This window comes from Spirosoma utsteinense, from assembly GCF_014282275.1.
In the GTDB taxonomy this organism is placed as follows: domain Bacteria; phylum Bacteroidota; class Bacteroidia; order Cytophagales; family Spirosomataceae; genus Spirosoma; species Spirosoma utsteinense.
Genome location: NZ_VFIA01000009.1, coordinates 57,672 through 115,342, shown reverse-complemented (window position 1 = coordinate 115,342; position 57,671 = coordinate 57,672). Strand labels below are relative to the sequence as shown.

Genomic DNA, 57,671 nt, shown 5'->3' with positions numbered 1-57,671 from the left:
ATGCACCCGGTTCAGCACTGCGGTTACGGCGCTCACGTCGGGCTGACCATAGGGAACGGGGTAGTCGGGTTTGAGCAGGTGCAGGGGCGTTGTTGAGTCGTTGGCCCTGGGCGGCACAGCCTGACCTACTGCCGACTGCCGGGCAGCAACGGTGCAGAACAACAAAAGGGAGAAAGCAGTAGTCGTGTAGGTCATCAAGGCACAAATCGGGGTACGCTGCACGTAAGACGATTTATGCCTTGTTTTACTACTGCTGTTGGCAAAGTTGGTTATACGCCAAGACCATCTCGCCGAAGTGGTTCCAGTCGCGTCGGGTCGCGGTGGGGTACTGGCGAACAAACACCGGGCAGTCGCCCAGGAGCGTTTCGTGAATAGCTTCCATGTCGCTTCGTTTGGCCAGTAACGATTCCTCGTTGTTCTTCAGTACGACGTAGCTCATCTCCTGCCGATTCAGCTCGAAGGTGAAATTACCGAAGGTATAATCGGTCGTTTTTTTCCAGCCGGAAGCATCGAAATACAGCGCGATACGTCCGCCGGGCGGGGTCAGGCGCTCCAGCAACATCGGCTTCCCGTTTCGGCGGGGGTTTGGTACGCGTTCGAACACGACGGCTTCCCGGCTGCGGGGAATGTTGCCCGTTGCGTACGCGTAGTTGGGAATGTACTGGACAATAAGCCGCAGGTTATCGCCTTTGAGCTTCACTTTTTTATCGTCCCCGGTCTGAACGATGACGCCCGCCGGAGAATCATTGACCATCGACCCCACCCGTACCCGGCCCTGGATGGTGTCGTTCGCGACCGTTATGACGTAGCCGTCTGTCCATTGGGTGATAGCGCCCAGCGGATTAAACTGAGCCAGTGTAACGTTGCTGATGACCAGCATGCTGATTAGAAAGAGGGATTTCATGTTCGTCCTTGTTATGCTTCACAAGGATAGACACAGTCCGACAGACAAACCATTCCAAATCTGATGAAACGGCAAAATGGGTGGATAAATGGTCGATCTGGCCATCGAACTGTCGAGTCGTCGAACCATACTAGGTTTACTACTTTGCGCCGACGAATTTCAGCAAATCACGATAGATGAGGTTGTTGGCCCAAAATAACTGAGTCACCATCGGCACGTGTTTCTTGCCCGCCATCACAATATACGTGTGTTTTATGCCCAGGCCGGTGAGCTTCCGGTCAAAAACACCCCCACTGATACTGATGCTGGGATAGGTTTTACCCCCCGTGTAGAGCAACATCGGCGGACTATCTTTTCCAACGAAATACATGGGCGACACCGACCGCCAGACCGTCGGATCTTTCCCGAAGGGAACCAGGTATTGCTGGTCGTTGGGATACTCCATCTTCTGGAGGTAGTCATACATATCCAGCCCGGCCGGATCATCGAGAATAGCGCCTTTAACGGGATTTCGGGTCAGGCCCAGTCCGGTAAACAGCTCGTCTTTCGTAGCCATCAACGCAGCCAGTCCCCCACCAGCCGAGTGGCCCATAGTGAAAATCCGGTTGGGGTCGCCCCCGTATTCGGCAATGTGTCGCGTGGTCCACAGAACAGCATCGGCGCAGTCGTCGGCCATGGCAGGGACGAGGACGTTCGGGGCGAGCCGGTAGTTGATGATCACCGCCACGACGCCCTGCTTCGCCAGCCGCCGACCGATGAACCAGTAAATATTTTTACTGCCGCTGTCCCAGTTGCCTCCGTGGATGAACAGCACGACCGGATAGCCACCCGCCCGCTTTTTCGTTGGGGCATACACATCGAGTACGTGGCGCTCGGCGCTGAAGCCCGGCGAGCCAGTTTCCCGATAGGCAATATCTTTCGTGCGTTTGCTGGGCCGGGCCACGGCGCACTCGTTGACGAGCAAGACTAAAAACAGCAGGATAACGCAGGTCCCCAACGCAGTGGGAACCTGCCAGAATAAACGGGAGAATGTCATGTAGGTTATAGTACGTAATCGGTACGGCTACGGTTTGGCGTGACGCATTTCCAGACCAACCGACGTTCTCGGTTTGAAGCCCGTCCAGGGGCCGGCGGCATCGTTTTCTTTCAGATCGAAGTACTTGCCGTAGTCCATTTTCTTTAGCTGCATACCCAGAAACGCCGTTACAAAATGCTGGTTGATGTTATTGATCCGGCGCTCGTTCCAGGCGGGTTCGGAATACCGCATGTATTCATCGAGGGGCAGACCCGGCTGCAGCGACTCCACCGGGGGCGGGTTCGGCGCAACATTATGCCGGGCGTTCAGGTACGTAAGCATGTACCGGTCGGCATTCACCGCTCCGTCATAAATGGCTTTGATGCCTTTCTCGTAACCCGAAATATCATCCTTGCTCCCGGCGATGAAAAGCGTGGGTAGCTTTAGCCCGGCCAGCCCGTCGGCATCCCAGACGCCACGCTCCATACCCCAGGGCGCAAAGGCAACCACGGCTTTGACCCGCGGGTCCTGCGAGGCTGTCAACTCCGGCGCGCCGGTCGAGCGGGTTTGTAAGGCAGTGCTGCCGCTTGTCATCTGACCAAACAGTTTTACGGCTTGCGGACTGTAGCCCGCCCCGGCAGCATTGAGTACGCCATAGCCACCCATCGAATACCCCACCAGGGCCGTGTTGTTGGCATCGAGCAGACCCGACAGAAACGACCCGGTTCCTTTTTCACTGCGTTTTGCCACTTCGTTCAACACGAACAGATCATCCGTTGCGCGGTTCAGCAGGGTGCTGGGAAATCCGGCGGCATCGCGGTAGGTCGATTCGGCATGGTCGATGGATACCACAACGTATCCCTTCGACGCCAGGTTTTCGGTCAGGTAAGAGAACATCAACCTCGACCCCAGGTAGCCGTGCGATACAATAACCAGCGGGTATTTTCCGGTGCCTGGATCAGGGTCGGCGTCGCGCAGGGCCCGGCCCTGAAAGGTGAACGGAATAAGAGGCCGCTTGGGGTCGTTGGCCGACCCCATCACTTCGTCATACGTCACCAGCTCTGCCTTGCCTGCCGGAATCCGGGCGGGGTACCAGACCTCTACCGTCAGCGTGCGGTCGTAGAGGGGTGCTTTTCCGTCTTTCGGATGCAATACATCAACCTGGCCCGCATGTATCAGTTTCAGCGTACGAACGCCCACCCCGGATGAACCACGCGCAGCCAGTTCGGGGGCATCGGGCAGTAAATCGCCGAAAACGAAGGAGGGCTTAGCAAGCTGATTCTGAGCAGACAAAGGGCTTGTCGCTGTCAGCACGACTGAACAAAGCAGGGACGTGAACAGTACATGTGGTTTCATGGAAAGGGCTTCGTTTGCGGGAGTGAACGGGTGGATTCAGAAAATGGGCGCAGATGAAAAGACATCCGCTAACCAGGCCCCAATAACCTACCTTAAACCGAGATTTACAATGGGGGCGGGGGCGGTCAATACCCGGCCAGATCGATATCTTCCGAGTTGATCATCTCGACCCGCTTTTTCATCTTTTTCTGGATGACCCTGAAATGATGTTCCTCGTCGGGGGTGATGAGCGAGATCGCTTCGCCGGAGGCCTCAGCCCGGCCTGTCCGGCCAATGCGGTGGATATAATCTTTGGGCGAGCGGGGCAACTCGAAATTGATCACGTAGGGCAGAAACTGAATGTCGATTCCGCGCGACATCAGATCGGTGGCGACCAGCACGGTGAGTTCCCTGGCCTTGAACCTCGACAGCGCGTCACTGCGGGCACCCTGTGTTTTCTTGCTGTGGATAGCAGCCGCCTGGATACCGTTCTTGCTCAGCTTGGTCACCACGTTATCCGCCGTCCGCACCGACGAAACGAATACCAGTACCTGCTTCATCTTGCCCGTTTTGATGATGTAGCGCAGCAAAGGCCCTTTGCGCTCGGCATCGACCCGATACGCGGTCTGTTTGATGAGGTCGATGTCCTGCTCCTCGTCGTCGATCTGAATCGTAACCGGGTTCCGCAAAAGGCTCTGGTTGATGTCGGCAATGGCATCGCCCAGGGTAGCGGAAAACAAAATGGTCTGTCGTTTCGCCGGAACCAGGTCGAATACGCGGTTCATCTCGTCGGCAAATCCGAGTTCGAGCATCTTGTCGGCTTCGTCGAGGACCAGTATTTCCACATCAGACAGGCGCAGGGCATTGGACGACACCAGGTCCAGCAACCGGCCCGGTGTGGCCACTACAATTTCGGCTCCATGAACCGCAATCATCTGCGGGTTTACTGCCACCCCACCATAGATGGCCACGGTTTTTACCGGATTGGGCAGCGCCTTTCCAAACGTCTGGAACACGTCGGCCACCTGAATAGCCAGCTCCCGCGTGGGCACCAGCACCAGCACGTTGACACGTTTGATTTTAACCGTTTTAGCCCGGTGGAACAGTTCCAGAATAGGCAGGACAAAACTGGCGGTCTTGCCGGAGCCGGTCCTGGCAATACCCAGCACATCTTTCGCCTGTAAAATAGCCGGGATGGCGTCCTCCTGAATGGGATACGGTTTTGTATAGTGCTGTTCGGCTACTGCCTCAACGAGCGGCTTTGACAGGCCAAGGGTTGAAAAAGACATAAATCTGTTTTTACTGTTGGTGATGAAGCGGGTTCTTCATCTAAAATTCACTTATAAAGCAGGCATATCAAGGCCGTAGGGCTATCCTGTCAATGGTATTCCCGTTGGCGGATACTAGCCGGGGAGCGATGTAGCCTGGACGGCCACGTCCGGGTAAGCTTATTCCCGTTTCACACCCGGACGTGGCCGTCCAGGCTACATCGGCCCCGGCGACTACGAATCCTGATCAGGTTCTTACGCCTTGGACGATGGAGTTATTTCTTCCCGCTTCGCTTAATGGGTCTGCCGTATTTCAGCATTTTCTCGGCGGCATGGTCGCGACGGACGTTGACTTTCTGGTTCTTGAGGGCTTTCTCATGAAAGGCCGGACCCACATCCTCGCGGACTTTCGGTTCGAGGCTTTTCATGTTTATCTTCGGTTGCTCGTCGGGCGTCAGTTCGTCAGAGATGACCAGGCTCTCCGGTAGCGGCACCATGGGGATCTGATACTTCATCAGCGTTTCAATGGCGGCCTGCTGCTCTTTTTCCCGCTCGGTAATGAACGAAATGGCGATACCCGTTTTATCGGCCCGACCCGTCCGGCCAATGCGGTGGATGTAGTTTTCGGGTACATCGGGCATGTCGAAGTTAACGACATGCGATACTTCCGCCACATCCAGACCACGGGCAATGATATCGGTCGCGATCAGGATCCGGTAGGTACCGGCCTTGAACTGGTCGACGGTATCGAAGCGCTGGTTCTGGGCTTTATTGGAATGGATAACCCCTAGCTCCTCGGTAAAATCCTGCGATAGCTCCTCATACAACTCATTCGCCAGTTGCTTGGTGGCCACGAAGACGAGCACTTTAGTCATCTCCGCATCCCGGCGCAGCAGCAGGTTGAGCAGGTTTATCTTGGTGTAAAAGTTAGGCACTTCATAAGCGCGCTGGTCGATGGTATCCAGCGGGCTGCCCATGGGAGCGGCCTCCACCCGAACCGGATTCGTAAAAAACGTATCCATCAGCTCCGATACCTCGTTGGTAAGCGTTGCCGAGAAGAGCAGGTTCTGCCGTTTGACCGGCAACAGATCCAGAATATTTTTCAACTGGGTACGAAAGCCGAGGTTCAGCATTTCATCGACCTCATCGATAACCAGTCGTTTGATCGCTTTCGACTTCACGGCCCCGCTCATCAGCAAATCGACCAGGCGGCCCGGCGTCGCTACCAGCACATCGGCTCCCTGCTGCACCTCGGCGGCCTGCGGTTTCAGGTTCACGCCCCCATAAACGCCCACCGTCAGCACGTTCATGTATTGGGTGAGGGCACGAACCGTCTCGACAACCTGCACGACCAGTTCCCGCGTCGGCACGATGATCAGTAGCTGCGGGGTGCGGCTGGGCGAAAACTGAAACAGCCGCAAACAGGGCAGCAGATAGGCAATGGTTTTGCCGGTCCCCGTCTGCGCAATACCGCACACATCCCGCCCCGACATAGCTACGGATAACACATTTGCCTGAATGGTGGTCGGTGTGGTGTAGCCAAGGTCATTGAGAGCGTTGAGCAGGGGTTTGTTCAGGTTGAGTTCGTCGAACGTCATAGCGGTAAACATCAAATACACAACAAAGGTACGTTTAATCCCTAAGCCGTACCTTTGAGGTATGATATCCAATCCACAACAAGCGCAAATCCTGCTCAATCTGGGCATCGACGCCCTGAATCCCATGCAGGAGGCCGCGCAGAAAGCCATCCGGCAGGCCAACGACACCTTCCTGATCGCCCCTACCGGCTCAGGCAAGACGGTCGCGTTCCTGCTGCCCATCCTGCAACGACTCGACCCGGCGGTTTCGAAGGTGCAATGCCTGATTCTGGCACCCTCGCGCGAACTGGCGGTGCAGATCGAACAGGTCTGGAAAAAGATGGCAACGGGCTACAAGGTAAACGTATGTTACGGCGGGCACTCGGTCGACACTGAGATCAACAACCTCAGTAACCCGCCCGCCCTGCTCATCGGCACCCCCGGACGGATCTGCGACCATATCGAACGCCGGTCGGTAGCGCTGGATGCTGTACTTACCCTCGTACTCGATGAGTTCGACAAATCCCTGACGCTGGGCTTCCACGAAGAAATGGCGTTTATCGTCAAAAACCTGCCCCACCTGCGGAAACGGGTGCTGGTGTCGGCCACGTCGGACGTGCAGATTCCCGACTTCATCCGGCTCCACGCCCCTACCACGCTGACGTTTACGGCCAACGAAGACAGCCCGTCGGCGCTGACGATGAAGGTGGTGTATTCCAAAGAAAAGGATAAGATCGATACGTTATTTGCCCTGCTCTGCTCCCTCAATTCGGAAGCGGCTCTTATCTTCCTCAACCACCGCGAAGCCGCCGAACGCACCAGCGACCTGCTGAACGAGCGCGGCATTTACTCTACGGTATACCATGGCGGGCTGGAACAGGTCGACCGTGAGCGGGCCTTGATCCAGTTCCGGAACGGTAGCGTCAATTACCTCGTCACCACCGATCTGGCAGCCCGCGGGCTCGATATTCCGGAGATGAAGCACGTGATCCATTACCACCTGCCCCAGAAAGAACAGGAATTTATCCACCGCAACGGCCGCACAGCGCGGATGCACGCGTCGGGTACGGCCTACGTAATCCTGAGCGACGACGAACCCCGTCCCGATTTCCTGCCCGAATCGATGGAGCCGCTTCAACTGTTGACCGGCAATCCCTTGCAGGAACCGCCCGAATTTGTGACGCTTTACATCAGTGGCGGCAAGAAGAACAAACTCAACAAGGTCGATATTGTGGGCTTCTTCTCGCAAAAAGGCAAGCTCGACAAAGGTGATCTGGGCCGTATTGAAGTGCAGGATTTCATGTCGTTTGCGGCCGTGAAGCGCGACAAAGTCGATGCGTTCCTGGCGCGCATCAGCGATGAGAAGATGAAGGGCAAGAAATACAAAATAGAGCAGGCCCGGTAAGGTGCTGTAGACCGGTTTGCGGTGGTGGCGAGGATGATAATGAGCTTATAGACAGGATAAATTGACCTGGGTAACAGTTGCATTAACGTATGCAATTGGGTTTATTCACAACTGGTTGAAGGGTTGTATCTTAGGTATTCTGGCCCTTCGCAAATACCTGCGTGGGTAAACTGAGGCCAACTAATACGCATTTAAACAGCAGCCTTATGATACGAATGTTGACGCTTATATGGCTATTCGCGTGTCCGATCGATGGACACAGCCAAGCACAAGACTCAAAAACGTTCATCCAGGATTATTTTGGGGCGATAGCTAAATTGATCTATAGAGATAGACTGGATTCCCATCAACTTGATGCGATGAAGAGCGCGTTGAATAAGGACACCTTATACGGATTACGTGGCATTGCCTATGATTCGTCCCAAATACTGATACTTTCTCCGCAGGAAAGAACGTACATTGATCAGGCCTTGGTTAAACTGGCGGGGATCCGATGGGACCGTGATTTATTCAAGTATGGACATGTTATGTCAGAAGACAGTTTGGAAGCCATTTTCATGGGTCCTAAACATCGGGGCTGGTCCTATTTCAGGCAGCATTATGGCACCAGTCTACAAGAGTTTTCAAACCCTATCTTTATCCGTGACAATACTGTATGTATCTTCTATTCAGGGCATACTTGCGACTACGAGTGTGGCGAAGGATCGTTGTCTATCTTTAGACAGGAAAATGGAAACTGGCATTTATGGATGAAACTTTATACCTGGATGAGCTAAAGACGTGTTGGGCAATTGGAAAGCCGGTAGACAAATCATTCTCCTGCGTTCGGAGTAAGGGCCAATGGGTATTGTCACCAGAACAAAAGCGTTGGCCGTGATGAATCTGGCGATCTTTGCGCCACCGCCCCAACCCATCCCAGCCGGTTGACATCGGGCGGGCCAGGTTATACCTTTGCCGGTAACCCTTAGCCACCGAATCAGCACATGGAAAATTTGCAGTTCAATCCCGTTACCGGTCCCGTCACGGCGCAGGAACGGGCCTATGCCATCAACGCCCTAAGCACGACAAAAGAGGCTCTCCACGCTTCCGTAACAGGTCTGTCGGTGGAACAGCTTACCTACAAACCCGGCCCCGATCGCTGGTCTATCACCGAATGCCTCGAACACATCGTTCTGGTGGAGAAAGGCATTTTTGGTGCGGTACGGTCGGGGATGAACGGGCCCGCCGAACCCGACAAACGGGCCGAGATCAAGGTGTCGGATGTGGACGTGATCAAAGGCGTTCGCAGCCGTTCCTTCCGCATACAGGCCCCTACCCCATTCGTTCCAACCGGTCGCTTCGGTGACGCAGCTGGTGCTCTGGCCGCTTTCGATGAACAGCGTGCGGCCGTTGTCGACTATGCACAAACCGTGACGGATGATCTGCGCACGCACTATTTCATGCACCTGGTGATGGGTCGGCTGGACGATTACCAGGCCCTGCTGCTGATAGCATCCCACGGCGAACGGCACCGCAAGCAAATCGAAGAAATCAAAGACAGTCCAAATTATCCATCGACCAGCCCGCCCCTGTGATCGACATCCTGACAACGCCCCTACCCATTCTCTACCAGACGGGCGATCTGGTGGCTATCAACAAACCCCACGGCCTGTTGGTCCATCGGTCGCCCATAGCCAGCGACGCGGCCGAATTTGCCGTGCAGCTGCTCCGCAATCAGTTGGGCCAGCGCGTCTACCCCGTCCATCGGCTGGACCGCAAGACGGGCGGGGTGCTGCTGTTTGCGCTCAATGAGGTCATGAACGCGACCATGCAGCAGCAGTTTATGGAGGGAGCCGTTTCAAAGACCTACCTCGCCATCGTCCGCGGCTACACCCCCGACGAACAGGCCATCGACTACCCACTCCGACGCGACGATGGGAACGGTGGATTGGGCACGCTACAGGATGCCTTCACCGCGCTCAAAACCCTGCGCCGAACGGAGGTCAATGTCCCGTTTGGCAAACACCCTACCTCGCGCTATTCGCTGGTCGAGCTGACGCCGACTACCGGTCGGATGCACCAGCTGCGGAAGCATATGGCCCATATCCTGCACCCTATCATCGGCGACCGCCCCCACGGCTGCAACAAACAGAACAAGCTTTTCCTGGAGCAGTTTTCCATGAATACCATGCTGCTTCATGCCCGGCAGATCCAGTTTAAACACCCCATTTCGGAGGAGACCATTACGGTAATCGCCCCCTTGCAGGCCGAGTTTAGCCGGATGTTGACGACCCTATTTGGCATGGACAAGCCGGAAGCCTGAGCGAACGATACAGCTAGTGAATTAATTGCCCCTTCGACGCAACCCCTTGACCAGTAACTACGTATTGGCTCATATGCGATTCATGGCAATTTTCATTCGGCTCGATACGTGTTACGCGGTAGGCTTCGATGAGCTGGCCGACGCAACAGATTTCCTGTTCTGGGGGTACGAAGAACAGGATTTGCTGCCCTGTGGCACCTATGATCTGCTAACGGGCGAAACGTCCAGTTATGAACACAGAGGGCATACGGTAGGTCTGTTTGATCCCGAGTTGATCCGACAGACAGCCAATGAGTACGCCCGGGCGGCTTTCCGGCTGGTTGGCCGATTGGAACGCCCGACCCGCAAACCGCCGGGGCAGGTGTTGTAACGATTGCGGCCAGGGGATGGTATCCACTGGCCGCAACAGAACTGTTATTTTGTTCCAGACACCGCTGGCTGGGCTGCGAAGAGCGATGGCCCCAGGCGGTCCCGGCCCTGCCGCTCAATCATCCACTGGGGATAAGGCTTGGGTTTCTGGCTTACCTCGTCCAGTTGGGTAAGCTGTTCGGTCGTCAGGCTGAGATCGACAGCACTGATGTTGTCTACCAACTGATCGGTGTTTTTGGCACCGATAATGACGCTCGTCACGGCTGGTTTCGCCAGCACCCACGCCAGCGCAATACGCGCCACCGATACCCCATGAGCCTGAGCGATGGACTCCATAGCCTCGATGATATCGTAAGCATGCTCCTGATCGACGGGTGGGAAATCGAAGTTCAACCGACGTGACCCGTCTGCCGGCTTATTGGTCCGGGTGTATTTACCCGACAGGAATCCACCCGCCAGCGGGCTCCAAGGCAGGATGCCCATCTGCTGATCCTGCACCATCGGCACGATCTCATTTTCGAGATCACGACCGGCAATGGAATAGTAATTCTGCGTCGAAACAAACTTGGTCCAGCCGTTTTTCTCAGCAATGCCATTGGCTTTCATGACCTGCCAGGCCGCCAGGTTCGAGCAGCCAATGTAGCGTACTTTGCCGCTTCTGACTACGTCTTCCAAACCGCGCATGGTTTCTTCCAGGGGCGTCATCGGGTCAAATCCATGGATCTGGTACAAGTCGACATGGTCGAGTTGCAGCCGCTGCAGGCTATCCTCCAGCTGCTGCATGATCTGCAACCGGCCCAGGCCTACCTGGTTTTTCCCTTCGCCCATGCGGCCCCGCACCTTAGTAGCAATAAACAGTTCGTTCCGCGACAGCCCCAGCGATTTCAGGCTTTGTCCCAGCAGCGTTTCCGACTGCCCGAACGAATAGACATTGGCCGTATCAATAAAATTAACGCCATGATCCACGGCTGTTTTAACAATGTCGTTGACAGCGTCCTGCTGGAGTTCGCCCATCGCCTTCCAGTAGCCATCGCCACCAAAGGTCATCGTGCCCAGACAGATTTCGGAGACTAACACGCCGGTAGTACCAAGAGGGTTGTATTTCATGAGGTTTGATTGTTTACTTAATTCAACCGGCAACGCTTCAGAATGTTGGCCGCTTTATAGTGTATGTCATCCAGGCAATTGGCAACCCGTAATCTAACCGGGTCCATCGATCACCCAGCAATGAATCAGAATGCTTCGCCCAGCGAGAAATAAACGCCGGTTCCTTCGCGCGTGATGCCCAGATCGGCGCGCAGATACACGTCTTTTTTCTGGAAGAACAGAAACCGGACTCCGCCCCCTACCGCCCAGCGAGCCTGGTTGAGCTGTAGCTGACTGACAGACGGTGCCACGGCCCCTAATCCACCAAATAGCGTGCCACCCCATCGTCGGCTGAATGAGAACGGTAGCCAGCGCAATTCAGCCTGTGCGGCCAGCAGGTTTTTGTCGCGGTACCGCCCGAGGTAATAGCCACGCATGGTATTTTCGCCCCCCAGTAAGGCCAGACTATTGAACGGCACATTCCCATTGATAAACATACCCGTGGCCTGCAAAGCCAGTATGCGGTTCCGGTTACCAAGGGGCCGGTACAGCCGTCCGTCGAACAGGATGCGTTGGAAATCAAATGTATTTCTCTGGAGCAGGTTGCGCAGGGCGGCCACCTCGACAAAAGCGCCTTTCCGAACGTTCAGCACGTTTTTCCGATTGTCGTAGACCAGTGTAGCCCCCAGTTCCAGCGTCGTTGACCCGCGCGCGCCCAGCGGAAGCTCGGTAGTACCCCTATTGTCGCGGGCAAACGAAACGCCCTGTAAACTCTGCAAGTCGACTTCCGGTCCTGCATACAGGTTTCCGATTACTTTTCGCAGTACGCGCTGCCGAAATTGTACGTAACTGGAGCTGACCAGCAACGGGTTATCCGGGCTGGATTCAGGCCCTATCCCATAGTAGAGCAGCGGAAACTGCTGATAGCGCGCCCGCCCAAGCAGGTAATACGTATTCTTATCGGAGTATACCGCGTTTTCGAGTTGAGCACCAAACTGCCCGCGTAACGTAACAAACCCGTACAGCACGATTTCGCTCAACCGGTTGACGAGGGTGTCATCTTTCGCGTAGTAAAGCGAGAAAGCGCGTACACCGATTTCCAGGCTGGTTTCGGGCGCATAACCGGCTGTTGGGAAAACCAGTACCCGCGAGGAGGCTGTCGACGAGGTATCGTTCAGGGTTTGGTAGATAAACCGACCCAGACCCCGCTGAGCATATTTCGGTGTCGGCTGTTGGGCCAACACGGGGTATACTGCCCATAAAACGCCTATCAGGCAACTTACCAATCGTTTCCCTGCCACGTTATTCAGCGCCTATCATTTATTGATAAAACCACTGTGGACGGGATGTGTTCCAAAAGATGCCGTTTTTGCTCAATAGACTGTTGGGCAGACAACGAAAAAGCCGCTCCGTCCCGGCCAGAAGGGGAACGAAGCGGCTTTACAAGGACACTCGCCTTACTCGGCCAGATTGAACTTTACCTGTATGCCGCCCGCGGTAGTGGCCCGTCGGAATGAGTTGGACACCAGCGGATCGTTGAAAGTACGGTCGAAGTAAAAATTAAAATTGAGTCGGCGGTTGACGATATAGCTCAGTTGCGGGCGTAACTGAAAGTTCACGTTCCCGGCGGTGATGATCTGCTCGGCGTCCAGTTTACGCTGGATAGCCCGCGTGTCGCGCAGGGTCAGGTTACAGGAGAACGTCAGGTCATTTTTCAGCTTCCTGTACGCCCCGTTGATCCGGAACGGAATCCGGACATTCTGCCGGGTGAAGCCTACCGAAGCCGTCAGGTCCTTGTTGGTTAGCTCGGCCACCTGCGAGTTCGACAGGCTCAGGGCTATATCGCGGCTCTGGTTGTACTCCAGCCGCCCGCTGATGCGGTTTTTCGTCTGGAACTGAACTCCCAGCATCGGCGCAAACTTCTCCGACATGGTGATGGTACTCATGGCAAAGACCGGTACGAACTGCCCCTGCTGGTTGAGCACATTTGCCATCGGGTAGCCCTGCACAGCCAGGTTGACATAGGCCGCTCCATACTCCAGGTTCGAGATGAAGTTACCAACGCTGTAGTTCGATGTGTAGCTGTGGGTAACGGTGAACGCCGTGAACTGCTTCTTGATAAAAGCCAGACCCGACAGGCCGTTATAATCGATTCGCCAGTTGGGCAAGGGGAAATTGAAGAACGGGTTCAGCTTCGTTTTGTCGAGCTTCGCCGAGTCCTGACCGCTATAGGCGGCAAAGAAGGCCGGAATCAGCACATCCTGCGAAGTCTTATTGTATCCCCCACTCTTCTCCGGATTGGCGTCGGTCAGCTTACGGATAAAGAACTGCCGGTAATTCTCGAACCGGTCGAAGAGCGGAGAAGAATTGTCTTTCCGCAAACCGACAAACGCCGTACGGAACGACCAGAACGACATCGAGAACTGACCGTTACGCACCGGCGACTGCGTCTCGAACGGCCCGCCCTGCGCCCCCGGCCGGAAATATTCCTGGTAAGCGTCCGTCCGGTCGAGCCGCCACTCTATCTGCATCCGGAAATCCCGGAACGGCTCCAGCGTCGTGCGGGCGTTGAACTTCTTGGTCAGGTTCTGCTGAAAAGCCGTGTTCAATACCGTACTCGGCGTAAGCCATCCCTTTGCGGCTGCCCGATACTGAATGGTCCGGTCCTGACTGCCCAGCACAAATCCCAGCCCTGGTGCATTGTTGGCATCCAGACCAAAGAACCTCGGCGTGGGCAGAAAGCCTGGCAGGATGGTCGACTCCTGAACGGTATACGAGAAGTTGATCCCACGCACCGTCAGCAGGGCGCGGGTGAAATTCTTAAGTATGCGGCTCTCACCCCGAACGATATCTTCGATGTCGCCGGGGTTACGGGCAAAATTCTTCCGTACCGGCGCGGGTGTGTTGGCAAAGCGCAGATACCGGATCTTGTTGTAAAGCCGGATCAAGTCCACGCGCCCCGTAATACCCCGCTCGCGGTTGTTGCGCAGGATATTGCCAAACGGCACACCCAGCGTATCGGCAATGCCGAACGAGTTGGCCTGAAACTGGTAGCCAATGCCGTAAATGGCGTCGGCAGCGATCCAGTCGAGCAGGGGAATTTTGTCCAGCGGCAGGCGGTAGGTGGCCCGGATGTCCTGCACAAAGTTCTTCAGCCGGCCCAGGTTACGGATGCTCTGTACGATGGAGTCGCGCTTTGCCTGGGTGTTGATATCGCCCGCCGGTTCGTCGATGATGGAGTTGGCCTGCGCACGGTAGGTCAGCACGAGGCTGCGCGTCAGGTTCCAGGTCAGGTCGTAAAAGCGATTGAAGAGAAAATACTTCTCGTACTGCGGTACAATCCCGTCGGTTGTCAGGTCGGAACTGCGGAGCTGGGTCTTTACGAAGCTCCGGTCCATATCGGTCCGGATCGACACCAGCGACGGCAGCAGGGTGAGGTTGAAATCCTTGAGCCAGCGCAGGTAAGGCGCTTCGAACGACGCCTTGTTCCGGAAGGGTTCAAACGCTTTCGGCTGGGCACCGTACGTGTAGGCAATTCCACCCCGGTACTGCTCCTGCAAATATTCTTCGGTCAGGATGTTGGTGCGCTTCGTGTCGTTGAACGCATAGGTGAAGGCCAGGTTCTCGAAGTCCCAGAAGTGCGCTTTCGCGTTCGGGTTCGTCTTCACCTTCCGTACGTTCGAGAAGTTGTACCCCCGGCGGGTGGTGTTGTCCTGCACCAGTCTCCGGTAACTGTCGGGATTGGTACCCTCAGGCAGCGACGACAGCGAGGTTTCCAGCGGGGTATCGGGATCGAGCGGGTTGAAATGCGGATCGACATTCCGGGTGTCGTAATTGACATAGAGCGGAATCCGGAAACCCCACTTCTCCGGCAAAAACTTGTCGACGGCAATGGCCGACGAAATGCCAAACTCAGACGTCGTTTCGCGGGCACGCTCCCCAATTTTTGTCTGTACACCCCCAAACCCGAACGTTGTCAGGCGTCCCGAAGCGGTTACGGTGGCGAGGTCGGCCAGTTTCATGTTCAGGGCCGCAATACCAGCCACACCGGCATGCTGGTCATACCCGTTGGCCCGCAGTTCGTTGACCCAGATCGTGAACGATTTGGGCCGCTCATCGCCCGACTTCGGATTGCGCACGCCAATCATGATCGACTGCACCGAACTCAGATCCGGGTTACCTACCACCGTCAGTTTATACCGCTTATCAGCCGACGGAAGCGTAAAGGGCAGCGACGACCGGCGGCTTAAATTCCGGTTTCGTTCCGCTTTCAGATTGATCAGTTCAGACAGGGCGAGGTCCAGGTCATTACCGCCCACACCCATTGGCCAGACAAGCGTCGGATCGTTGACACCATCGCGGGTAGCCACCAGACTCGGTATTTCAATCTCGTAGTAGTTGTCGGTGTAGTCGGTACCGATCCGCACGAAAGCACCCACCTGATTGCTTTCGTTTTCGGCGTTGTGCATGTGAACGAACATTTTGATGCGCTCCCGAAACTGAAGATCGATGTTCGTATTCCGGAATGCGCCCCGCGAGTCTCCATCGCGTAGATTCGTCACGCTCATCCGCATCGACTGCTCGTTTAGCTCCACCTGGTTGACCTGGGTAAAGTCGCGATCCCGAACGTAACCCGGTGGCACGGTATACACGTACTTATCACCGCCCGTAGTCGACGCCTGCGGCTGGCTGTTCTCTTCAATGTTGACCGTCGAGACCGTAAAGTTAGCGTCGTAGGGTTCGGGCACTTCCTGCAATCCCCGCTGGTTGAGGTCGCCGAGGTACTTGCGGTACTGGTTGGCTTCCATCTGTAGCTGCGCAAAGCGGAGCACGACCGGCTGATCGAAGTCGGTCAGGTACATACGCGCAAACCGGATGGACTTGAATCCGTTGATACTACCCACTTTCCGCAGCGGCTCCCGGATAGGAATCCGGAACTGGTACCAGGTTACGCCCCCTGGCAGGCCGTCGACATTCACGACAACCTTATCGACAATGTTATTTTTACCCACCTCCAGCTGCCCCCGACGCAGATCAACTTCGTATTCGTAGTACGCTTCGTTGTCGTTGATGGTGTTATCGATGTTGAGGTCTTCGATATCGGGCAGCGTCGTCGATGCGGGCGTCAGAAACGCGTTGGTCGACGTATTTTCGGGGGAGTTGTTCTCCATACCCATGTACCGTTTGTAGCGAGCCACAATGTATTTCTGCCGATCGGCTTCTTCGCCCAGGTAGAACTTGAAGTCGTCGCCGGACGGGTCCTGCTGGATCTCGCTCACCACATCGGGGTTGGCGGTAACCCGCGTCCGAACCGTATTGAGGTAGCCCTGAAAACGGGTTTGTTCGGCCTCGTTCCTGAGTCCTTCCAGACCAACGTCCTGATTTTCGCGGCCACCACTCTGGAACGCATTCGTTACAAACTGCTGGCGGGGTGCCTGCCCCCAGGGGGTCGCTTCGGTGCCGGGATTCCGCCCGTTGTTGGCGGTTGTGCTGGCCGGTTCACCCGTAGCCGGAAATCCGTTTTCGAATTCATAACGACCATCTTTGATCACATCTTCCGAGATATCACCGAGGTTGAAGACCAGTTTACCCCCCGTCGTGTTCGGCCGGTTCTTCGTGTCGTCGGGACTACCCCGAACCAGACCGGCTTGCCCCTGTACGAAGGGGTCCATGAGCCAGAAGGTGATGTTCTCGATGTTGGCATTGTCGAAATCGATGTCCGACGCGATAGCCCGCGTTACGGCACCAAAATTTCGCTTCGGGTTGGGCAGGGTCCCATCCGTGTTCAGGTTCGGGTTGTAATTATACATCCCCCGCTCAGCCGGGAAGTACGACACGTCCAGGATACTTTCGGGCAGTTGCACGACCCGCGCCGACCGGCCAGGAAACAGCTCCTGTGGCAAAAAATATCGTTCATAGACGTTCCGTTTAGCCTCTTCGGGGTCTACGTTGGCTACCGCTCCCTGGATACCGGGCGTGTAAATACTTGGATCGACCGAGTAGACGGATATCAGCGCGCGGTTATAGGCAAACTCCAGCGGGTTCTGGAACGACCCCTGCGGAAACTGCTGGGGCGTGGCACCAAGCCGCCAGCGCGTTGGTTGGCGGGTCAGGTCAAAAATTGTCCGCGCAGCCTCGAAATCGTCCAGGTAACTGTCGTTCTTGGCGCGGGGGTTGGTACCGGGCAGGAGCTGCGCCACCTCGGCGTTGAACTGGATGTTCGACAGCTCTTTGGTCTGCACCATCGGCAGGGCATCCAGCAGGCGCGTAAGGCCCCGTGAATCTTTGCGGATATTGGCGCTCAGCCCAAGGATCGTGTTGTTGACCGGCTCGTTACCGATGGCAACACGGGTAAGGAAACCGGCGGGGGTCTCCTTCATGTGCATAGCCGTTAGCCCCAGGCTTATGTCTTTATTGACGGCGTAGTCCAGGCGGGTACCGATCAGAGTCCGGATCTGGTTCTGGAACAGGTCGGGCTGTTCGTAGCTGATCCTGATCTCGCGGCCCGAGTTGGTTACGCTTTCGTTGATGATTCGCAGCCGTCCGGTTTGGGCTTCGAGTACGTAATCCTGCCCCGGCGAAAGGGGTACGCCCCCCGCCGTTACCGTTACCGACTGTTCATTGACGCCGTACGGCAGTTGTACCTCGGCTCCATTGCCCGACTGGAACGACCCGCGGAGGAAGAATTTATTTCTGTCGGCCAGTTGCTGAGCGTCGGCCAGGGTCGTTCGATAAAGCTGATTGAAAACGTACTTGGCTTTCAGGTTCTCCTCGTCAGAACCAAACTGCTGCTCCAGGTAAGAGCCAAACGGCTCCAGCACGGGGAAGATGATCTTGCCATAGCGGCTGTCGACGGTAATGTTCTCGACAAAATCGAAGTTACCGTCGGGCTGGGCGTCCAGCTGCTGGTTAAGCCGGTCCATATTGAAGACCTGCACCAGTGGTTTGTTCTGTAGCCGACGGCCTTCCTGTAGGTTCGGGTTATCGATACCCGTCAGGTCATCTTTATACACAATCCGTAGCTGAAATCCCTGCCGGGTAATCTGCGCCGTGTTAAGGGAGTAGATGTTTTTCATCATCAGGTTCCACATCGGCAACTGAAGGTTGTTGCGCAGCGTAGCCGATTTCAGCAGTTTCAGCACCAGCACTTCATTGTCTGGCCGGGCCTGATAGTCTTCGGTCAGTTCCCCTACCTTATACCGTCGGCCCTGGTAGGTGTATTCATAGGAAACGGCCAGAATTTCGTCGTTGCGCAGGGGCGTTACGAGCGAAATATACCCCAGTTCGGGCTGGAGCTTAAACTCCCGCTCGGTCAGGCGTTTGGCTCCGCGCAGAAGATCGAAGTCGATGCCTTTGGTCAGGCCATAGGTCGTTGTCAGCACTTCCGAGCTGCGGTCTACCTGCCGGAGCGGATTGGTAGCATTGCTGGTCAGCTTGTCGTATAGCCCATTGGCCCGGTTGTCGGCGGGCGTCCGGCCATTGCGCGAAAACGGCTGTAGGTTCGGGTTGGCCTGGCTATATGGGTTGCCCTCGCCCAGATCCTGAAACGCGGCCAAGTTGCGCAGCGTCTCCGTAGTATTGGTCCGGTTGGTAACGTATACCTCAATACGCGTCACGTTCACTCCCGACGTTACCTGCGGCAACGACCTGAGTGAAGCTTCGTAATTGTTCCGGAAAAACTGCGACAGGAAGAAATGTCGATTCTCGTCATACTGGTCGCCCCGAATTTCGAACGGCCGGTTCGACGTACCTCCCCGCAAAACAATCTCGCTCTTGCGCGACCGCTGCTGCGATAATACGGCCGTCGCATTAAGTTTACCAAAGCGAAGCTGGGTCTTTATCCCGAACAGATTCTGCACGCCCGGAATCAACTGGCTGTTAACGGCCCAGTTAATGTTGCCCACTTCGAGCCCTTGCAAAATACTTTCATTCTGGGGCGTAAAGGCGGGTAGCTGACCGTCGATACCGGGCAGATTGGGCGCAGCGGGCAGCGTTGGTGCACCGGGCAGGCCCGGTAGTCCTGTACCGAGGCCGGGCAATCCACCCGCTGGCCGGTAATTGACTTTCAGCGCATTCTCGAAGTTGAAACTGGCTTTGGTGTCGAAGTTGGCTAACACGCCCAGGCGCTCGCCCACCTTTCCGTTGAAGTTAATGCTGATCTGCTCATTGAACAGAAAATTCCCGTTCCGGCGCTGCCGTACCGGAATGACCGGGTTATCGATAAACTGGTAGAGATACCCAAAGTCGAGGGTAACGAAACCATTGGGCTTGAAGTCGACGGTGCTGCCGCCAAACAACCGGTCGACGATGGGGGGCAGGTCCAGTTTAGGTACCAGGCCACGCCCGCTTACCGCGCTTTGCCCGTCTCGTCGGGCACCGTATTCGCGCCAGAGGTTCTGCTCAACGCGCTGGTTCTGAAGCTGGTTGTAGGTCGAGTAAGGTATCGTTTCGGCCGGGCGATAGGGCATACCGAACTGAGAGGGCGGCAGGGCCAGTCCCGGAATGGGTAAGCCCGGTGAGAGCGTGCCGGGCGGGGTCGTGCTGGGTGCGGCTGCATCAGGAAAAATTGCCCCATTCGGTACGCCGGGTAATACCGGTACGTTGCCTGAGTTACCCTGCACATTGTTAGGCGTAGGTGTGCCCGACAGCGAAACGCCCGAACGAACCCGTTCTGATACGGCAATCTGCCCATCGGGGCCAAGTCCAAAATCGGTTGAAACCCCTTTTGGGTCCCGGAGTATGAAAGGCGATTGCGACGGGCGTTCTGAAAAACGGGTAGCCCGACGGTCGGGCCAGTTAATGGTCGGCCGGCGGTTGGCTGAGCGAATGGCCCGTATGCTATCGTTGCGATCTTTAACAGCCTGTTTGATCGAGTCGGCCCGCACGGTGGCCCGTCGGCGCGACTCGGCCCGCGCTGAATCGGCATTCACCTGCTGACGCCGACCCGCAGCCCCGCGCCGGGCGGGAGCGGGAGCCGGCTGGTCCTGCCCAAAAGTCACTCCCATTCCAATAGCGAGCCAAACCCCCAGCGTCAACCACCCATTCGGAAGGAACAGAAATCGACTGACGGTGACAAAGAAATGGCTAACGGCAGGACTGTGAACAAAGTAAGGGTTCACCATTGGGGATACTGTAGGGTTCAATTAAAGTAGCGTACGGTATGTCTTTCTTTCAAACGGCCAAAAACGGGCCAATCGTCTAATAAGCAGATAGATTTTTTAATCGGTAGTCTCATCCAGTATAGGATCGTTGTGTAGAGGACTAAGATTGGTAAAACTACATAAAAAGGTTGGCTTGCCTAAAATCTTTAAGCAGAAGCAATTAGCCTTTCTTCCACTAGGACAATCAGTTTTTTATACATATAAACAAATATCGTAAATATCATATTAACTCCTAGCTATATTTCTATGCTTAAACAGATGAATGCCCGACGGATAAATCCATCAGGCATTCATCTGTTTTGATTGAGTTGATCTGGTTCGATTGTTGAGCGCAGGTAGCCAGAAAACCTCCAGCCTACCCGAAACGGCAGCAAGCCAGACAAGGTCTGATTTATTAGCGCAACGCCCGCCGGATTACGTCCTCTACCGACAGTGTTGGATCTGCTTTCAGCGCATCGTCTACACTCTTTTCAGCAGTTGGTTTTGGGAAACCTAACGCCATCAGGGCCGCCAGCGATTCTGAGCGGACAGGGTCGGCTTCCTGCTGCCGGTAGGTAGGTCCACCCGACACCACGCCCGATTTCTTCATCTTGTCGCGCAGTTCCAAAATGATACGCTGAGCCGTTTTGGCACCAATACCCTTGATCGCCTGTACAGCCCGCACATTCTCCCCTAAAATAGCCAGCCGAAGGTCGCCGGGTTGCATGGCCGACAGCATACCGAGGGCGGTATTCGGGCCAACGCCCGATACGCCGATCAGGTCCAGAAACAATGACTTTTCGTCGGCTATCGCGAAGCCGTACAGGAGTTGAGCATCTTCGCGAAACAGGTGATGCGTAAACAGTTTAACCCGGTCGCCCCCGCCGGGCAATGTTGAATAGGTTTGCAGCGAGATATGAACTGCGTAGCCTACGCCATGTACGTCGATGATAACGTAGGTAGGCTCTTTATAGGAAAGCACCCCGTCTAAATAAGCAATCATTCAGTCGTGAAAAAGCTGGTTGGCAGCTTGTTAATGAGGAATAAAGATACGCATTTTTAGCGACTTCCGGGCTAGAAAGCGTGTACGGTATAACCAGAATGAGCGGATAAAACGCCGGTTGTTGACTACGTTTCCGGGGTTATATCCGCTCATTTACCGGCTATAGCCAGCCGTTCTACCCCACAATCAGTTTCTGTCCCGGCCGTAATGAATTGCCACGGATGTTGTTCATCTTCTTGAGTCGGTCGATGGTCAGACCGTCATACCGCTGGGCAATATTCCAGAGCGTATCACCATCCTGCACCCGGTGGTAGCGTGGTTTGAACTGCCGGGTCTGGGCCATAACTTCAGCCTTTTTGCGGGATTTAGCGCTCCCCTGATCGGCTAACTGCTCAGCGCGGGTTTCGGTTACTTCTTTCAGAATGATCAGCTTCTGTCCCCGTTGAATGGTCGACGAACGCAGGTGATTCCATTTCTTCAGGTCGTAGAGTTCCACGGCGTACCGGTCGGCAATCTCGCCCAGGTTATCCCCCCGTTTCACTACATACAGTTGTTTGCGGGGCTTGCGGGCAACTATTTTCTCAATTTCGTCTACAGGCTCATCGGCGGGTTCGGCAATGGCCAGTTTAGCCGCCAGCTTCGCCGACTTGTCGCTGCTTTTCTCCGCAACTGCCAGCGTTTCTTCCGGGAGCGTCTCATCCAGCGTCATGTGTGCCAGTGGATTACTACCCAGCGCCGACCACGATTTCATTGAATCGGTTCCGTAGCGAATGTCTTCGGCCTGAGCCAGCAGCGTATGTGCCATGGTTGGCGGCAGTTGACTGGCCGAATCCATAACCGCCCGGCGGTGGCTGGTAAAATAAGCATACTGCTGACGGGGCACCCGCAACGGATACTGGCGGGTATATTCGGGCAGGATGGTCGTTGTAATGGCCGGATTCATCTTTTGCAGATCGGCCAATGGCATCGTACTGTGTTTGGCAAACGTTTCGAGGTTGAAATAGCCCGACACCTGAATGGTATCGTGCGGGATGGGGAACTCGTAGTTTTCGGCGACAATGCCATGGTCATTGCAATGATGCATCAGGTAGGTGAACGCCACGAACTGCGGCACATAGCCCCGCGTTTCTTTTGGCAGCGCATCGTAAATGGTATAGAACGAATCGCCCCCCGACCGGCGCATAGCTCGTTTTACGGCTCCCGGCCCGCAGTTATAACCCGCCAGCGCCAGTTCCCAATCGCCGAAGATAGTGTATAGATCGCGGAGGTATTTACAGGCGGCTTCCGTAGCTTTTACGGGGTCCATCCGTTCATCGACATAATCGTCCTGATACAGCCGCAGGTCACGACCGGTGCCCGGCATGATCTGCCACAGCCCACCAGCGCCCGCGTGTGAAATGGCCCGCGGGTTTAAAGCTGATTCTACGATAGACAGGAATTTCAGCTCGTCGGGCAGGCCATACTGCGCCAGCATTCGTTCATAAAGCGGGAAGAACAAGGGCATTCGCTCCATCATCAGCTTCGTCTTGCTCGGCTTTCGGAACGTAAAATAATCTACATAAGCCTGTACCGACTTGTGGTAATTCAGCGGAATATCTTTCTGAAGCTTAGCCAGCCGCTCTTTCAGCAAACTGTCGGGCACAGTGGCTACGGCCGCAATAGTGTCTTTTTTTACGATTGTGCTGTCACCCAATTGAATCGTAGTCCCGGCACTGGCTACCCTTGTCAGGCCCAGTACCGCACTCAACAGCCCCACAAAAAACAGGCTACGGTTCAGATACGTCATCAGTTTGTCGGTTAGTTTTATGTTACGCGAAAAGGGAATGATGAGCGATGAATGATGAACGATAAATGATCCCAGAAGGCAAATCATTCATCATTCATCATTCATCATTCATCGCTCCCTTTCTAATCTTTTTGCCATAGCCACTAGGGCTCCTTCTTCGAATGGCGGAGCCATTAGTTGCAAGCCTATAGGTAACCCATCAACATCAGTGCCATTTGGAATCGAAATGGCTGGATACCCGACTACATTTGCCAGCACCGTAAATATATCGGCGAGGTACATTTGTAGCGGATCGTCTTTTTTCTCACCCAGTTTAAACGCGGTCGTCGGCGTAGTGGGCGACAGCAGAAAATCAAACTGCCCGAATATACGCTCCGTTTCCTGCCGAATCAGCCGTCGTACCTGCTGGGCTTTGGTATAATAAGCATCGTAATAACTGGCACTCAGTACAAACGTGCCGAGCAGGATACGTCGGCGCACTTCAGCGCCGAAGCCTTCTGTCCTGCTTTTTTTGTACAACGCCAGCAAGTCGCCCGATGGTGTGTGCCGATACCCATATCGTACACCATCGAAGCGAGACAGGTTCGAAGAAGCCTCCGCTGTAGTCAGAATGTAATACGTTGGGAGGAGGTATTTTAGTAAGGCGAGGTCGATAGATTCTACGGTATGGCCCATCGCCCGAAGTTCATCGATCCGCCCCTGCGTGGCTTCCCGGATGCTGTCGTCAACGCCTGTACTCTCGACACCGGCACTCAGGTAGGCAATTCGTAGGGGCCGCGATTCGACAGCAGCCTGGTCCGGCAATTGAGCTTTCGAGTAGGCATCGACGGGCCGACTCGACACCGTGCTATCGAATTCATCGGGGCCAGCCATGACTTCAAGCAGCAAAGCAGCATCATCGACCGTATTGGCAATCGGACCAATGCAATCGAAAGAAGATGCGTAGGCGATCAGGCCCCAGCGGCTGATTCGACCGTAGGTAGGCTTCAGCCCCACCACGCCACAAAACGCAGCTGGCTGGCGAACGGACCCACCCGTGTCGGAACCGATGCTGGCCAGACAAAGACCGGCCTGCACAGCCACCGCCGACCCGCCACTCGACCCGCCCGGTACCCGGCTCGTATCGGCCGCGTTCCGCACTGGCCCAAAGGCGGAGTTTTCGTTCGAGGAGCCCATGGCAAACTCATCGCAGTTTTGGCGGCCGATAATGATGGCATCTTCGTCCAGCAGGCGCTGAACGGCGGTAGCGGTAAACTGGGCCGTAAATTGATCGAGGATGAGACTGCCAGCCCGCACACCGTGCCCGGCGTAGTTGAGTACATCTTTGATACCAATGACCATACCCGCCAGCCGACCAGCCTTGCCAGCCATCAATTTCTGGTCGATGGCATCGGCCCGGGTCAGGCTCTCATCGGCATAAACGTCAGTGAATACGTTCAGGTGCTGGTATTCTTCGATGCGGGTGAGGTAGTCGGCCACCAGTTGACGGCAGGAGATAGTGCCGGAAGCCAGCGCGGACTGAACAGCGGAGAAGGTACGGTAGACGGTCAAGATCAGGGAAGGTGACTTCATAGCACTGGATAGCAAGTGCCAGACCTGATCAATAATTGAGCCGATCGGCGGGTTGACTTATCCGGCACTGGTTAAAAACGAAAACAGACAACCGAGCCGCGCCAGGCTGGCGTCGCTCAATTGTCTGTTTATGAAAACACTTACTTATTTAGTTGGATCTGATTCTTTCAGTCCATCTTCGATATTTTCGCGAACGTCTTTCGTGGCGTCCTTAAACTCACGGATGCCTTTACCAAGTCCCCGTGCCAGTTCGGGAATTTTCTTTGCGCCGAACAGCAGGAGCAACGCCAGGAAGATAAAGATCATCTCCTGACCGCCCAAACCCATAATTCCTAAAACGTTTGTACTGATCATGATTCTCGGGATTTGAATGTATGCAAAATTATAAAACTCTTTGGTACAACCCTATTAAAAGTGGGTGAAACTTAACCGATCTTGATAGTCTCGCGCGCTTCCGGCCGGGAACGCCGGGGGGCCTCCTCACTGGATACGGTTGCACCAAGCTCCCATTGCCGAAACTTTTCGATATCGTCTTTCATGCCGCTGAACAACCAGAGCATAAGAGCAATATCGTCGGTAAGGCCAACGATAGGCAGAAAATCGGGCAAAATGTCGATCGGCGATACGAAGTAAATCAGTACCGCAATTACCCGGATCAGGGTTTTCCAGGGCAGCTGGCGGTAGTCGCCCGATGCATATGCTTTCAGCAGACGGGTAACGATGCCAAGCTGCTCACGAAAAACCGATATGTTCTTTCCCGAAAGTCCACCGCTTTTATCGAGCGCTTCGCGGATCAGGTTGAACATACTTTTCGTATTCCGGGCGTAACGGACAGCGCCGATATTAGCTCGTTTAAAGAAAAACGAGGTCAGAATGCGGGTTACTAAACTCTTATTGGCCATTTGCTTTTTTTGAACGTTAGCGATTAGATGCCAGCGGATGGATTTCGTTTAGTGGAACAAAAATTTATCCATACCAAAACGACAGCTTTCTTCTAAAGTCCTTTAACATTATTTTTTCCTCACTGGTCAATAAACTGAGTTATCGGGTTAGAAGTTTAATCAGGCCAACATTGGTTTGTCTGTGTACGGGACCGTACTTTTGCGAACGCTTGTTTACCTGTTAACCTTTTAATTTCGAATACCGTATGAAAGTTACTGTAGTAGGTGCCGGGGCTGTTGGAGCCACCTGCGCCGACAACATTGCCCGCCGGGAGCTTGCCCACGAAGTCGTGCTATTGGATATCAAGGAAGGTATCAGTGAAGGTAAGTCCCTCGACATGCTCCAGGCATCCACATTACTCGACTGCGACATCAAACTGGTTGGCTCTACCAATAACTACGAAAAAACGGCCGGTTCGGATGTGGTCGTTATCACATCGGGTCTTCCCCGTAAGCCAGGCATGACCCGCGAAGACCTGATTGGTATCAACGCAGGCATCGTAAAGGGCGTAACAGAGAGCATTCTCAAGCACTCGCCCGACGCCATTTTTATCATTATCTCTAACCCGATGGACACGATGACGTACCTCGCTCTGAAGTCGTCGGGATTGCCAAAGAACCGTATCATCGGTTTAGGTGGCGCGCTGGATTCAGCCCGTTTCAAAACCTATCTGTCGCTCGCAATGAACTGCTCGCCAAACGATATTCAGGCGTCGGTCATTGGTGGACATGGCGACACGACCATGATCCCGCTCACACGCCTGGCTACCAAAGGCGGGGTACCCGTAAGCCAGTTCCTGGATGAAGAGACGCTGAAAAAAGTAGCCGCCGACACCATGGTGGGCGGGGCTACCCTGACGGGCATGATTGGCACGTCGGCCTGGTATGCGCCAGGCGCTGCCGGTGCTATGATGGTCGAGTCGATCGTACGCGATCAGAAACGGGTAATTCCATCCTGCGTATTGCTGGAAGGCGAATACGGCCAGTCAGACATTTGTCTTGGCGTGCCTGTCGTACTGGGCCGCAATGGATGGGAAGAAATCATCGACTACAAACTGACCGACGACGAGCAGGCAGCCTTCAACAAATCGGCCGATGCGGTTCGAAGCATGAACGGCGTACTGAGCACGCTGGACATGGGTGTTTAGTCACACCATCGACACCGTTAGAAACAATGAAGCCCCGATCATGTCGGGGCTTCATTCGTTATCGTGGAAAATACACTAACCAGATTGGGCGTAGCGAATAGGTACCACCACGATCAGGAGCTACGCCCACTTGATCTTCTATTTGATCAAATCAATAGGCTACGGCGGTACAACCACTACCAGGGGCTACGCCCACTGGCAGGGCTCGCTCATCAACCCTGCCAGTGGGCGTAGCCCCTGGTAGTGGTTGTACCGCTGTAGTCCCTGTGGTTACTCCTGTGGTCCCTGGTACTGATTGGTAGCGGACAACGCCCAACCTTGTCCCGAATTCACATTAGATAAACACCTGGTACTGCAACACCAGCTGTCCTTTGCGGCCCTCAGGCGCAATCTGCGTACCAGACGTTTGGTAATAAGGCCGGTTCTGGTAGTCGAGTGTCAATTTACCGTTGTGGCCTTTGATGAGGTAGTTCAGGCCGACGTTATAAACGCCCAGCGTTCGGGTGACGCGCTGGTAACTGGCAACCTGCGCCTGCACATACGGCATCAGCGTACCGTTGCCCGCACCAAAAAGGTCTTGCCGCATCAGGTAACCAACCTGGCTGTAGACCACGCTGCCTGTTCCAAACATTGGAAATGAATTACCCTGCGTGCCGCCCAGCCCGCCCGGAGCCGAGGAGATGCCGCTGGCCGGATTCATTATCCCGTTATAACGCAGGTAGTTGGTACCGTAATCGGTATGGAAATAGCCGAGATAGGCGTTGACCGCCGTTCCGGTCTGGCGGTTGATGGGCATATCCAGAAACGATGCTACCGACCACATATTCAGGTTCTGATAGATAGTATCGGTAACAACATCGCCCCGATGCCAGGTTGCATTTTTCTGCGTTATAAACCCGGCTTCGATATTCCACACTTTTCTCTTACCCAGGTAAGTCCCCGTCATGTAGCCCGGTACCTGATGGGCCTCCTTTTCAAAAATATTGTACAGGAAGAAGCCCTGAAACTGCTTATGATGGCCTTTCAGCGCAAAGTTGGCTGTTGAACCAAGGGCCGGAGGAGCGGCTCCGTTCGTCTGGATCGGGAAGGGGTCGCTAACGCCAATCCGGTAGTCGATCTTACCCAGCTGACCACGGGCATACACCGTCAACTTACGAGAGAATTCGTCGGTCTGGTCTACCGTAGCCTGCGCAAACACCGGCACATCCATACTCATGATACTGCTCACGCTGGGCTGACTAAACCGTGAGAGGCCATTCACAATGGTCAGCCCACCCCCGATTTTCAGATAATCTTTTCCTTTGAAGAGGTTATATTCACCAATGGCATCGTGGAAGAATGCAGCCACTTTTCGGTTCGAGGGCGTTCCAGCGGTGTTAAAGGCCGGAAATCCATTCAGGTAGTTGAAGTTGTTCATCCCAAACTGGAAATACAGAAACACCCGGTCACTGAGCTGACCAAACAGCTGGATACGTGTCCGGCGTAGTCCAATGTCGAATGTATTGGACCGGGGTTCCTGAATGACCGTTGTACCGGGGTTGCTCTGGTTAAGCCGCAGCCATGTCTGGTTCAGGAAGGTAACCTTAAAAAAGTGAGAACCGGATGTATTGAGGTTATACTTTAATTCATTCTTCTCGGCAGAAGCCGCAGCAGTACTAGCCGAAGGGGTGGTGGCAGTTGCTGGTTTTAGCGGGGCCTGTTCGGCAGAACGGTTTGTCGTTACAGGGGCGATTGTGTCGGTGGGAGCCGTTGTGGTTGCCGATTGTTGAGCAGCGGCAAAACCACCGCTCAGCATAGCGCAGGCAACTATTATTTTTTTCATAACTGGGTGTTTTCCTTATGCACAAAAAAGCGCACCGGCAAAAGTAGCCGGTGCGCCTGGGTAGGTGGTTAAAAACTGGTTATAATGATGGCTCGATCAGGTTAAAATCAGATTATACGGGCACACATCCTTAACGCCAGTCGCAGTCCGGGCTAAGCCATTCCTGACCCGGATCGATGGGAGCCCCATCGGGAGCCGCCAGCGACGGGGCCGATACTGTCCGGTCCGGATCGCTTAAGTACTGACCAATGAGCCACTTTACATACGCACTGCGCGTTCCGGCACCTGCTGCGGGGTTTATGATCCCAAGGATAGCGCTGTGGGACGCTGACCGAACGCTGCCGTCGGCACTTTTGTTGGTTGCCAGACGTATCAGCTGGTCGACATACACCCGTTCGGTCATGCGGGCAATTTCGCCCAGATAGCCTTCTTTAGCCACTTGTGGTGATTTTACAATGCCTTTGCTCAGCTGGTTCAGGACCTCGTCCAGATCAGGCAGGCGTGGATCACGGGCCTTTTGCAGGGCCAGCCGGGCGCAACGCTCCGGGTTGAGCAACATACGAAGGGTCAGGCTGGCCGATGCCTCGGGTGGAGCCATGGCATCGAATGACATACCTGTATGGCGTTTGAATACTTCCCTCGGGTTCGGTTCGAAGCGGAACGGGCGGGGTGGAATCATCGCCAGGACCGGAGAAGGTACCGCCAGAAAGGCCGGGTCCAGGGTAGCCAGCAAAGCCGTCAGAGCCCGGTTCTGTTCGGCAGCGGGAACCAGCGACTGCACCGGCTGACCATCTCCGCGCAGGGCATTGGTGTAGAGTTGCCCTCCCAGTATTTTTGCCACAGATTCGACCTGGTACCGGTGGAACATATACATCGGCACAAATACCTCTTCGAGCGTCGCCATAGGCATACCCGCCGGAATTTTTTTCTCGCTGAAGTTGGTCAATGCCACTTTCCTGACGTCCATAACGCGCCGTAGTTCATCGATGGCATTGGCCCCGTTGTCCCACAGGTGTGTGGCCGGATGGACAGACCCTTCAGGTCGGGCATCCTGATCGGTCAGGAATGAAAGACCGGCCGCCTGCATCTGCGTTATGATCTTGTCGAGTTCTTTCTTCTCGTCGGCCCCGGTGGCAAACTGCTCGTACCCGTACCGAATGCTCCACTTGTCGTACGTACCAATGCCTTTGGCATACGCATCCGACAGATCGATCGAAGCGCCTTTCACGTTGGCAACCATCGTTGGGTAGTCCATCACCGATGCCCGCCCCTGGGTACTGGCCAGGTAATTATGGGGTAAGCCCAGGGTGTGTCCCACCTCGTGGGCGGCCAGCTGCCGCAACCGGTCGAGCGACATTTGCATCATCGGCGACGTATCGGTTGCGTTAGGATCGGTGGGTGTGTTGAACTCACCGACCAGTCCCTGTGCGATCAGGTAGTCCTGGCGAACCCGCAGGGAACCAAGCGTGACTTTCCCTTTAAGAATTTCGCCGGTGCGCGGATCGATGATGCTGGCTCCGTAGCTCCAGCCACGCGTAGAACGGTGTACCCACTGGATGAGGTTATACCGGATGTCCATCGGGTCGGCATCGGCAGGAAGCAGCTTCACCTGAAACGCATCTTTGTAGCCAGCCGCTTCGAAGGCCTGATTCCACCAAGCGGTACCTTCCATTAATGCCGTACGGATGGGTTCGGGAGTGCCGGGGTCGAGGTAGTAAACAATAGGTTTTACGGCTTCACTTACGGCCGCCGACGGATTCTTTTTTTCCAGCCGGTGCCGGGAAATGTAGCGCTTCGTTATCGGCTGGCTAACGGGAGTAGCATAATCGAAGAACTCGATACCGCCATAGCCAATCCGCGGGTCGAATAGCCGGGGCTTGTAAGGCGAGTTTTCCAGGGAAGGCAACTGCACGAAAGAGTGGTGCTGGTGCATGGTAACGGCGGCTGGCGTTGGCACCACTTCACGCAGGTAGGTTCCGGCACCTTCACCCGTGATTGTAATGATGGTCTCGAACTCGGTATTTTGCGGAAACGACTTTGTACGGGGTATATACATGGCACTCCGCAGGGGATCGAATTTATAGGTGCCCTGCTTGGTCTGGGAAATGGCCTGAACCGCCCCTACGGCGTCCTGCATCAGAAACGGGGTCAGATCGATCAGGACCCGGTCACCTTCCTCAGCGGCAATATCGAAGCCGGCATGAACCGACTGGGCAAAGGACTCTTCAACAGCCCGTCGTTCGAGTGGATCGCTGGTCAGCGCCCGGTAGGCGTAGTTGGGTTCGATGAGCAGCACTTTGTTGCCACTGCGCTGAAACTTGACCACATGTTCCTGCCCCAGCCGCCCCCGGTCGAGGCCAATATCGTTGGAGCCAACGCCTTGGGCCAGCGTCGGGTAGTACAGAAACTCCGTGTCGAACTTATCGACCTCAAGCCAGACTTTGCCTTTTTTAGCATCCCAGTAGTAGGTCATAAACCCCGCGTTGCGGGCCATGCCATTGGTGAAGCCGGTTATCGCCGGTGTGCCGCCGTTGGCCGGGGCAGATGGGGGTGTTTGGGCATTGATCCATGTGTTGCTGAGAAACAACACCGAGACAAAGACTAATAATAGTTTCTTCATAATAAGCCGGTTTCGAGTTCGTGCTCAAGATACGAGAAAACAAAGTACTGCCGGGCGTAAAAAAAGCGTAGTCTGGTATCAATACAGACTACGCTTTGTATAATTATATACGGTGCCAGTTGGGCCGAATTAATCGATCCTTGCCGCGTTTTCGTCTTCTCTTTCGCAAGCGCTTTCTGGTCTTTTGTGTCGCTTCTAGTCGCTTTCCCTACGCCTAATTGACAACTTCACCCTTCAGGTTACGCTCCAGATAGGTCGTATACTGCTGGTAAAGCAGCAGATTACTCGCCTGGTTGTAAGACACGCCGTGGGCACCGGGCGGATATATCCGAAGATCGGCATCTTTACCCGCATCTTCGAGAGCGTTCATCAGTTGAAAGGTGTTACGGACATGTACATTCTCGTCCATCGTTGAGTGTGCAATGAACATCTTGCCCGCCAGATTTTTGGCATATGGCGATACGGCGCTGGCGACATACTTCGCGTCGTTTTCCGGTACAAGTCCCATGTACCGTTCGGTGTAAATGGAGTCATACAGACGCCAGTCGGTTACGGGCGCGCCCACGAGCGAAACCTTGAAAACGCCGGGGTGTGTAAGCATGGTGTAGCTACTCATATACCCCCCGTAGCTATGTCCGCGGATAGCCATGCGGCTGGCATCGACCCACGGTTGAGTAGCCAGATACTTCGCCGTCTCCGCAAAGTCCAGGCTCTCGAACTTACCCAGCTGCTCGTAAACGACCTTTTCAAAGTCCCGGCCGTAGCCCCCGCTCCCCCGGTTGTTGACCCCAACAACTACATAGCCCGATTGAGCCAGCCACTGATGCCAGCCCGTTATGGCAAACTCATTATAAACAGACTGAGCACCCGGGCCACCGTAAATATCCAGCATAACCGGGTATTTTTTTGTTGCGTCGAAGTTCAGGGGTTTGATGATCGAAATGTCGATCTTTTGTCCGTCGGTGGTTGTAAACGAGCTTAGCTCTTTGGGAGCGTAGGCATGACCGGCCAGAAAAGTGGTTACGCTGGCATTCGTTTCCAGCGCCTTGATCAGCTTGCCCTGGATGTCGCGTAGCTCTACCTGCGTAGGCGTCTGCACATTCGAGTACCGGTCGATGAAGTACTGCCCGTTGGGCGACAGATTGACGGTATGTTTTCCGGCCACGGTCGTCAGTCGGCGTTTGTTCTTTCCATCCAGGTCGACAACAAACAGGTGCCGCTCCATGGGCGATGCTTCCGTAGACGTAAAATAAACCTTCTTCGTTTTTGGATCGATGTGGTGTACGTAGGTCACTTCCCACTTACCAGCTGTAACCGGGTTGAGCAGCTTACCCGAATAATCGTACCGGTACAGGTGGGCAAATCCGTCGCGATCCGATACCCAGTAGAATTCGTTGGTACCAGCCGGGAAGTAAAGCAAGTGGTTAATGCCCGCGAAGAAATCGAATATATCGACCCAGGTCTTCGACGTTTCTTCCATAATCTGTTTCGCGCTGCCGGTTCGACCATCGGCTATGAACAGCCGCATGTGATTCTGCTTCCGGTTGAGGTGAACGAGAGCCAGTTGCCCGGTCTGCGATGTCCAGTAAATACGGGGTATGTAGCCATCCGGTTCGCCGTCGCGCCCGAGGTCGACTTTCATCCATTCCTTCTTCCTGTTGGCAATTTCGATGACCTCGATGCGGACAGTCGGGTTCTTGTCACCGACACGCGGATAGGGCAGCGAGTCAAATTTCTCGTCGAACCCCTTATAATCTGTTAGCTTATAGATGGGCACCTCGCGCTCGTCGGATTGCCAGAAGGCGATGAACTTACTGTCGGGCGACCACTCCCAGGCCTGCGCCAGCCCAAACTCTTCTTCATAGGCCCAGCCGAAACGACCATTGTAGAACGCGGGTTTGGCATCGTCGGTGAGTTGAATTTCCCGTTGTGTTCTAAAATCGAACGTAAACAGATTGCCACCCCGCTCATAACCGATCTGACTACCGTCGGGGGCGAGTTCAGCGGTCTGGGCATCTTTGGCAACCAGCTTCAGACTCTTGTCGGCTACCGAATAGACATAGTAGTCCGACACCCCCGACCGCCGGTAAACAGGCCGGAAGTTGGTTTGAAACACGATATTCTTTGAATCGTTCGACCACTGGAACGAACCGTAGGTAAATGGTTTGTCAGTACCAGGAAACTTGAGCTGGCTCCCGTCGAACACAACGACCTCTGACTGATCTTTTGGCGAAAGCGTTTTAATGGTCCGCTGTCCATCGATGTAAGAGAACTTAGTACCGCCTTCGATCCAGTTGATACTACGCGGCCCTGACGAACCATTGAGTTGACCGGTAGCGGCCAGCGCCTGTTGAAGCGTTGCGTAATTCTGTTTTGTCGATGGAGAAACAGTCGTCTGGGCAATCGACAGCTGGGTAAGCAGGCTCGATGCAACAAGCAACCAACGGAATGAGATACGATGAATCATGTCGATGAATATGAGTTCAGAAACCCAAAGTTACTAAAAATCGCCTGTTTGCTTTTGGGTCAGTACATAGATGCCCCCAGCATGAGTGAGCAGACCATTCCCTTATTATATTGAGGAGAAGGCCCAGTAATTCTCTGTAATTATCAACTATCTATGACTAATATGTATCCATCTACCAGACTACGCTTCCAGTATTTATGAATGCTTGGGCTGACTCTGTTGCTGTGCGCTAACGCCATGGCACAGGGCAACCGCTACACGATAAAAGGTCGTGTGATCGACAACAATGACCAGGCTGTTCCTGGCGTAACAGTGCTGCTGCGCGGTTCCGGATCGACGGACCGACAGTTGGAAACGACCTCGGTAGCTGACGGCTCTTATGTCCTCGGGGTATCGGTGCCACCGGGCTCCTACTCACTTACGTTCTCGTCCATCGGCTATACGGCCCTCAATCAGAGATTAGCCTGGACAGTCAGGAGTCGGCAGTAGCGAATGTCACAATGGCAGAAGTCAACCAGACCCCCTCGACGAGGTCATCGATGGCGTTATCATCAGCAATGCCGGCACCGCCAATGCAGTTGCGGTACCGGTCTATCTGCCGGGTGAGATGCTGCTGATCCGGGCCGAAGCTTACGCCCGCAAGAACGACCTGACCAATGCGGTGACGGAGCTGAATAAGGTGCTGACCAAATCGGCGACACAGGATGCCTGGGGCATTGGCGCTGGCTTGCCCGCCTATTTGGGCCCACAAACGGCCCCGGCCGTTCTGGCCGAAATTTACCGCAACCGCCAGATTGAACTGGCGTTCCAGGGCTTTCGGCTCGAAGACAGCCGCCGGTTTGGACGGCCCGGCCCGGAGACTACCCCACAAACCAATGCCGAACGTACGCGTAACTTCCTGCCTTACCCGTTTACCGAACGCGACAACAACAGCAGCACCCCGACCGATCCGGCTATTTGATTTTATCCGATATAAAAAAAACCACGTTCAAACAACGCCCACGCAAAACCCGCACACAACCCACACAACCCACACCCTAGCCCACACCTGAAGGTGTGGGCTAGGGTGTGGGCTAGGTTGCGGGTACGGGGCGGGTACGGGTTACGGTGTGGGTCGTGGACAACACCCGGTCTTACAGGATCGGGTGTTTTTTATGCCAGGCTGTAGCGTCCTGATACGCTTTGGCCACTGCCAGCACTTTTCCTTCTTCGAACAACTGCCCCATGAACGTGATGCTGGTGGGCAGGTTCTCTTTCGTAAAGCCATTCGGCAGCACCACACACGGATGGCCGGTCAGGTTTGTGAGTGTCAGATTGCCACCCGCATAGCTGGGGCTGATGTATACATCGAGTTTGGCCGCTTTCAGCTGGTCAGCCATATCATTGATAAGCTTCGTGCGGGCGCGGTTCGCCTGGATGTATTCGACCGCCGGAACGAATCGGGCCGACCGAAACGCATTGGGCCAGGCATTTTTCCCCTGACGCACCATCAGATCGTCGCGCCCGGACCGGGTTAACTCATCGAATGACGCAGCCGCTTCAACCGTGAGCAAGAACGAGATCCGGCCAGCCGGCACACTCGTTGGCAAATCGAACGGCACCAGTTCGGCCCCTAATGAACGCAGCGTCTGAAGCGTGAGCGAGTCGTTAGCCCGGTTGGGATAAGTGCTTTCAAACGCTTTTTTCACATAACCCACCCGTACACCTTTCAGAGTCGTCAATGGTGCGTAGCGGAAGGGGGCGGCCATTACCGTTGGGTCATGGCCGTCAGGGCCGTAGATGGCGTTGAAAACCAGCGCGCAATCCTCTACCGAACGGGTGATGGGCCCGATCTTATCCATGCTCCAGCTTAGCGCCATAGCGCCATGCCTGCTTACCCGCCCGAAGGTTGGTCGTAAACCCGTTGTGCCGCAAACGGTCGACGGCGAGACGATAGAGCCCAGCGTTTCGGTGCCGATAGCAAAGGGCAACAAACCCGCCGAGACACTCGATGCCGAGCCCGCTGATGAACCGCTGGCCCCCGCTTCGGTATTCCAGGGATTACGCGTTGTGCCACCAAACCAGACGTCGCCCATGGCCAGGGCCCCCAGCGTCATCTTGCCGCACAGCACCGCTCCGGCTTCTTCGAGCTTCCGAACAACGGTGGCGTCGAGGTCGAGGGTCTGGTCTTTGTAGGGAGCCGCGCCCCAGGTGGTCTTGTAGCCTTTCTTAGCCAGAAGATCCTTGGCACCATAGGGAATTCCGTGCAGTGGACCGCGGTATTTGCCCGCTTTTAGCTCAGCGTCGGCCCGTTTGGCCTGGGTCAGAGCCAGCTCTTCGGTCAGCGTAATGACGCAGTGTAGTTTTGGATCATTCGTTTTAAGCCGGTTCAGGAAAAACTGCGTGAGTTCAACCGACGAAATCTGTTTCGTCCGGATCAGTTCGCCCAACTGCCCGACCGTATAGAAAGCCAGCTCATCGCGGTTGGCGGGGAGCGTGACTTTACCCGCGGACGACGCTTTAAACGACGAAGGACCGGTCGGTATAATGAACCCCGCCGGGAGGGGATTGAAATACAGGGCGGGGGCTACGTCATTGGGTAAATCAATCTTGCGCAAAGCCTCGTAATTAGTCCGGGCATTGTTGAGATTGTCGAGCATCGAATCGCGCTCGGCGGGGGTGAATTCGAGTCCGAAAACTGTTGACGCGACCTCGATCATTCCGGTCGTCAGTGGCTTTTTCGGATCGTCGGGGGCGTTGATGAACGCGCCAAGCAGGAAACTACCCGCGCAGGCAGCCAGAAGTGTAGTTGTTCGTTTCATTCGGATCAGGTTGTTCTGATTAACAACCTTCCAAAATACGAACGGAACTGTTTACATCATGGATGCACGTGAAAATTCCTCATGCAATCGCACGATTTGCGGCAGCAGCAGCTGGCTTTCGTCGTTCAGCAGTACGTAGTCGGCCATGCGTAATCGCGCTTCGTCGCTTACCTGCCGATCGATGATATGCTGAATCTCCTCAGCTGAACGATGGGGGTCCCGAACCCGAATGCGGTCGATCCGAATCGGTGCGGGTGCCTGAACCACAATGACCTTATGGAGGGAGTTACCATCGCCAGCCGCCCGCATCAGCGCGGCTTCCTTAATGACATAGGGCTTATCGGCGTGTTCGCTGACCCAACGGGCGGTGTCGGCAAATACGCGCGGATGAATGACAGCATTGAGCTGCTCCAGCAACAACGGCTCGGCAAATACCTGCGAAGCTACCCAGCTTCGGTTATACTTGCCCAGACTGTCATATGCCTGCGCACCCAGCACCCGCGTGATATCGGCTTTCAGAATCGGGTCGTGTTCCGTGAGCCATTTAGCGCGTTCGTCGGCATAGTAAACCGGAGCGCCAAGCATAGCGAACACGCGGCATACAATACTCTTGCCGGAGCCAATACCGCCCGTTACGCCAATCTGAAGGGGTTTATTCATGGGGGTAATCCGTTGGGCAGTTGGTGAGTTGATGAGTTGATTAGTCGGTCAGTCAATGAGTTGGTGAGTTTGTAAACTGACCAACTCACCGACTCACTGACTGACCAACTCACTACTTACTTCGTTGGAATTGACAGTAGCTCGCCCACTTCGAAGCTTATAGCTACCCGGTCGGCACTGACGCGCAGGAGCGGATGCCGGAACTGATTGAGGACGATCTCCTCATCGTAATTGTCGGCAATACGTTTCCGGGGAATCCGCACGACCAGCGTATCTGACAGCCCACGAATCAGCCGACCGGGGCCCGTCACCTGAATGGTCCGGGGGGTGAGATTGATAAGGCTCGATACCACGAAGCGGGGAGCCAGATTGATGTTCAGACTATCGGGAACCAGTTGGATCGTCTTGGTCATACGCCGATCGAAGCCCATTTCGAGCGTATCGGCCACTACATAGTTTACCTGTAGCTTCTTGACTTGTTCGGCCAGCGTAGCGGCCAGCGACGAGGTGTTGATAACCGAGGCACGAATGGGGTCTTTCACCACGTAATCGACCGGATCGACCCGGAACGGTAACCAGGCGTGCCGAAGCAGGCCCCAGCCGTCGCTCGATACGTTAACCGTAACGGTTCGGGGCAAAGGCGATACGGGCACAAACAGGGAGTCGTTGTAAACAAAATGAACCGGGTACTCTACATTCAACGTATACCCGTTCTTGTTGAGCGCATTCAGGAACCAGAATAGCGCAGCGGCACCCAGACAAAGCAAGGCTTTGGCAGGTAAAAATGGGCGGGTTTGTTGCGGAGTGTTCATGAATAGGTAGTTGTAGAGACGCAACCCTTTGCGTCTCCACTGACACAAAAAGAGTCAACCCGACAAAAAGACGAAACGATGAATCTGGGCTGGCACGGGGCCAGACGCAGAACGAGCGATGCAGGGCTGACGCAGAACAAGGCTGGCGCATGACAGACGCAAGGGGTTGCCGGTCCGCCGGTGCGGTCTCTACTCGGGTTTGGCGGTGACGGTCAATTCGCGGGCTATGGACGACTTTTCGAATGTCATCTTCACACCCCGATCAACTTCGAGCGTAACCGTGGCACCCTCGACCGATACGATGCGTCCGTGCAAACCACCGACCGTAACGACGCTGTCACCTTTTTTGAGGTTCTCTACGAAGCTTTTCTGGTCTTTCTGCTTTTTCTGCTGCGGCCGGATCATGAAGAAATAAAAGACGCCAATGATGGCTACCCATAACAGAATGTTATAAATCATGGGCGTGTTGCCGGTAGCCGAAGCCTGTAACAGAATTGAATACATAAATTGGATTGGTTACGATTTCTTGGTTGAATCGACTTTGGGGTTTACCATTGCCTTGAATTGCAAATCCGTCATCGATGGGTCGGTGTTGGCAAATACCGTGATGGTTTTATTTTGCTGGCCCATCTTACCCCGGCTGTTGAAGCGCACCCGGATGGATGCTGTGGCGCCCGGCGCAACCGGCTCACGCGGCCACTCGGGTGTGGTACACCCGCAGGAAGCCGTAATGTTGTTGATAATCAGTGGAAACTCGCCGGTATTCGTAAACGCAAACGAATGCTCAACGGTATCACCCTCCGTAAGCGCCCCAAAATCGTAGATGCCTTTTTCAGAAAACGTGAGCTTAGGCATCTTCTCCGAAACTTCGGCCTTCGATGTTTCGGCCTGCTGCCGGTTATCGCAGGCAGCCTGCCCAAAACCAATGCCGAGGAAGGCGGCAATGACAACGAAATTTTTAACCCGCATTTGTGTCAACAAGTTATAAATAGGGAGTAGCCAGGCTGTTGGTTAACCGGTTAAAACGGATTAACGTACTACCTGGCTGATTGCGAGACGCTAGGTATTTTGCTTCTTGATCTGAGCCATCAGCCGGTCCACATCTTCGAGCAATCGCTCGGCTTTCTCCCGGGCGTCATTTACGACCCGCTGCCCTTCGTTTTTCGACAGGTTTTCGGGCAACTCGTTCGAGTTGGAAATCTGGGCAATCAGCTGTTCGATCTGTTCGCGGTATTTTGACAACCGGAATGACAGGCGATCACGGGTAACAACGCCTTTGTCGGGCGCGTAGAGCGTCCCAATGGTAGCACCGGCAACAAGACCGGTTAGTAGAAAGAGTAAATCACGGCCAGTTCTGCTCATGTTAAAAAAAGTTATGAGGTTGTATCGTTGTACAGCTAAACAGTCAACAGGTTGACAAAGCAACTCTATAACGTTAAAACTAGATAACCGTATAACTTACTTATTGTCCAGCAACCCACGCCCGCTTTTACGCAAACGTCCCGAAGTCTGTAGTTTCTCGGAGAGGTTGTCTAAAATTCCGTTGACAAATTTACCGCTTTTGGGCGTACTGTAGGCTTTTGCCAACTCGATATATTCGTTAATCGTCACCTTGACCGGAATGTTTGGAAAGCTTAACAACTCACAAACAGCCAGTTTGAGGATAATTTTATCCAGCATCGCTACCCGTTCCACATCCCAGTTTTGAAGCTGATCGGACAGAAGTTGCTCGTAATCGGCGTCGTTTTCGACCGACTGCTGAAAGAGCGTGTTCAGAAAACGCTCGTCTTCTTCCCAATCGTCGGTCAGCGGCTCAAGCTTAAGACCTGTTGGGCTTTGTACCGATTTGAGCGTTTTAATAGACAGTCCCCGTACTACATCACTGTTTTCGGCCCAGCTCAGGTCAATCTCGGCGAGATGGTCACGGATGACCTCGTGCTTGAACACCAGTGTCCGCAACACGTACTGTGCCAGCGCCTGGTCTTCGTCGGCCGTATGTGTCCGCTTTTCGCAGTAGGCCCGGTACGTTTCATCGGTTTTCAGCGCTTCACGCAATGCTTTACGCACAAACCCCAGGTCATCGGCCCAGGAAATGTTATGCCGCAGTGCTTCGTTCTGTAGCGGCTGATAAGCGGCCAGCGCCTGAATGATCGTGTTATCGTTCAGGTCAGACTCGAAGGGAAACGGGGTTTCGTCGACGTTGCGATAAACGCGTTCGCGATCGGCGCGGGCTACCTGACCCAGTTCAACCAGCAGGGTCAGCACACGCAGGTAATCGTCGTAAATGCCGTTCACCTGCTTTATCATCATCTGAGCAAGATGCTGACGGTCTTTTTTGCCTCGGCTCTGGTAGAAGAGATACCCGTCGTTGGCGGCTTTCAGCACCTTGGTAGGCGCTTCGTCATCGGTGGCGGGCTGGTCGGCTTTGACGGCTTCGTCAAACAGAAGTCCAGCGAGTTTTCGGTAGCCTTCGAGTTGCCGTTTATCCTGCGGCAACATGGAGTTCAGGTCGGGCTGGAAAAGATCAGTGATGCCATCGTGGGCTAACTGCTGGTTAGAAAATTCAGCCTGCTTCAGTGCATACAGCGCCTGCATAACCTTAATTCGAAGTAATCGCCTGTTCAACATTGCCCCTAAACTATAAAAACTACCAATAAAATAAAGAACTCCCCAACGGGACTGCAAAAATACGGCTTAATACCTTAAATACCCAATCGATAGCACATCGCCTGTATCCTGCAACTTTTAAAGGACCGGGGTGGTTTTGATTTAAACGCTGTCTGGTCCTTTGTGAAAGCACTTTCCTACTTAAATAAATACCTGCTGAAGTATAAATGGTACCTGATCTGGGGGACTGTTTTTACGGCTGCATCCAACCTCTTCGGTATCTTTCCGGCTCAGCTAGTGCGGTACGCACTCGACCTGGTGCGGGAAACCCTCGACATTTATTATCTCTACGATAAATCGCCGTTGCAGGCATCGCTCTACGATGTTTTCGCCTTCAGTCTGCTGCTGTTCGGGGTGATGACGCTGGTGCTGGCTTTGCTGAAAGGCTTTTTCCTGTTTCTGGTTCGGCAGACGCTCATCGTTATGTCGCGGCATATCGAGTATGATCTCAAGAACGAGATTTATACCCATTACCAGACGCTGCCCCTCAGCTTTTACCGCCAGCACAACACCGGCGATTTGATGGCCCGGATTTCGGAAGACGTCAGTAAGGTCAGGATGTATGTTGGGCCTAGTATCATGTACGGGCTGAACCTGATCGTGCTGTTTACGCTGGTCATCACCTACATGGTGAGCATCAACGCCCGGCTTTCGTTATATGTCCTCTTGCCACTACCCATTCTATCGGTGGCGATCTATATTGTCAACAGCATCATCATTCAGCGGTCGGAAGAGATCCAGCGGAGTTTGTCGCGCCTGTCGACATACGTACAGGAAGCCTTCTCCGGTATCCGCGTGCTGAAATCGTACGTTCAGGAAAACAATTCGGCGGCCAAATTTGAACTTGAAAGCGACGAATACCGGAACAAATCACTTAGCCTGACACGGGTTGACTCCCTGTTTTTTCCAATCGTGGCTATTCTGGTAGGACTCAGCAATGTCCTGGTCGTGTACGTAGGGGGACAGGAAATTCTGGCGGGTCGGCTTACGCCGGGTAACATCACCGAGTTTATCCTGTATGTGAACATGCTGACATGGCCGGTAATGGCTCTCGGCTGGACCACCAGCCAAACGCAGCGCGCAGCCGCTTCGCAGGAACGTATCAATGAATTCCTCAACATCAAAACCGACATTGTCTCCCAGAAGAACATACAGCGGTCAATCGTTGGTGAAATTGAGTTCAAAAATGTGCGGTTCGTGTACCCGGACTCGGGTATCGTCGCCATAAAAAACTTCTCGATGCACGTGCGGGCGGGCGAAACGGTCGCCATCCTGGGTACGACCGGATCAGGCAAAAGCACCCTTGCCAACCTGCTCACACGCATGTACGATGTTACGTCGGGCGAAATTCTGATCGATGGTGTTCCCCTGAAAGACTACACCCTGACTGCCGTTCGGGAGCAGATGGGCTACGTACCGCAGGACGTCTTCCTCTTCTCCGAAACGATTAGTAACAACGTTCGTTTCGGTAAGCCCAACCTGTCGCAGGAGCGCGTGGAGCAGGCAGTTCGTGATGCCGACCTGTACCAGAACGTAATCGACTTTCCGGAAGGGTTTAACACCCCTGTTGGCGAGCGGGGCGTAACGCTGTCGGGTGGACAGAAACAACGGCTCAGTATTGCCAGGGCTATTGCCCGCGACCCGAAGATCCTGATTCTGGATGACTGTCTGTCGGCGGTAGACACCAACACCGAGAATATCATTCTCAATAATCTCGGGCGTATTATGGCCAACCGAACGTCGGTGGTGATCTCGCACCGTGTTTCGTCGGCGAAACTGGCCGATCACATCATCATGCTCGATGAGGGTGAAATTGTGGAGCAGGGCACCCACGAAAAACTGATTGCCGGCAGCGGTGCCTACCGCGAGCTGTATGACAAGCAGCTACAAACCGAAGAGGTATAAGCAACGCACTTTATCACCGGATCAGATCGGCGGTTTGGTTCTCCTTTTGCCGGGCCAGTACGGCCAGCCATTTCCTGACGACACTTTCCATGATCGTTTTCACAACCGGTTTGGTGACGTAGTCGTCCATACCGGCTTCCAGACAGCGTTCTTTCTCCCCTCTGACCGTACCCGCTGTCAACGCAATAATGGGAACCCGTACTTGCTTTTCGAACTGGCGGATAGCTATGGTCGCTTCGTAGCCATTCAGTTCAGGCATTTGTAAATCCATGAAAATCAGCGTAGGCACCTCTTTTTTGTAAAGATCCACGGCTTCGGCTCCGTTGATGGCCGTCATGATTTTCACACCCGGGCTGATATGTCGCAGAATAGCCGTAGCCAACAACATATTGATGGGGTTATCTTCGGCAATCAGGATCTTTATCGGTTCCGAATAGGCCCCTGCCTGTAGCGGAGCTGAACTGGCCAACATGTTACGACGAATCTTCACTTGTGACAATGACCGAAGCAACGGCTGAACCCGCACGGGTTTCACCAGGCGGGTAGTTACCAACAGTTCATCACAGACCTTGTGGATATCGTCCTCATCGGACGCATTATGGAGCAGGACAATGTGTTGTTCCCCAAGAGCCAGGGCTTCTTTCCGGATGTTTTTGATAATATGAATCCCATTGGGGTAAGGCATGTGATAGTCCATGAGGATAGCATCGTATTTCTCCCCCGCAGTTAATTTTCTCATAGCCAGCATACCAGAACTGGCCTGATCGACGTCGATGCCGTTGGCCACCAGCATAGCCTCAAGGATCTGCCGGCTCCGGTCATTATCGTCCACGATCAGAACACGCCTGACGGTCGTTGTATTTTCCCACGGGGCGACCTCGCCGGGGGCGGTTTTGAGGGAGACATCGAACGAGAATGTACTGCCCTCACTTACCCGGCTCTGTATCTCCAGCCGACTGTTCATGAGCGCCAGCAACCGGTTCGATATGGTTAAGCCGAGCCCTGTACCCCCAAATCGCCGGGTTGTCGACGTATCTTCCTGAGCAAACGCTTCGAATATTTTTTTCTGGCTTTTTTCGTCTATGCCAATGCCGGTATCGCGCACTGAAAATCGCAGGGTAGTCTGTTCGGGCTCCGGGTTAGGAACCGTTTCGATACCCAGCTCGATTTCGCCGTATTCGGTAAACTTAACGGCATTGCCCAGCAGGTTTACCAGTATCTGACGAAGCCGGATGGCATCGGCAAAGGCAAACTGGGGTACATCCGGGGCAATATTGAGCAACATTTCCAGCTCTTTTTTATGAGCCTGGTATTTGATCATATCGACAACCTGACTACCAATTTCCAGCATATCCGTTTTCTCGATGGTTAGTTCGACCTTCCCCGCTTTGATTTTCGAGAAGTCGAGAATATCGTTGACGATATCGAGAAGCGAATTGGCCGACTGGTAGATCATCGACAGGTACTGGTGCTGCGTATCGTCCATATTGGTACGCATGAGGAGATCCGTAAAGCCAATGACCCCGTTTAAAGGCGTTCGTATCTCATGGCTCATATTAGCCAGAAATTCCGACTTCGATCTACTGGCAGCTTCGGCCTGTTGCCGGGATTTGGACAGTTCCTGCTCAGCTTGTTTCCGTGCCGAAATATCGTGCATGTAACCATACCAGATCACCTGACCGCCCACCTCCTCAGGCATGGCTTCGGCCCGCAGCCATCGTTCGCCTTTTACCGGCAGCATCACCCGAAAATCCATAGCCCACGTCTGAAGGGTGCGCTTCGACTCCAGAATCGACTCGATGATGGGCTGTACTTCGTCGGGGTGAATACAGGCTATCAGTCTCCGAACATCAGCGGTAATTTCGTCGGGCGTCAGTTCAAATAGCTCCGCTACACCCACTGAAACATACGAAAAACTAGGTTTTTTTTCAGGCGACAACTGAAACTGGTAGAGGGCTCCGGGCACACGATCCGACAGCTTTTTCAGGAGTTCGGCGGCCTCCTGAGCCTGTATCTGGCTTCGTTTCCGGTCGTCGATGTCCTGGAACGTGCCATACAGCCGGTAGCAGGTGTTGTTGCGCCACTCGACCTTACCGATGGCGCGTACCCAGCGCTCCCGGCCACCCAGCGTGACAATCTGCAACTCCATGTCCCAGGGTGTTCCGTTCTGTACCCCTTCGTTGACGGCCCGGCTGATAGCCTCCCGATCAACCCCTTCTTTATAAAAACCAATTGCGTCGTTTAAGTCTGGCTGGTAATCGGGCGGTACGCCATGAATTTCCCTGGTAGTGGCCGACCAGTGGCTGGTTTCTTCCAGCAGGTCGACTTCCCAACCGCCAATACGGGCTACCCGGTTGGTTTCTTCGAGAAGTTCTTTCGTACGCTCCAGCTCAATTTCGGCCTGTTTACGGTCGGTGATATTGAGGCTGATCCCCAGTAGACCAGAAATCTGCTCCTGCTCATTACGAAGTGGAATTTTCGAGCTTAGAAACCAGCACTGACGACCATCAAGGCGCGTATTGAGGGTTTCTTTCCCCAAAATAGGTTCCCCGGTCGTGATCACCTGCCGATCTTCGGCCAGGGAAAGCTGAGCAGATTCGTCCGGATATAGGTCGGTGTCGTCTTTACCGAGCACGTCACTATCGCTCTCAGCGCCCATGTACTCGTATTCAGCCCGGTTCACCAGCACCTTTCGGGATTCGGTGTCTTTGACGTAAATATTGATGGGAATGTTGTCGATGATTGTTCGTAACAGCTGATGCTCGTCTTCGATTTTCTTTCCCCCTGCCAGCGTCGGTAAGCCAACGGCAGCAACGCGATGAACCCCTTCTGTAGGAGCATCTACGGGTGCCATGTGTTTGTCATCGGGTAAAACAATCGTACAGGCGATCAGTAGCCGATGTTCGTTAGCGTGCCGAATAAGTCTCGTCTGGCAGCGCATTTGAATGACTGACCCATTTTTGTGCAGAAATCGAATCAGGCGGTCTTCGTCCGAATCATTTATCGATTGATCTTTCAGACCCGTGATCCGGGGCGCATCGTCAGGATGGATGATCGTCTGCCAGTGTATCTGCGCTGTCGATTCGTGGGAACCGTAGCCGAGCGAGGCCCAGAGCGCTGCATTGAGCCACCCACGGTCAGGGCCTGGCAAGCTAAGGTAACAGACACCGTTCAACCCCGATTCTTCCACAAAATCGAAGATGGACTCATCTGCTTTTAGTAAAGCATAATATTCCTGTTGCAGTTGTCCTTTCTCTTTCAAAATGGATAGAGGGTTTCTTTTGTTGTACCAGACACACCGGTACGCCTGTATTCCTGCACATAAAGAACAATATAGTACAAATTCTTAAGGGAATGTGTAACAAGACACCAGCGCCTTGTTTACCAATATGCTAAAGTATAAAATTAAAATTTTACTTTGCTACTGAAATAAGCGTTATTCTCTTTCGCTGGCAGAAAACGTGAGCCCGTCGGTGCGTGTCGGTAAAACGTTGTTTCATAAACATTTGGGTCGTACTAGCGGAGTCGATAACTTGTTCCATCGTTCATTGATTGCGCAGAAAGTACCTCGCTACAGTATGACCAGCAGTCAGGTCGACTATAATCCGTTGCCGTGCAACGTCGTTCATACACCTGCTGTATTTACCGTTCCCTCTGTTTTATCCGCGCCAATCTGAACCAAGTTTGCCGAAAAACAGATTCTGTACGTATGCCTTCATCATTACGTCTTGAATTATTTACCCCCGCGACCGACGACCGGCCGGTGTTCATTTCGGGTAACTTCTGCGACTGGCTGCCTGATCTGGAATCGTTCGAGATGCAGGCTACCAGTCCGGGACACTATCTGTTCGATTTTCCCGCAGACCTGGCCCTTCCGGATACAATCGAGTACAAATACACACGGGGAGGCTGGGATCATGTCGAGCTGGATGCAACGGGCGAAGCTGTACCGAACCGGTCACTGGACGTCGGAGCGGGCACCCTGGAGCAGGATTACGTACCCCACTGGCGCTGGTTCGGACTGCCCTACAATCCAGACCACCTGCCCATAATCGAGCTCTACAGCCGTGAGTTCAAAGTCCCGCAATTAGGCCGTACACGCCGTATTCACGTATTACTGCCCTACGACTACGCCCTCCATCCCGATAAGCGCTATCCGGTCCTTTACTTACATGATGGCCAGAACCTGTTTGGTCAGGGATCAGACTACGGCAGTTGGGAGATCGACAAGAAAATGGCCATGCTGGCCACCCGGCAACGCCACGAAATTATACTGGTGTCGATCGATCATGGCGACGAGGAGCGGATCGAAGAATTTACCCTCCACCCTACCCGTATGGGAAAAGCCCGGGGTGTTTTCTACCTCGATTTCATTCGAAATACGCTCAAACCCGTCATCGACACTAAATTCCGTACCCTGCCTGACTCGGTCAATACGGGTATTGGTGGAAGTTCGCTCGGGGGCCTTATCAGTATTTACGCCGGCCTTCGACACCCCGACATTTTCGGGCGGCTGATGGTCTTTTCACCCTCCCTCTGGATTTCTCCCAAAATTTACTTCGACGCCATCCGGTTCCAGTCACCCGGCCCGATGAAAGTTTACGTATATGGTGGTGAGCAGGAATCGAGTTACATGGTGCCCAACATCCAGCGGTTTAACAACGCCCTGATCCGGCAGGGGCAAAAGCGGGACGATGTTGTCGATCAGCCCAATCCCATCGATATTCACCTCTCCGTCGACCCCAGCGGCACCCACCAGGAAACCCACTGGAGCCGCGAATTCCCGAAGGCCGTGGAGTGGTTATTTTATTGATATACCCATGATTATCAACCTACAAACACAAATTACCCCGACGGGAGACCTCGTCATTCCCATCAGTCAGTCAGACGCCCTGCCCGATCAGCTGGCCGCAGTTGCGCAACGGCTGAACCTGCCAGCTTCGGTGCTGCAACGTGACTTTTCGGCCGATGCCAGTGAGGTGTTGCCCATTTACGATACCGAGGGGCAGCGCACCTATCTGCTGGGACTCGGGAAAGAGCCACAAGCGATAAGCTGGCTCCGGTCGTTCCGGAAACTATTCTTCAGCCAGAAAAATAAACTATCTGCCCAAGTCGGTATCGACCTGTCGGGCTTCGACGCGGCTGTTATCGAAGCGGCAGTTCTGGGCGTTCTTGGCGGGAGCTACGATCTGCGGCTGTACAAGACAGACAAAACCGATACCTCGGCGTTCTTTAGCGATGCCGGGCAACTGACGCTGTACCTACCGGCCAGCCAGCATCCAAACGCGCAGGATGCGGTAACCCGCGCTGAAGCCATGGGGCAGACACAGCGCGAGATGCTCGACCTGATGAACGCCCCCGCCAACTACAAAACCCCGCAAACACTGGCCGACTGGGCACTGAACTCCGGTCGGCAGTACGGCTACGATGTAAGGGTGCTGGACAAGACCGAGCTGGAACGGCAGGGCCTGGGCGCGCTGCTCAGCGTTAGTCAGGGTAGCGACGTTCCACCCGTGCTGATCGTGGCCGAATACAAACCGGAAGGCGTCGACGCCGTACACACGCTGGGTCTGGTAGGCAAAGGTGTGACGTTCGATACCGGAGGGGTATCCATCAAGTCGTCCGCCAATATGCACCTCATGAAAAGCGACATGGGGGGGGCAGCCGCCGTACTGGGGACGCTCGAAGTAGCCGCCAAACTAAAACTGCCGATCCATCTGATCGGGATTGTCCCGTCTACCGAAAACTCGACCGATGGTCGCTCGACCAAACCCGGCGACGTTATTACCTCGTACAGTGGAAAGACCATCGAAATCATCGATACCGACGCCGAAGGACGGGTAATTCTGGCCGATGGACTGGGTTATCTGCTTCGTCATTTCCGGCCCGACGTTGTTATTGACCTGGCCACCCTCACCGGCAGTGTCATTGCAGCATTAGGATACCATGCGGCTGGCCTGTTTACGCAAAACGACGAACTGGCCGTTCAGCTTGCCGAAGCCGGCAACCGCACTGGCGAACGACTATGGCGGATGCCGCTCTGGGACGACTATAAAGAAGACATCAAATCGGATGTGGCCGATGTAAAAAACTTCAGCGGCAAACCCCTGGCGGGTTCGATCAGTGCGGCCAAGTTTCTTGAGTCGTTTACGGAAAACCATCCTGCCTGGGCGCATCTGGACATTGCGGGTATGGCCTTTGCCGATACCGAGTTTGGAACACAAAAGAACGCGACCGGCTTCGGCATCCGCTTACTGATTGATTATATACATAATATGGCTTAGTTTGCGGTTGATGGATTACCTGTCTATAGCAGACATCCATACGCCAGTGCTCAATCTCAACCCGATCTACCCCTATGAGTCAGTTAGCGTTTCTGTGCATCGCCACATTCCATAAAGGCCAGGATTTTCTCAGGGCCTGCAAGGCGTTAGGCCATACCGTTTATCTACTCACCGATCAGAAATTAGCCGGTGCCGACTGGCCCCATGAGGCCATCGACGAGGTCTTTTACCTGTCGTCGCCAAGCAACGCCCCCCAGGACCTGGAACAAATGCTGACTGGCCTGGCCCACGCCATGCGGTCGCGCCGGATTGACCGGGTGGTAGCGCTGGACGATTTCGATGTGGAGAAAGGAGCCCTTATCCGCGAAACATTCCGCATCGACGGTATGGGGCAAACGACAGCCCGCTACTTCCGCGACAAGCTCGCCATGCGAACGCGGGCCGCAGCCGCCGGTATCCGGGTACCCGCTTTCAGCCCCATTTTCCACGACGAAACGGTTACGCATTTCCTGCAAACGACCGAAGCGCCCTGGCTCATAAAACCACGCGCCGAAGCCTCTACGACCGGTATTCGTAAGGTTCATTCGCTGGACGAAGCTTGGCAGGTGATTCACTCACTGGGCGACACCCGGCATCAGTACCTGATCGAATGTTTTAAGCCGGGTCGTGTCTATCACGTCGACGCCCTGTCGCTGGAAGGGAAAGCCGTATTCACGCGCATTAGTCAGTATGTAGCTACGCCGATGGAGGTTGCTCATGGGGGGGGCATCTTTCGCACCGGAACCCTGCCCGACGATACACCCGAAGTAGCCGCCCTTCGTCAGTTTAACAACGAAGTGCTCGAAGCCTTCGGGATGCGCCACAGTGCCTCCCACTCCGAGTACATCCGGGGCGACCACGATGGGGAATTGTATTTCCTGGAAACGGCCTGCCGCGTTGGGGGCGCGCATATTGCCGAAATGGTAGAAGCCGCGTCGGGCGTAAACCTCTGGCGCGAATGGGCAAAGCTCGAAACCGCCGTTGCCCGCAAAGAGCACTACCTCCCGCCCGTCGATGAGCCCAACCAGGCCGGGTTGATCATATCGCTGGCCCGGCAGCAGTGGCCAGACCTGTCGGGTTTTGTCGACGAAGAGATCTGGTGGCGGATGAACAAAGAGTACCACATTGGGCTCATCGTTCGCTCCACCGACCGCACCCGCATTCTGACCCTGCTGGACGACTACATGAAGCGGATTCACATCGATTTTCACGCATCGGCCCCCGTGCCCGATAAGGCAACGAGTTAGGTAGTCTGTTGCGCTTTCGGCTCAATCAAATCCCACAAGTTCCCGTAGAGGTCTTCAAAAACGGCAACCGTTCCATACGCTTCTTCGGACGGTTGCCGAACAAAATAAACGCCGTTGGCGGTCATGGATCGATAGTCGCGCCAGAAATCGTCGGTGTGCATAAACAGGAAAACGCGCCCGCCGGTCTGGTTGCCCACACGGCTGAGCTGCTCATCACCATCGGCTTTGGCCAGCAGCAGGGCACACCCGCCCGCGCCCGCCGGTGCTACCCGCACCCATCTTTTGGTTTCGCTCAGTACCGTATCCTCCAGCAGAACGAAATTTAATTTTTCGGTATAAAACTGAATAGCCTCGTCATAATCGTCGACGACCAGGGCAAGGTGAACAATCCGTTGATTCATTTTCGTCCGTCTATTTTCTCCAGCAGTCCCATCATCATCTCCTCAAAATAAGCCCCGTTATAAGGCCCGAACCAGTTCATGTCGCGGGTTTCGTAGGTCGACCGGTTGTAGTAGCGGTCAGGAGTGACGTAGCCAATATAACCGCCATCGAAACTCGTAATCATCAGGTTGACGCCTTTGCGGGTAGCCAGCGGCTTGAAATCGGCGACGAACTCGCCGGAGAAATCGCAGGGGGTACCCAAGAGGACCGTTTTCCCAATGCGCAATGCTTTCAAATCCGATGGATAATCGCCGTAGACGGCATAGAACAGCCACGGCCGCACCCGCCAGTTGCCAATAACACGCGGGTGCGGCTCGCGCAGGTCCAGTGGTAAGGTTAGCATAGCCAGCGAACTATCCGGGCGGGTTTCGATCTGTGGCACTGTTCGTTCAATGCGAAGTGCCAGGTCACCGGCGTAATTCCGTATTTCCTCAAAGTCAGTTTTGCCCCGTGGCGTTGGGGCCGTACTGCCTACTGCACCCGCCAGGAACAGAGCGAAATTAGCCGATTTTTTCTCCAGTCGATCGACCAGCGACCCTGGGTAATCACGACTCAGGTAATCTCCGTTGCGCCCGTCGAAAAGCGTGGCGTGGCCCGCAAAACTACAGAGCAGAGCCGACTCGCCGGTTTGCTTTCTGAGTTTCAACAGCCGGATCTGCCCATCGAGTGGCTTTGTCGGGCCGGAGTGTGCAATGCGGCTCGTGATATGATCCGACGCGTCAGTTTGTCCAAAGCCGATCTCAACCGGAGCCATGCTGGCCTGTGCCTGCCGGATAGCGGCTAAAACGCCATCGGTGATGCGGTTAACGATCTTTTCATCATACCCACCCGCAATCAACTGGCCAACCAATCCCGGTGCCCACCCCCCCACGCTATTGTGCGAGTGAATAGCACCCATATACACATTCTCCCAGCGCAGCCCTACTTCGGGCAGGCGTTTTTTGAGCGCTTCAGTGACGGTAGGCGGTGTGATCAGCAAATCCAGCCCCACGACAGCCACGCGGGTACCGCCGTTGTCGAGAACGATGGCCCGCGCAAAAATGGAGTCGCTCACAACCCGCCAGTGCTGACCGCGCCGAACGCCATAGCCGCCTGTGGGCGTTGTGTAGGGTGGGGTAATGTTAACCCTGGACCAGCCTGCCCGAACGAGCGACCTTGCCGGTGCGGGAGTCGGTAGCTGTTCCAGCCGCTGCCTGGTCTGGGTATAGTAGGTCATTTGCCGGTAAGGCGTCTCGTCGACAGGCGCGAGACTAACGGCCAGAAATACAACGATGATAATTACGAGCCCCAGCCCAACTTTCAGGAGAATCCGAACGACCTTCATAATCACGTAACTGCCAACACGGCGGTTTTTGGCGCAAGCAACAAAAAAACCGCCGGATCACATCGGATAAACCCAGTTTTCATACCCGTTGCCTGCCTCCGTTTCGGTCAGGCAGGCGACCAAGCGTACCAAAAAGAAAAAGGCACCGGGGAATATCCCCGGTACCTTTCGGTCATCTGCCGGTTGCCCGGCTCCTCAAACTAACGATTGACTACGAGAGCAGTCATCGGATGGCAATAAACCATCCGATAACTGGTTACTGTTTTTATCCCAGATAAGGTGTTGCAATAGTCAACACCTGAGCCATTGTCAGCGGCTCATCAAATGCTTCGCGGAACGAATCATCCGAAAAACCGGTCACGTTCGGTAATGTCTTCAGGTTCACACCACCCTGACTGAACGTAGTCTGGGCCGGGTCGGATACCCACCCCTTCAGGGCCAGTAACCGACGTACTTCCGACGCGTGACGTGCTTCGACCGAGTGGATCTGAAGCGCCGTTTGCAGAATAGGTTTGTCATTGATAAGCGCACCAGCCTGACCTTTGTAGGCGGCCACACCCGTGTCTTCGAGAGCCCGTGCCAGTCCTAAGAATGTCTGGTAGCTCGTGAACGTGCCTGTTGGAAACTTGAACGCTGGCTTGGCTACGGCACTTGTTCCCAACGCACCTTTCAACAGAGCCACGTGAGCGGCTTCATGCTTGCTGATCTGGGTCATGATCGTCCGATCGGTCGTAGGTATCAACCCACTAGCCGCCAAACCCAACCGGTAATACTCGTCTTCGAGGTACTCCAGCGTCAGCGCGTAATTCAGAACACCAACAGCAGCCGCCGACGGACCAGCCGATTGGGCAAATGCCTGATTGAGCGTCGTTGCTACAAACACCGGAATACCGGCAGCAACCAGGTTTGAGCCGATCTTCATCAGATTCCGGCGCGAATAGAAATTGAATTTCTCATTCGCTTCGGGATCGATCTTCTCTATTTCAGAAATTATATTGAACAGATTCATAATGCGTTGTCAGGTTTATGCGGTTGGAAGATTGGCACCGGTGATCGGCGTTTTCACGAATGTCTGCGCGATTGGCAGTACCGCAGTTGGCTTGGAAGCCACATCGAGACCCGTAGCAGGAGCAACGACATCATCACCCGCGAAATCAGCCGATTTTGGGTTCAGCAGATCACGAATGGCAGCTGCGTGACGCGCTTCGACCGATACGATCTTCCCGGCAAGCAACAGATAATCGGGGCTCGTAATAAGATTACCGGCACCGTTATAAGCCGACACACCCAGGTCTTCAAACGCTTTGGCCGTACTGAGCACGCTCGTCCGGTCCGTAAAATTCACCGTGCCAAATTCTGGTACCAGCGCTCCAATGGCCATCGTGCCCAGAGCCGCTTTGAAAAATTCGCGGTGAATGATTTCATGGTTGCGGATGTCGGTCAGAATGGCTAGTTCAGCCGCCGACATGTTTGCATACGGAGTGGCAACGACCTGCGTGTAGAAGGCGGCTTCCAGTTGTTCCAGCGCATAAGCGTAGTTCAGGATACCGATATCGCCGGTACCCAGATCAACGGATACAGGGACGGTAATTGGATTCTCCTCCGCATTCTTACAGGAAGCGATCAGGGCTCCACCGGCAGCAAAGGCTCCGGCATAACGTAGAAACAACCGGCGTCCTACCATGACCGGCTCTATTCCACCCGGCAGCGTTGGCAGGCCTGATGATTGCTGTTGCTTGCTCATATCGAAATTCGTTAAGTGTAATTGTTTTCCCGCTTTCATTGGGCAGGTGGTTTATTAGATGTACGGACATGGATCTTATCTGGATTTATTTTTTTTTGCTATCGGCAAAAATGCCTGATCGTCAGTAGCTGATTTCGCTACAAACGACTGCCAAATGCGAGTAAGCCAGCCGCCCGGCAATAGAAATTACGGTCGAACAAACCGTTGGCTAGCTCGTTGTAAACGCATACTCAACGCTAAAAAATGATGCTTACAACCTACCTCAATGCCTTTCAGATTGGCGTTATCGCCGGTATGCGCGCGTTAACGGCCCCGGCTCTGGTGAGCCATAAACTGGCGAATACCCATCCCGACCCGCTGGTAAACTCCAAACTCGATTTCCTGCATTCGTCCACTACAGCTACCATCCTGAAAGTGCTGGCCGGTGGCGAATTGATCGGCGATAAACTCCCGCAATCGCCCAACCGGATCGGGGCAAGCCAGTTGCCCGTACGGATTTTGTCGGGTGCGGTTTCCGGGGCGGCTGTCAGCGAAGCGGAGGGCGAGTCCGTGCCGTATGGTGCCCTGGCGGGTGCGCTGGGTGCCGTTGCCAGTAGCTTTGCCTTCTTCCACCTGCGTCACTGGCTTACCGCCGACAAAGGGCTCCCCGACCCGGCAATAGCGTTGATAGAAGATGCACTGGCGATTGGCTTTGGCCTGCTGGTGATGCGCCATGTGGAGCCCGTTCTGCATGAACAGGAGCCGGTAGCAGCTGCGTAAGGTAGAAACGGACGCTGTTGACCGAAGCCATACCCATTAGTTGTAGCACCCATCCGGCTTATAGCGGTGTACTTATCCTGCAGTAAGCCCGTGAACGCTATCGTATTCCGAATTTGGGTATTCTTCTTCCTCTCGGCCTCAGTCGGTTACAGTCAGACCGAAACCCCGATTGCCATAGGGGTCGACATAACGAAAAAGACAGGACCCATGCGTCCCATATGGGCGTGGTTTGGCTATGATGAGCCAAACTACACCTATATGAAAGATGGTAAAAAACTGCTGTCGGAATTGGCCAAACTAAGTCCGGTACCCGTCAATGTCAGGGCACACAGCCTGCTGGTCACCGGCGACGGCACGCCCGCCCTGAAATGGGGATCGACCAATGCTTATACGGAAGATGCGGCCGGCAAGCCTGTTTATGACTGGACGATCATCGACAAGATTTTCGACACCTACATTGAGCGCGGCATGAAGCCCATTGCCCAGATCGGCTTCATGCCCGAAGCCCTATCCACCCACCCAACCCCTTACCGGCACAACTGGAGTCCCGGTAATCAATACAACGACATTTACACGGGCTGGGCTTATCCGCCAAAGGATTACAAAAAGTGGAGCGAACTGGTTTACCAGTGGGTTCGGCACTCCGTTTCCCGGTATGGCCAAAAAGAAGTGGAAAGCTGGTACTGGGAACTCTGGAACGAGCCGAATATCGGTTATTGGAAAGGAACAACGGAAGAATATATCAAGCTCTACGACTACACCGCCGATGCGGTCAGACGGGCCTTGCCAACGGCTAAGATCGGTGGACCGGAAGTGACCGGACCTGCCTGGGATAAGTCGGCCACGTTCCTGAAAACATTTCTGGACCATATCGTCAGCGGCAAAAACTACGCGACCGGACAAACCGGTGCTCCGCTCGACTTCATTACGTTTCATGCCAAGGGAGAGCCCAAAGTCGTGAACGGGGCCGTTCAGATGAACATGGGCAAGCAACTGCGCGATATCGACGAAGGGTTCAAAATCGTGGCGTCCTACCCCTCCCTGAAACAGCTGCCGATTATCATCGGGGAGTCGGACCCGGAGGGCTGTGCCGCCTGCTCGGAGGATTTTCACCCCCAGAACGCCTATCGAAACGGCACCATGTACTCCAGCTATACGGCGGCTTCGTTCGCCCGAAAATATGATCTGGCCACGGCGCGGGGTGTCAACCTGCTGGGTGCGGTTACCTGGGCGTTCGAGTTTGAGGACCAGCCCTGGTTCCGGGGGTTCCGCGATCTGGCTACCAACGGCGTTGACAAACCCGTCCTGAACGTTTTTCGCATGTTTGGCCTGATGACCGGCAACCGGGTCGCCGTCACGCCCGGTACGGCCTACGATTATGCAACCATACGGGATAAAAGCGTTCGGGCCGAACCCGACATCAATGCGCTGGCATCGACAGACGCCCGGTCGGCTGCGATCATGGTCTGGAACTACCACGACGATACCGTACCCGCCCCCGACTCGCCGGTTACGGTAACCATAAACGGTATTCCGGGGCGAAGGGCGCAACTGGTCCACTACCGGATTGACAACCAATTCAGCAACGCCTACGAAGTCTGGAAGAAAATGGGTTCGCCCCAGAAACCGACACCCGCGCAGGTTACCGAACTCGAAAAGGCTGGTCAGTTGCAGCCGATGGGCAACCCCACATCGATTGCTGTCGAAAACGGCCGGACAACGGTCTCATTCCGGCTACCACGCCAGGGCGTATCGTTGCTGAAGGTTACGTGGTTGTGAGCACCCGCCGTTGGGGCGTCAGTTGGGAATGTGTGCTACTGAAATCTCAGGAATTTTATCCTGCTGCGTGTTATTTATCGCTACGTATACTTTTCCGTTTACTTTCCGTTCGGGGCGATACACAAATCCCGCAGTCGTCCGTAGCCATTTGTCAGCCCGTCTTTTACCATACGCACCCGTAGCGAATCACGGGCCGGACCGGCCACATCCGGCTGTACCCAGTTGCGGCTGAACAGGAAAAAGCAAACAGGAAAAGACTGGCTATGACTACCAACTTTTTCATGCAAACTGGTTTGTTAGATAGACAATACTGTCCGGTTTGACGCGGTAATGCCCGGCATGGTTATCTTTGCGCCCGTTAAATACCCATCAACAACAACTTCCTGATTAGTTTGCAGAACAGCGGTCTACCTCCAAAGCGGGTGTAGCTCGCTTATTCACTTATTTGCCCGTAACAATGCACATTCTCAAATTCGGTGGTACGTCCGTTGGCTCGGTAGAGAGCATCAAACAAGTTATTGCGATCATTGAACAGCACCGGCAGAACGACACGTCAATTGCCGTTGTGTTCTCGGCTATGGGAGGGGTTACCAACCAGCTGATCGAAATTGGACGTATGGCCATCACGGGCGAAACCGATTACATGGAACTGGTCCGGCGCATCGAAGACCGGCATTTCAACATCGTTAAAACCCTGATTCCGGTCAAAGAGCAGGGTAAGGTGGTAGCCCATATCCGGGGTATCATCAACGAGCTCGAAGATCTGCTGCGGGGCGTATCGCTCATTCGGGAACTGACCCTGCGCACCCACGACCTCATCACCAGTTTCGGTGAGCGGCTGGCTACCACGATCATCGCCGAATGTGTAAAAAGCCGGGGTATTCCCGCCCAGTTCCTCGACGCCCGCACCATCATCAAAACCGATGCTCAGTTCGGGCAGGCGGGCGTCAACTATACGCTGACCAATGAACTGGTAAAAGCACACTTCGATAAAGTAGCCGGTACTGCCGGTGCACCGGTGCAGCTGATTACGGGATTCATCGGCTCGACCGAAAAGAACGAGACGACGACCCTGGGCCGGGGTGGTTCGGATTATACCGCCAGCATCATTGGTGCCGCCCTGAACGCCGACATGATCGATATCTGGACCGATGTCGACGGTATGATGACGGCCGACCCGCGCAAGGTGCCCAACGCGTTCAACATCCCGACCATCACCTATGCCGAAGCCATGGAGTTGAGCCATTTTGGCGCCAAGGTGATTTATCCCCCTAGTCTGCAACCCGCTTTCGCCCGAAATATTCCTATCCGGGTGCTGAACACGTTCAACCCCACGCACGAAGGCACCCTCGTAAGCCGAACGGCCGAACGGCGGCAATACACGATCACGGGTATTTCGAGTATCGACGATATCGCGCTGGTAAACGTCCAGGGCTCCGGTATGATTGG

The 57,671-nt window shown here is 54.5% G+C and carries 44 protein-coding genes and 1 pseudogene (2 of these 45 cut by a window edge); 15 read left to right on the top strand and 30 right to left on the bottom strand.

The genetic code is table 11. The annotated features are described in order from the left end of the window. From FH603_RS09210 to FH603_RS09185, 6 genes are all read right to left on the bottom strand, one after another. Positions 1–195: the 5' end (the start) of a glycoside hydrolase family 88/105 protein gene (locus FH603_RS09210; protein ID WP_186737196.1), read on the bottom strand. It extends 1,179 nt beyond the left edge of the window; the window shows 195 of its 1,374 coding nt (coding positions 1–195); it begins with the start codon at positions 193–195; the stop codon falls past the left edge of the window. A gap of 52 nt (positions 196–247) precedes the next feature. After that, positions 248–904 (bottom strand): hypothetical protein, encoded by a 657-nt coding sequence (locus tag FH603_RS09205; protein WP_186737195.1) that lies wholly within the window; start codon positions 902–904, stop codon positions 248–250. 139 nt (positions 905–1,043) lie between these two features. Beyond that, positions 1,044–1,940 (bottom strand): alpha/beta hydrolase, encoded by an 897-nt coding sequence (locus tag FH603_RS09200; RefSeq protein WP_186737194.1) that lies wholly within the window; start codon positions 1,938–1,940, stop codon positions 1,044–1,046. 27 nt (positions 1,941–1,967) lie between these two features. Further along, entirely contained in the window at positions 1,968–3,275 is a 1,308-nt protein-coding gene (locus FH603_RS09195) for an alpha/beta hydrolase family protein (protein WP_186737193.1), read from the bottom strand. 125 nt (positions 3,276–3,400) lie between these two features. Beyond that, positions 3,401–4,543, bottom strand: a complete 1,143-nt coding sequence (locus tag FH603_RS09190) for a DEAD/DEAH box helicase (RefSeq protein WP_186737192.1) — start codon at positions 4,541–4,543, stop codon at positions 3,401–3,403. A 254-nt stretch (positions 4,544–4,797) separates the two neighbouring features. Beyond that, a complete protein-coding gene (locus FH603_RS09185) occupies positions 4,798–6,120 on the bottom strand; it encodes a DEAD/DEAH box helicase (protein ID WP_186737191.1) in 1,323 nt (440 codons plus the stop codon). Positions 6,121–6,181: 61 nt separating this feature from the next. Here FH603_RS09185 and FH603_RS09180 point away from each other — a divergent pair, with 61 nt between their 5' ends. From FH603_RS09180 to FH603_RS09160, 5 genes are all read left to right on the top strand, one after another. Continuing rightward, the gene (locus FH603_RS09180; protein WP_186737190.1) at positions 6,182–7,504 is read left to right on the top strand and encodes a DEAD/DEAH box helicase; all 1,323 of its coding nucleotides are present in this window, start codon (positions 6,182–6,184) and stop codon (positions 7,502–7,504) included. A gap of 206 nt (positions 7,505–7,710) precedes the next feature. Continuing rightward, positions 7,711–8,280 carry a hypothetical protein gene (locus FH603_RS09175; RefSeq protein WP_186737189.1) on the top strand — a complete coding sequence of 190 codons (570 nt, stop codon included), beginning with the start codon at positions 7,711–7,713 and terminating at the stop codon, positions 8,278–8,280. Positions 8,281–8,487: 207 nt separating this feature from the next. After that, the gene (locus FH603_RS09170; protein WP_186737188.1) at positions 8,488–9,078 is read left to right on the top strand and encodes a DinB family protein; all 591 of its coding nucleotides are present in this window, start codon (positions 8,488–8,490) and stop codon (positions 9,076–9,078) included. Next, positions 9,075–9,806, top strand: coding sequence for a pseudouridine synthase (locus tag FH603_RS09165; RefSeq protein WP_394366391.1), 732 nt, complete (start codon positions 9,075–9,077; stop codon positions 9,804–9,806). Before FH603_RS09170 ends, FH603_RS09165 begins: the two co-directional genes overlap by 4 nt. 82 nt (positions 9,807–9,888) lie before the next feature. Next, complete coding sequence (locus FH603_RS09160; RefSeq protein ID WP_235985467.1) at positions 9,889–10,176, top strand: hypothetical protein; 288 nt, start codon at positions 9,889–9,891, stop codon at positions 10,174–10,176. A 44-nt stretch (positions 10,177–10,220) separates the two neighbouring features. Here FH603_RS09160 and FH603_RS09155 read toward each other — a convergent pair whose 3' ends face one another. The 8 genes from FH603_RS09155 to FH603_RS09120 all read right to left on the bottom strand — a co-directional run bounded on the left by FH603_RS09155 (position 10,221) and on the right by FH603_RS09120 (position 25,664). Then, entirely contained in the window at positions 10,221–11,282 is a 1,062-nt protein-coding gene (locus FH603_RS09155; protein WP_186737187.1) for an aldo/keto reductase, read from the bottom strand. Positions 11,283–11,407: 125 nt separating this feature from the next. Continuing rightward, positions 11,408–12,505 (bottom strand): BamA/TamA family outer membrane protein, encoded by a 1,098-nt coding sequence (locus FH603_RS09150; RefSeq protein ID WP_317171274.1) that lies wholly within the window; start codon positions 12,503–12,505, stop codon positions 11,408–11,410. Positions 12,506–12,718: 213 nt separating this feature from the next. Next, positions 12,719–20,383 carry a T9SS outer membrane translocon Sov/SprA gene (sov, locus tag FH603_RS09145; RefSeq protein WP_186737186.1) on the bottom strand — a complete coding sequence of 2,555 codons (7,665 nt, stop codon included), beginning with the start codon at positions 20,381–20,383 and terminating at the stop codon, positions 12,719–12,721. 433 nt (positions 20,384–20,816) lie between these two features. Continuing rightward, positions 20,817–21,404 (bottom strand): Holliday junction branch migration protein RuvA, encoded by a 588-nt coding sequence (ruvA, locus tag FH603_RS09140; protein WP_186737184.1) that lies wholly within the window; start codon positions 21,402–21,404, stop codon positions 20,817–20,819. 175 nt (positions 21,405–21,579) lie between these two features. Further along, positions 21,580–23,190: a lytic transglycosylase domain-containing protein gene (locus tag FH603_RS09135; protein ID WP_186737182.1), complete on the bottom strand. Its 1,611-nt coding sequence runs from the start codon at positions 23,188–23,190 to the stop codon at positions 21,580–21,582. A gap of 108 nt (positions 23,191–23,298) precedes the next feature. After that, positions 23,299–24,762 (bottom strand): Asp-tRNA(Asn)/Glu-tRNA(Gln) amidotransferase subunit GatA, encoded by a 1,464-nt coding sequence (gatA, locus tag FH603_RS09130; RefSeq protein ID WP_235985468.1) that lies wholly within the window; start codon positions 24,760–24,762, stop codon positions 23,299–23,301. A gap of 144 nt (positions 24,763–24,906) precedes the next feature. Further along, positions 24,907–25,116 (bottom strand): Sec-independent protein translocase subunit TatA/TatB, encoded by a 210-nt coding sequence (locus FH603_RS09125; RefSeq protein ID WP_186737181.1) that lies wholly within the window; start codon positions 25,114–25,116, stop codon positions 24,907–24,909. 71 nt (positions 25,117–25,187) lie between these two features. Next, entirely contained in the window at positions 25,188–25,664 is a 477-nt protein-coding gene (locus tag FH603_RS09120; RefSeq protein WP_186737180.1) for a YkvA family protein, read from the bottom strand. A 245-nt stretch (positions 25,665–25,909) separates the two neighbouring features. Here FH603_RS09120 and mdh point away from each other — a divergent pair, with 245 nt between their 5' ends. Then, a complete protein-coding gene (gene mdh, locus FH603_RS09115) occupies positions 25,910–26,851 on the top strand; it encodes a malate dehydrogenase (RefSeq protein ID WP_186737179.1) in 942 nt (313 codons plus the stop codon). Positions 26,852–27,185: 334 nt separating this feature from the next. On the opposite strand, the gene FH603_RS09110 is transcribed toward mdh, so the two are convergent. The 3 genes from FH603_RS09110 to FH603_RS09100 form a co-directional block, all read right to left on the bottom strand. After that, entirely contained in the window at positions 27,186–28,673 is a 1,488-nt protein-coding gene (locus FH603_RS09110; protein WP_186737178.1) for a hypothetical protein, read from the bottom strand. A 130-nt stretch (positions 28,674–28,803) separates the two neighbouring features. Further along, on the bottom strand, positions 28,804–31,293 hold the full coding sequence (locus FH603_RS09105) for a zinc-dependent metalloprotease (protein ID WP_186737177.1): 2,490 nt from the start codon (positions 31,291–31,293) through the stop codon (positions 28,804–28,806). Between the two features lie 214 nt (positions 31,294–31,507). After that, positions 31,508–33,760: a S9 family peptidase gene (locus FH603_RS09100; RefSeq protein ID WP_186737175.1), complete on the bottom strand. Its 2,253-nt coding sequence runs from the start codon at positions 33,758–33,760 to the stop codon at positions 31,508–31,510. Between the two features lie 201 nt (positions 33,761–33,961). Here FH603_RS09100 and FH603_RS09095 point away from each other — a divergent pair, with 201 nt between their 5' ends. Further along, a complete protein-coding gene (locus tag FH603_RS09095) occupies positions 33,962–34,249 on the top strand; it encodes a carboxypeptidase-like regulatory domain-containing protein (RefSeq protein ID WP_186737173.1) in 288 nt (95 codons plus the stop codon). A 76-nt stretch (positions 34,250–34,325) separates the two neighbouring features. Next, positions 34,326–34,721 (top strand): annotated as a pseudogene (locus tag FH603_RS09090) (RagB/SusD family nutrient uptake outer membrane protein); the annotation flags it as partial. Between the two features lie 172 nt (positions 34,722–34,893). On the opposite strand, the gene FH603_RS09085 reads toward FH603_RS09090, so the two are convergent. From FH603_RS09085 to nusB, 7 genes are all read right to left on the bottom strand, one after another. Then, on the bottom strand, positions 34,894–36,561 hold the full coding sequence (locus FH603_RS09085; protein ID WP_186737171.1) for an amidase: 1,668 nt from the start codon (positions 36,559–36,561) through the stop codon (positions 34,894–34,896). Positions 36,562–36,612: 51 nt separating this feature from the next. Beyond that, on the bottom strand, positions 36,613–37,221 hold the full coding sequence (gene coaE / locus FH603_RS09080) for a dephospho-CoA kinase (protein WP_186737169.1): 609 nt from the start codon (positions 37,219–37,221) through the stop codon (positions 36,613–36,615). A 116-nt stretch (positions 37,222–37,337) separates the two neighbouring features. After that, positions 37,338–38,033, bottom strand: coding sequence for a YbbR-like domain-containing protein (locus tag FH603_RS09075; protein ID WP_186737167.1), 696 nt, complete (start codon positions 38,031–38,033; stop codon positions 37,338–37,340). 189 nt (positions 38,034–38,222) lie between these two features. Further along, positions 38,223–38,537, bottom strand: coding sequence for a preprotein translocase subunit YajC (gene yajC / locus FH603_RS09070; RefSeq protein WP_186737166.1), 315 nt, complete (start codon positions 38,535–38,537; stop codon positions 38,223–38,225). Between the two features lie 12 nt (positions 38,538–38,549). Next, entirely contained in the window at positions 38,550–39,002 is a 453-nt protein-coding gene (locus FH603_RS09065) for a DUF1573 domain-containing protein (RefSeq protein ID WP_186737164.1), read from the bottom strand. 90 nt (positions 39,003–39,092) lie between these two features. Then, positions 39,093–39,395 (bottom strand): YtxH domain-containing protein, encoded by a 303-nt coding sequence (locus tag FH603_RS09060; RefSeq protein WP_186737162.1) that lies wholly within the window; start codon positions 39,393–39,395, stop codon positions 39,093–39,095. A 96-nt stretch (positions 39,396–39,491) separates the two neighbouring features. Further along, positions 39,492–40,628, bottom strand: coding sequence for a transcription antitermination factor NusB (nusB, locus tag FH603_RS09055; RefSeq protein ID WP_186737160.1), 1,137 nt, complete (start codon positions 40,626–40,628; stop codon positions 39,492–39,494). 195 nt (positions 40,629–40,823) lie between these two features. Between nusB and FH603_RS09050 the strand changes: the two genes are divergently transcribed. After that, positions 40,824–42,605 carry an ABC transporter ATP-binding protein gene (locus tag FH603_RS09050; protein WP_186737158.1) on the top strand — a complete coding sequence of 594 codons (1,782 nt, stop codon included), beginning with the start codon at positions 40,824–40,826 and terminating at the stop codon, positions 42,603–42,605. Positions 42,606–42,618: 13 nt separating this feature from the next. Here the strand turns inward: FH603_RS09050 and FH603_RS09045 are convergent, their stop codons facing one another. Then, positions 42,619–45,867, bottom strand: coding sequence for a response regulator (locus FH603_RS09045; RefSeq protein ID WP_186737156.1), 3,249 nt, complete (start codon positions 45,865–45,867; stop codon positions 42,619–42,621). A gap of 447 nt (positions 45,868–46,314) precedes the next feature. Here FH603_RS09045 and FH603_RS09040 point away from each other — a divergent pair, with 447 nt between their 5' ends. From FH603_RS09040 to FH603_RS09030, 3 genes are all read left to right on the top strand, one after another. Continuing rightward, a complete protein-coding gene (locus tag FH603_RS09040; protein WP_186737154.1) occupies positions 46,315–47,418 on the top strand; it encodes an alpha/beta hydrolase in 1,104 nt (367 codons plus the stop codon). 7 nt (positions 47,419–47,425) lie between these two features. Continuing rightward, positions 47,426–48,889 carry a leucyl aminopeptidase family protein gene (locus FH603_RS09035; protein WP_186737153.1) on the top strand — a complete coding sequence of 488 codons (1,464 nt, stop codon included), beginning with the start codon at positions 47,426–47,428 and terminating at the stop codon, positions 48,887–48,889. A 74-nt stretch (positions 48,890–48,963) separates the two neighbouring features. Next, positions 48,964–50,175 carry an ATP-grasp domain-containing protein gene (locus tag FH603_RS09030; RefSeq protein ID WP_186737151.1) on the top strand — a complete coding sequence of 404 codons (1,212 nt, stop codon included), beginning with the start codon at positions 48,964–48,966 and terminating at the stop codon, positions 50,173–50,175. Here the strand turns inward: FH603_RS09030 and FH603_RS09025 are convergent. From FH603_RS09025 to FH603_RS09010, 4 genes are all read right to left on the bottom strand, one after another. Beyond that, positions 50,172–50,576 (bottom strand): VOC family protein, encoded by a 405-nt coding sequence (locus tag FH603_RS09025; protein WP_186737149.1) that lies wholly within the window; start codon positions 50,574–50,576, stop codon positions 50,172–50,174. The genes FH603_RS09030 and FH603_RS09025 overlap by 4 nt on opposite strands. Continuing rightward, positions 50,573–51,940, bottom strand: coding sequence for a neutral/alkaline non-lysosomal ceramidase N-terminal domain-containing protein (locus FH603_RS09020; RefSeq protein ID WP_186737147.1), 1,368 nt, complete (start codon positions 51,938–51,940; stop codon positions 50,573–50,575). Before FH603_RS09020 ends, FH603_RS09025 begins: the two co-directional genes overlap by 4 nt. A 265-nt stretch (positions 51,941–52,205) precedes the next feature. Then, complete coding sequence (locus FH603_RS09015; RefSeq protein ID WP_186737143.1) at positions 52,206–52,949, bottom strand: ferritin-like domain-containing protein; 744 nt, start codon at positions 52,947–52,949, stop codon at positions 52,206–52,208. A gap of 15 nt (positions 52,950–52,964) precedes the next feature. Continuing rightward, positions 52,965–53,684: a ferritin-like domain-containing protein gene (locus FH603_RS09010; RefSeq protein ID WP_186737142.1), complete on the bottom strand. Its 720-nt coding sequence runs from the start codon at positions 53,682–53,684 to the stop codon at positions 52,965–52,967. Between the two features lie 243 nt (positions 53,685–53,927). Here FH603_RS09010 and FH603_RS09005 point away from each other — a divergent pair, with 243 nt between their 5' ends. Both FH603_RS09005 and FH603_RS09000 read left to right on the top strand, forming a co-directional pair. Then, a complete protein-coding gene (locus FH603_RS09005; RefSeq protein ID WP_235985469.1) occupies positions 53,928–54,443 on the top strand; it encodes a DUF4126 family protein in 516 nt (171 codons plus the stop codon). Positions 54,444–54,542: 99 nt separating this feature from the next. Further along, positions 54,543–56,222 carry a GH39 family glycosyl hydrolase gene (locus FH603_RS09000; protein WP_394366393.1) on the top strand — a complete coding sequence of 560 codons (1,680 nt, stop codon included), beginning with the start codon at positions 54,543–54,545 and terminating at the stop codon, positions 56,220–56,222. A 98-nt stretch (positions 56,223–56,320) separates the two neighbouring features. Here FH603_RS09000 and FH603_RS08995 read toward each other — a convergent pair whose 3' ends face one another. Continuing rightward, complete coding sequence (locus FH603_RS08995) at positions 56,321–56,509, bottom strand: hypothetical protein (RefSeq protein ID WP_186737141.1); 189 nt, start codon at positions 56,507–56,509, stop codon at positions 56,321–56,323. A gap of 170 nt (positions 56,510–56,679) precedes the next feature. Between FH603_RS08995 and thrA the strand changes: the two genes are divergently transcribed. Further along, a protein-coding gene (thrA, locus tag FH603_RS08990) for a bifunctional aspartate kinase/homoserine dehydrogenase I (protein ID WP_186737140.1) crosses the window boundary here: on the top strand, positions 56,680–57,671 show its start. The gene runs 1,480 nt beyond the window's last position; the window shows 992 of its 2,472 coding nt (coding positions 1–992); its start codon is at positions 56,680–56,682; its stop codon lies beyond the right edge, outside the window.

Excerpts from the sequence above, each read along its gene's own strand:
- FH603_RS09185 (WP_186737191.1), bottom strand. The coding sequence starts at position 6,120 with ATGACGTTCGACGAACTCAACCTGAACAAACCCCTGCTCAACGCTCTC.
- FH603_RS09135 (WP_186737182.1), bottom strand. The coding sequence starts at position 23,190 with ATGACGTATCTGAACCGTAGCCTGTTTTTTGTGGGGCTGTTGAGTGCG.
- FH603_RS09105 (WP_186737177.1), bottom strand. The coding sequence starts at position 31,293 with ATGAAGAAACTATTATTAGTCTTTGTCTCGGTGTTGTTTCTCAGCAAC.
- FH603_RS09180 (WP_186737190.1), top strand. The coding sequence starts at position 6,182 with ATGATATCCAATCCACAACAAGCGCAAATCCTGCTCAATCTGGGCATC.
- FH603_RS09195 (WP_186737193.1), bottom strand. The coding sequence starts at position 3,275 with ATGAAACCACATGTACTGTTCACGTCCCTGCTTTGTTCAGTCGTGCTG.
- coaE (WP_186737169.1), bottom strand. The coding sequence starts at position 37,221 with ATGAATAAACCCCTTCAGATTGGCGTAACGGGCGGTATTGGCTCCGGC.
- FH603_RS09025 (WP_186737149.1), bottom strand. The coding sequence starts at position 50,576 with ATGAATCAACGGATTGTTCACCTTGCCCTGGTCGTCGACGATTATGAC.
- FH603_RS09175 (WP_186737189.1), top strand. The coding sequence starts at position 7,711 with ATGATACGAATGTTGACGCTTATATGGCTATTCGCGTGTCCGATCGAT.
- FH603_RS09100 (WP_186737175.1), bottom strand. The coding sequence starts at position 33,760 with ATGATTCATCGTATCTCATTCCGTTGGTTGCTTGTTGCATCGAGCCTG.
- FH603_RS09005 (WP_235985469.1), top strand. The coding sequence starts at position 53,928 with ATGATGCTTACAACCTACCTCAATGCCTTTCAGATTGGCGTTATCGCC.
- FH603_RS09110 (WP_186737178.1), bottom strand. The coding sequence starts at position 28,673 with ATGAAAAAAATAATAGTTGCCTGCGCTATGCTGAGCGGTGGTTTTGCC.
- FH603_RS09160 (WP_235985467.1), top strand. The coding sequence starts at position 9,889 with ATGGCAATTTTCATTCGGCTCGATACGTGTTACGCGGTAGGCTTCGAT.
- FH603_RS09190 (WP_186737192.1), bottom strand. The coding sequence starts at position 4,543 with ATGTCTTTTTCAACCCTTGGCCTGTCAAAGCCGCTCGTTGAGGCAGTA.
- FH603_RS09010 (WP_186737142.1), bottom strand. The coding sequence starts at position 53,684 with ATGAGCAAGCAACAGCAATCATCAGGCCTGCCAACGCTGCCGGGTGGA.
- FH603_RS09060 (WP_186737162.1), bottom strand. The coding sequence starts at position 39,395 with ATGAGCAGAACTGGCCGTGATTTACTCTTTCTACTAACCGGTCTTGTT.
- FH603_RS09120 (WP_186737180.1), bottom strand. The coding sequence starts at position 25,664 with ATGGCCAATAAGAGTTTAGTAACCCGCATTCTGACCTCGTTTTTCTTT.
- yajC (WP_186737166.1), bottom strand. The coding sequence starts at position 38,537 with ATGTATTCAATTCTGTTACAGGCTTCGGCTACCGGCAACACGCCCATG.
- ruvA (WP_186737184.1), bottom strand. The coding sequence starts at position 21,404 with ATGATTGCTTATTTAGACGGGGTGCTTTCCTATAAAGAGCCTACCTAC.
- FH603_RS09040 (WP_186737154.1), top strand. The coding sequence starts at position 46,315 with ATGCCTTCATCATTACGTCTTGAATTATTTACCCCCGCGACCGACGAC.
- FH603_RS09015 (WP_186737143.1), bottom strand. The coding sequence starts at position 52,949 with ATGAATCTGTTCAATATAATTTCTGAAATAGAGAAGATCGATCCCGAA.
- FH603_RS09035 (WP_186737153.1), top strand. The coding sequence starts at position 47,426 with ATGATTATCAACCTACAAACACAAATTACCCCGACGGGAGACCTCGTC.
- sov (WP_186737186.1), bottom strand. The coding sequence starts at position 20,383 with ATGGTGAACCCTTACTTTGTTCACAGTCCTGCCGTTAGCCATTTCTTT.
- FH603_RS09065 (WP_186737164.1), bottom strand. The coding sequence starts at position 39,002 with ATGCGGGTTAAAAATTTCGTTGTCATTGCCGCCTTCCTCGGCATTGGT.
- FH603_RS09085 (WP_186737171.1), bottom strand. The coding sequence starts at position 36,561 with ATGAAACGAACAACTACACTTCTGGCTGCCTGCGCGGGTAGTTTCCTG.
- FH603_RS09095 (WP_186737173.1), top strand. The coding sequence starts at position 33,962 with ATGCTTGGGCTGACTCTGTTGCTGTGCGCTAACGCCATGGCACAGGGC.
- FH603_RS09075 (WP_186737167.1), bottom strand. The coding sequence starts at position 38,033 with ATGAACACTCCGCAACAAACCCGCCCATTTTTACCTGCCAAAGCCTTG.
- mdh (WP_186737179.1), top strand. The coding sequence starts at position 25,910 with ATGAAAGTTACTGTAGTAGGTGCCGGGGCTGTTGGAGCCACCTGCGCC.
- FH603_RS09170 (WP_186737188.1), top strand. The coding sequence starts at position 8,488 with ATGGAAAATTTGCAGTTCAATCCCGTTACCGGTCCCGTCACGGCGCAG.
- nusB (WP_186737160.1), bottom strand. The coding sequence starts at position 40,628 with ATGCAGGCGCTGTATGCACTGAAGCAGGCTGAATTTTCTAACCAGCAG.
- FH603_RS09030 (WP_186737151.1), top strand. The coding sequence starts at position 48,964 with ATGAGTCAGTTAGCGTTTCTGTGCATCGCCACATTCCATAAAGGCCAG.
- gatA (WP_235985468.1), bottom strand. The coding sequence starts at position 24,762 with ATGAAGTCACCTTCCCTGATCTTGACCGTCTACCGTACCTTCTCCGCT.
- FH603_RS09155 (WP_186737187.1), bottom strand. The coding sequence starts at position 11,282 with ATGAAATACAACCCTCTTGGTACTACCGGCGTGTTAGTCTCCGAAATC.
- FH603_RS09020 (WP_186737147.1), bottom strand. The coding sequence starts at position 51,940 with ATGAAGGTCGTTCGGATTCTCCTGAAAGTTGGGCTGGGGCTCGTAATT.
- FH603_RS09205 (WP_186737195.1), bottom strand. The coding sequence starts at position 904 with ATGAAATCCCTCTTTCTAATCAGCATGCTGGTCATCAGCAACGTTACA.
- FH603_RS09200 (WP_186737194.1), bottom strand. The coding sequence starts at position 1,940 with ATGACATTCTCCCGTTTATTCTGGCAGGTTCCCACTGCGTTGGGGACC.
- FH603_RS09125 (WP_186737181.1), bottom strand. The coding sequence starts at position 25,116 with ATGATCAGTACAAACGTTTTAGGAATTATGGGTTTGGGCGGTCAGGAG.